At 68.7% G+C, this 46,176-nt stretch carries 50 protein-coding genes; 24 read left to right on the top strand and 26 right to left on the bottom strand.

All coding sequences use genetic code 11. The features are described from left to right. Positions 1-120: 120 nt before the first annotated feature. The 3 genes from ABZU72_RS25275 to ABZU72_RS25265 all read right to left on the bottom strand — a co-directional run bounded on the left by ABZU72_RS25275 (position 121) and on the right by ABZU72_RS25265 (position 4,022). Complete coding sequence (locus ABZU72_RS25275; protein ID WP_355021540.1) at positions 121-1,122, bottom strand: inorganic phosphate transporter; 1,002 nt, start codon at positions 1,120-1,122, stop codon at positions 121-123. Between the two features lie 4 nt (positions 1,123-1,126). Further along, complete coding sequence (locus ABZU72_RS25270; protein WP_355021539.1) at positions 1,127-1,744, bottom strand: DUF47 family protein; 618 nt, start codon at positions 1,742-1,744, stop codon at positions 1,127-1,129. An 82-nt stretch (positions 1,745-1,826) separates the two neighbouring features. Continuing rightward, entirely contained in the window at positions 1,827-4,022 is a 2,196-nt protein-coding gene (locus ABZU72_RS25265; RefSeq protein WP_355021538.1) for an RNA degradosome polyphosphate kinase, read from the bottom strand. Positions 4,023-4,126: 104 nt separating this feature from the next. Here ABZU72_RS25265 and ABZU72_RS25260 point away from each other — a divergent pair, with 104 nt between their 5' ends. Further along, a complete protein-coding gene (locus ABZU72_RS25260; RefSeq protein WP_355021537.1) occupies positions 4,127-5,173 on the top strand; it encodes an alpha/beta hydrolase in 1,047 nt (348 codons plus the stop codon). An 89-nt stretch (positions 5,174-5,262) separates the two neighbouring features. On the opposite strand, the gene ABZU72_RS25255 is transcribed toward ABZU72_RS25260, so the two are convergent. Beyond that, entirely contained in the window at positions 5,263-7,869 is a 2,607-nt protein-coding gene (locus tag ABZU72_RS25255; RefSeq protein ID WP_355021536.1) for a hypothetical protein, read from the bottom strand. 103 nt (positions 7,870-7,972) lie between these two features. Continuing rightward, on the bottom strand, positions 7,973-8,332 hold the full coding sequence (locus ABZU72_RS25250; RefSeq protein WP_355021535.1) for a DsrE family protein: 360 nt from the start codon (positions 8,330-8,332) through the stop codon (positions 7,973-7,975). Between the two features lie 60 nt (positions 8,333-8,392). Between ABZU72_RS25250 and ABZU72_RS25245 the strand changes: the two genes are divergently transcribed. From ABZU72_RS25245 to ABZU72_RS25235, 3 genes are read left to right on the top strand one after another with little or no spacing between them, the layout of a single operon-like run. After that, positions 8,393-8,896, top strand: coding sequence for an FABP family protein (locus ABZU72_RS25245; protein ID WP_091045857.1), 504 nt, complete (start codon positions 8,393-8,395; stop codon positions 8,894-8,896). Between the two features lie 5 nt (positions 8,897-8,901). Continuing rightward, positions 8,902-9,333, top strand: a complete 432-nt coding sequence (locus tag ABZU72_RS25240) for a Fur family transcriptional regulator (RefSeq protein WP_160026760.1) — start codon at positions 8,902-8,904, stop codon at positions 9,331-9,333. Beyond that, positions 9,330-10,289: a folate-binding protein gene (locus tag ABZU72_RS25235; RefSeq protein ID WP_355021534.1), complete on the top strand. Its 960-nt coding sequence runs from the start codon at positions 9,330-9,332 to the stop codon at positions 10,287-10,289. The genes ABZU72_RS25240 and ABZU72_RS25235 overlap by 4 nt, the downstream gene beginning before the upstream one ends. Here ABZU72_RS25235 and ABZU72_RS25230 read toward each other — a convergent pair whose 3' ends face one another. The 3 genes from ABZU72_RS25230 to ABZU72_RS25220 are packed head-to-tail and all read right to left on the bottom strand — an operon-like array spanning position 10,290 to position 12,847. After that, positions 10,290-11,261, bottom strand: a complete 972-nt coding sequence (locus ABZU72_RS25230; protein ID WP_355021533.1) for an ADP-ribosylglycohydrolase family protein — start codon at positions 11,259-11,261, stop codon at positions 10,290-10,292. It lies immediately after the preceding gene. An 11-nt stretch (positions 11,262-11,272) separates the two neighbouring features. Beyond that, positions 11,273-12,091, bottom strand: coding sequence for a mycothiol synthase (gene mshD, locus ABZU72_RS25225; RefSeq protein ID WP_355021532.1), 819 nt, complete (start codon positions 12,089-12,091; stop codon positions 11,273-11,275). Positions 12,092-12,100: 9 nt separating this feature from the next. Beyond that, positions 12,101-12,847, bottom strand: a complete 747-nt coding sequence (locus ABZU72_RS25220) for a response regulator transcription factor (protein ID WP_355021531.1) — start codon at positions 12,845-12,847, stop codon at positions 12,101-12,103. A gap of 122 nt (positions 12,848-12,969) precedes the next feature. Between ABZU72_RS25220 and ABZU72_RS25215 the strand changes: the two genes are divergently transcribed. The 6 genes from ABZU72_RS25215 to ABZU72_RS25190 all read left to right on the top strand — a co-directional run bounded on the left by ABZU72_RS25215 (position 12,970) and on the right by ABZU72_RS25190 (position 16,582). Continuing rightward, positions 12,970-13,245 carry a MoaD/ThiS family protein gene (locus ABZU72_RS25215; protein WP_355021530.1) on the top strand — a complete coding sequence of 92 codons (276 nt, stop codon included), beginning with the start codon at positions 12,970-12,972 and terminating at the stop codon, positions 13,243-13,245. Positions 13,246-13,288: 43 nt separating this feature from the next. Next, on the top strand, positions 13,289-13,750 hold the full coding sequence (locus tag ABZU72_RS25210; protein WP_355021529.1) for a thioredoxin family protein: 462 nt from the start codon (positions 13,289-13,291) through the stop codon (positions 13,748-13,750). Positions 13,751-13,991: 241 nt separating this feature from the next. Next, the gene (locus ABZU72_RS25205; protein ID WP_355021528.1) at positions 13,992-14,453 is read left to right on the top strand and encodes a DUF4395 domain-containing protein; all 462 of its coding nucleotides are present in this window, start codon (positions 13,992-13,994) and stop codon (positions 14,451-14,453) included. Between the two features lie 37 nt (positions 14,454-14,490). After that, positions 14,491-15,339, top strand: coding sequence for a sulfurtransferase (locus ABZU72_RS25200; RefSeq protein WP_355021527.1), 849 nt, complete (start codon positions 14,491-14,493; stop codon positions 15,337-15,339). 2 nt (positions 15,340-15,341) lie between these two features. Continuing rightward, the gene (locus ABZU72_RS25195) at positions 15,342-15,641 is read left to right on the top strand and encodes a DUF1416 domain-containing protein (RefSeq protein ID WP_045549621.1); all 300 of its coding nucleotides are present in this window, start codon (positions 15,342-15,344) and stop codon (positions 15,639-15,641) included. Positions 15,642-15,757: 116 nt separating this feature from the next. Beyond that, positions 15,758-16,582, top strand: coding sequence for a 3-keto-5-aminohexanoate cleavage protein (locus ABZU72_RS25190; RefSeq protein ID WP_355021526.1), 825 nt, complete (start codon positions 15,758-15,760; stop codon positions 16,580-16,582). A 34-nt stretch (positions 16,583-16,616) separates the two neighbouring features. On the opposite strand, the gene cysC is transcribed toward ABZU72_RS25190, so the two are convergent. From cysC to ABZU72_RS25165, 5 genes are all read right to left on the bottom strand, one after another. Next, positions 16,617-17,816, bottom strand: coding sequence for an adenylyl-sulfate kinase (gene cysC, locus ABZU72_RS25185; protein ID WP_355021525.1), 1,200 nt, complete (start codon positions 17,814-17,816; stop codon positions 16,617-16,619). 91 nt (positions 17,817-17,907) lie between these two features. Then, on the bottom strand, positions 17,908-19,158 hold the full coding sequence (locus tag ABZU72_RS25180) for a GTP-binding protein (RefSeq protein WP_355021524.1): 1,251 nt from the start codon (positions 19,156-19,158) through the stop codon (positions 17,908-17,910). Next, positions 19,158-20,072, bottom strand: coding sequence for a sulfate adenylyltransferase subunit CysD (gene cysD, locus ABZU72_RS25175; RefSeq protein ID WP_355021523.1), 915 nt, complete (start codon positions 20,070-20,072; stop codon positions 19,158-19,160). Before cysD ends, ABZU72_RS25180 begins: the two co-directional genes overlap by 1 nt. A 168-nt stretch (positions 20,073-20,240) precedes the next feature. After that, a complete protein-coding gene (locus tag ABZU72_RS25170) occupies positions 20,241-21,092 on the bottom strand; it encodes a HipA N-terminal domain-containing protein (RefSeq protein WP_355021522.1) in 852 nt (283 codons plus the stop codon). Further along, on the bottom strand, positions 21,092-21,379 hold the full coding sequence (locus tag ABZU72_RS25165; protein ID WP_355021521.1) for a helix-turn-helix transcriptional regulator: 288 nt from the start codon (positions 21,377-21,379) through the stop codon (positions 21,092-21,094). Before ABZU72_RS25165 ends, ABZU72_RS25170 begins: the two co-directional genes overlap by 1 nt. A gap of 89 nt (positions 21,380-21,468) precedes the next feature. On the opposite strand from ABZU72_RS25165, the gene ABZU72_RS25160 reads away from it, so the two are divergent. After that, positions 21,469-22,635: a nucleotide sugar dehydrogenase gene (locus ABZU72_RS25160; protein WP_355021520.1), complete on the top strand. Its 1,167-nt coding sequence runs from the start codon at positions 21,469-21,471 to the stop codon at positions 22,633-22,635. Between the two features lie 141 nt (positions 22,636-22,776). Next, positions 22,777-23,154: a phosphomannose isomerase type II C-terminal cupin domain gene (locus ABZU72_RS25155; RefSeq protein WP_355021519.1), complete on the top strand. Its 378-nt coding sequence runs from the start codon at positions 22,777-22,779 to the stop codon at positions 23,152-23,154. 6 nt (positions 23,155-23,160) lie between these two features. Here ABZU72_RS25155 and rfbA read toward each other — a convergent pair whose 3' ends face one another. Beyond that, entirely contained in the window at positions 23,161-24,033 is an 873-nt protein-coding gene (gene rfbA / locus ABZU72_RS25150) for a glucose-1-phosphate thymidylyltransferase RfbA (RefSeq protein ID WP_355021518.1), read from the bottom strand. A gap of 94 nt (positions 24,034-24,127) precedes the next feature. Here rfbA and rfbB point away from each other — a divergent pair, with 94 nt between their 5' ends. Both rfbB and ABZU72_RS25140 read left to right on the top strand, forming a co-directional pair. Beyond that, complete coding sequence (rfbB, locus tag ABZU72_RS25145) at positions 24,128-25,141, top strand: dTDP-glucose 4,6-dehydratase (RefSeq protein WP_355021517.1); 1,014 nt, start codon at positions 24,128-24,130, stop codon at positions 25,139-25,141. 6 nt (positions 25,142-25,147) lie between these two features. Beyond that, on the top strand, positions 25,148-26,530 hold the full coding sequence (locus ABZU72_RS25140; protein WP_355021516.1) for a bifunctional dTDP-4-dehydrorhamnose 3,5-epimerase family protein/NAD(P)-dependent oxidoreductase: 1,383 nt from the start codon (positions 25,148-25,150) through the stop codon (positions 26,528-26,530). 43 nt (positions 26,531-26,573) lie between these two features. On the opposite strand, the gene ABZU72_RS25135 is transcribed toward ABZU72_RS25140, so the two are convergent. Then, positions 26,574-27,509 carry a sulfite exporter TauE/SafE family protein gene (locus ABZU72_RS25135; RefSeq protein WP_355021515.1) on the bottom strand — a complete coding sequence of 312 codons (936 nt, stop codon included), beginning with the start codon at positions 27,507-27,509 and terminating at the stop codon, positions 26,574-26,576. Positions 27,510-27,537: 28 nt separating this feature from the next. On the opposite strand from ABZU72_RS25135, the gene ABZU72_RS25130 reads away from it, so the two are divergent. The 3 genes from ABZU72_RS25130 (at position 27,538) to ABZU72_RS25120 (ending at position 29,602) form a co-directional block, all read left to right on the top strand. Continuing rightward, a complete protein-coding gene (locus tag ABZU72_RS25130) occupies positions 27,538-28,494 on the top strand; it encodes an asparaginase (protein ID WP_355021514.1) in 957 nt (318 codons plus the stop codon). A gap of 141 nt (positions 28,495-28,635) precedes the next feature. After that, positions 28,636-29,076, top strand: coding sequence for a helix-turn-helix transcriptional regulator (locus tag ABZU72_RS25125; protein WP_091045907.1), 441 nt, complete (start codon positions 28,636-28,638; stop codon positions 29,074-29,076). Then, positions 29,054-29,602, top strand: coding sequence for a hypothetical protein (locus ABZU72_RS25120; protein WP_355021513.1), 549 nt, complete (start codon positions 29,054-29,056; stop codon positions 29,600-29,602). The genes ABZU72_RS25125 and ABZU72_RS25120 overlap by 23 nt, the downstream gene beginning before the upstream one ends. A gap of 116 nt (positions 29,603-29,718) precedes the next feature. Here ABZU72_RS25120 and galE read toward each other — a convergent pair whose 3' ends face one another. Beyond that, entirely contained in the window at positions 29,719-30,696 is a 978-nt protein-coding gene (galE, locus tag ABZU72_RS25115; RefSeq protein WP_355021512.1) for a UDP-glucose 4-epimerase GalE, read from the bottom strand. Positions 30,697-30,739: 43 nt separating this feature from the next. Here galE and ABZU72_RS25110 point away from each other — a divergent pair, with 43 nt between their 5' ends. The 7 genes from ABZU72_RS25110 (at position 30,740) to ABZU72_RS25080 (ending at position 36,757) form a co-directional block, all read left to right on the top strand. After that, complete coding sequence (locus tag ABZU72_RS25110; protein WP_355021511.1) at positions 30,740-31,408, top strand: dihydrofolate reductase family protein; 669 nt, start codon at positions 30,740-30,742, stop codon at positions 31,406-31,408. Between the two features lie 133 nt (positions 31,409-31,541). Beyond that, positions 31,542-32,456, top strand: a complete 915-nt coding sequence (locus ABZU72_RS25105; protein ID WP_355021510.1) for a sugar ABC transporter permease — start codon at positions 31,542-31,544, stop codon at positions 32,454-32,456. Then, complete coding sequence (locus tag ABZU72_RS25100; RefSeq protein ID WP_355021509.1) at positions 32,453-33,337, top strand: carbohydrate ABC transporter permease; 885 nt, start codon at positions 32,453-32,455, stop codon at positions 33,335-33,337. Before ABZU72_RS25105 ends, ABZU72_RS25100 begins: the two co-directional genes overlap by 4 nt. Before the next feature lie 42 nt (positions 33,338-33,379). Then, complete coding sequence (locus ABZU72_RS25095) at positions 33,380-34,756, top strand: ABC transporter substrate-binding protein (RefSeq protein WP_355021508.1); 1,377 nt, start codon at positions 33,380-33,382, stop codon at positions 34,754-34,756. Between the two features lie 47 nt (positions 34,757-34,803). Further along, entirely contained in the window at positions 34,804-35,562 is a 759-nt protein-coding gene (locus ABZU72_RS25090) for an enoyl-CoA hydratase-related protein (protein WP_355021507.1), read from the top strand. A gap of 47 nt (positions 35,563-35,609) precedes the next feature. After that, complete coding sequence (locus tag ABZU72_RS25085; protein ID WP_355021506.1) at positions 35,610-36,365, top strand: DinB family protein; 756 nt, start codon at positions 35,610-35,612, stop codon at positions 36,363-36,365. A gap of 8 nt (positions 36,366-36,373) precedes the next feature. After that, on the top strand, positions 36,374-36,757 hold the full coding sequence (locus tag ABZU72_RS25080; RefSeq protein ID WP_355021505.1) for a YrdB family protein: 384 nt from the start codon (positions 36,374-36,376) through the stop codon (positions 36,755-36,757). Here the strand turns inward: ABZU72_RS25080 and ABZU72_RS25075 are convergent. The 10 genes from ABZU72_RS25075 to ABZU72_RS25030 form a co-directional block, all read right to left on the bottom strand. Continuing rightward, the gene (locus ABZU72_RS25075; protein ID WP_355021504.1) at positions 36,705-37,457 is read right to left on the bottom strand and encodes a helical backbone metal receptor; all 753 of its coding nucleotides are present in this window, start codon (positions 37,455-37,457) and stop codon (positions 36,705-36,707) included. The two genes, ABZU72_RS25080 and ABZU72_RS25075, sit on opposite strands and share 53 nt — an antisense overlap. 111 nt (positions 37,458-37,568) lie before the next feature. Next, positions 37,569-40,685, bottom strand: coding sequence for a fused isobutyryl-CoA mutase/GTPase IcmF (icmF, locus tag ABZU72_RS25070; RefSeq protein WP_355021503.1), 3,117 nt, complete (start codon positions 40,683-40,685; stop codon positions 37,569-37,571). 89 nt (positions 40,686-40,774) lie between these two features. Then, on the bottom strand, positions 40,775-41,257 hold the full coding sequence (locus ABZU72_RS25065) for a MarR family transcriptional regulator (RefSeq protein WP_355021502.1): 483 nt from the start codon (positions 41,255-41,257) through the stop codon (positions 40,775-40,777). Between the two features lie 36 nt (positions 41,258-41,293). After that, complete coding sequence (locus ABZU72_RS25060) at positions 41,294-41,845, bottom strand: hypothetical protein (protein ID WP_355021501.1); 552 nt, start codon at positions 41,843-41,845, stop codon at positions 41,294-41,296. A 37-nt stretch (positions 41,846-41,882) separates the two neighbouring features. Then, a complete protein-coding gene (locus tag ABZU72_RS25055; protein WP_355021500.1) occupies positions 41,883-42,218 on the bottom strand; it encodes a DUF4333 domain-containing protein in 336 nt (111 codons plus the stop codon). 114 nt (positions 42,219-42,332) lie between these two features. Then, on the bottom strand, positions 42,333-43,232 hold the full coding sequence (thpD, locus tag ABZU72_RS25050) for an ectoine hydroxylase (protein ID WP_355021499.1): 900 nt from the start codon (positions 43,230-43,232) through the stop codon (positions 42,333-42,335). Beyond that, positions 43,229-43,639 carry an ectoine synthase gene (locus ABZU72_RS25045; protein WP_355021498.1) on the bottom strand — a complete coding sequence of 137 codons (411 nt, stop codon included), beginning with the start codon at positions 43,637-43,639 and terminating at the stop codon, positions 43,229-43,231. Before ABZU72_RS25045 ends, thpD begins: the two co-directional genes overlap by 4 nt. Before the next feature lie 26 nt (positions 43,640-43,665). After that, positions 43,666-44,949 carry a diaminobutyrate--2-oxoglutarate transaminase gene (gene ectB, locus ABZU72_RS25040; RefSeq protein WP_355021497.1) on the bottom strand — a complete coding sequence of 428 codons (1,284 nt, stop codon included), beginning with the start codon at positions 44,947-44,949 and terminating at the stop codon, positions 43,666-43,668. 103 nt (positions 44,950-45,052) lie between these two features. Then, positions 45,053-45,553, bottom strand: a complete 501-nt coding sequence (gene ectA / locus ABZU72_RS25035) for a diaminobutyrate acetyltransferase (RefSeq protein ID WP_355021496.1) — start codon at positions 45,551-45,553, stop codon at positions 45,053-45,055. A 113-nt stretch (positions 45,554-45,666) separates the two neighbouring features. Then, positions 45,667-46,176 (bottom strand): substrate-binding domain-containing protein (locus tag ABZU72_RS25030; protein ID WP_355021495.1); only part of this gene is annotated, 510 nt, incomplete at its 5' end.

Below are 46,176 nucleotides of genomic sequence, written 5' to 3'. Positions count from 1 at the left end.
GCAACCGCGAGCTGATCGGACAGGCGCTGGCCAATCTCATCGACAACGCGCTGAAATATGGCGGCCCCGAACAGGGTGGCGTGGTTTTGAGTCAGAACGAGCCGACTCGACGTTGTCGTCTTACGGCAGCTGGAAGACGAAGTGGCAGAGCAGGTAGATCAGGGCTGCGGCGGTGCCGGCTGCCGGGAAGGTGAAGATCCAGGCGGCGACGATGGACTTCGCGACGCCCCAGCGGACCGCGGAGAACCGCTTGGTCGCGCCGACACCCATGATCGACGAGGTGATCGTGTGGGTGGTCGAGATCGGAGCCTCCCAGACGTACGCCGTGGTGTAGAGCACCGAGGCGGCGACCGACTCGGCGGCGAAGCCGCGCGAGGGATCCAGGTGGATGATGCGACGGCCGAGGGTGCGCATGATGCGCCAGCCGCCGGACATGGTGCCGAGGGAGATCGCGGTCGCGGCCGCGGCGATCACCCAGAACGGCAGGTCGTCATCGGCCGAGAGGAAGCCACCGGTGACCAGGGCCAGGAAGATGACACCCATCGTCTTCTGGGCGTCCTGCAGGCCGTGACCGAGGGCCATCGCGGCGGCCGAGATCGTCTGGGCGATCCGGAAGCCCTTCTGTGCCTTGTGCTGGTTGGCGCGGCGGAAGATCCACATGATCGCGAGCATCACGCCGAACCCGAGTCCGAAGGCGACCACGGGCGAGATGAACATCGGGATGACGACCTTCTCCAGCACCGTCATCCAGTTGACGAACGCGCCGGCGGCGATCGCCGAACCGGCCAGACCACCGATGAGCGCGTGCGACGAGGACGAGGGAAGACCGAAGTACCAGGTGATCAGGTTCCAGGCGATCGCGCCGAGCAGGCCGGCCATCACCACGGTCAGACCATGTGCCCCTGATGGTGGCGTGATCGTGTCGGAGACGGTGTGGGCGACCTTCTGGCCCAGGAACGCGCCGACGAAGTTCATCACCGCCGCGAGTAGGAGGGCGATGCGCGGCGTGAGCGCGCGCGTGGAGACGGAGGTCGCGATGGCGTTGGCGGCGTCGTGGAAGCCGTTGGTGTAGTCGAAGACGAGGGCGACGACGACCACCGCGATGACGATGGCAAGTTCCACGGTGTCAGGATTCCTTGACGGCGATCTGCTCGACGGTGTTCGCGACCTTCTCGAAGCCGTCGATCGCGTCCTCGAGGGACTCGACGATGTCCTTCAGCTTGAGGACCTCCATCGCGTCGTACTCACCGGAGAAGAGCTTGGCAAGGATGCGACGGTGGTTCTTGTCGCCCTGGTTCTCGAGACGGTTGATCTCGATCCAGTACTCGGAGAGCTCCTTCATCGAGCGCAGCTTCGGCATCGCCGCCGCGGTCAGCTCGGCGCAGCGCTGGAGCACGGTGACCTGGTCGGAGAGTTCCGGGGGCAGGATGTTGACGCCGTAGACGAAGATCTGGTCGACGACCTCGTCCATCGAGTCCATCACGTCGTCGAGACCGGAGCCGAGGGCGTAGATGTCCTCGCGGTCGAACGGCGTGACGAAGGTCGAGTTGACCTTCTTGACGATCTCGTGGGTCGTCTCGTCAGCGGCGTGCTCCGCGTCGCGCATCCGTCGCGCGACGTCTTCGCGATCGGCTGTGTCGCTGAGCATCTCGGCGAGCAGCGAGACACCGCCGACGAGGTGGTTGGCGGACTCGGTGAACATGTCGTAGAACGACGTGTCGACCGGGCGGAATCGGAAACGCACGGGGGGCTCCTGGCTGGATGAGGCAGACCTGCGGGCTCATGTTAGGCGAGTCCGCTTGACACGACGAAAGCCAGGGCCGTGTTCAGCCCGCCGCGGCGCGCCTGCGCTGGCGCTGTCGTGTGATCAACATCGCTTGGAGATGGTTGGGAGCGTGATTGCGGGTCCAGGTGCCGTCGGGCCCGAGGAGCCAGGCATCCGTGGTTGGTTCGAATGCCAGGTCGAACAGTGCGCCGACCTCGGCCACGAGCTCCGGGGTGGGGAGACGTACGAGGGCCTCGACCCGTCGGTCGAGGTTGCGGTGCATCATGTCGGCCGAGCCGATCCAGGCGCTCGGTCCGTCCCCGTCGTCGGCGTTGCCGTTCTCGAACCAGAAGATCCGCGAGTGCTCCAGGAACCGGCCCAGGATCGAGCGCACCTCGATGGTCTCGCTGAGCCCCTCCACGCCCGGACGGAGCGCGCAGATGCCGCGTACCAGCAGCTGCACGGGCACGCCCGCCTGGGAGGCCAGGTAGAGCGCGTCGATGATGGCCTCGTCGACCACCGAGTTGGCCTTGAGTCGGATCCTCGCCGGCCGCCCCGCCAGATGGTGGGCGATCTCGGCGTGGATCTGCTCGATCAGGCCGTTGCGTACGTTTCCGGGGGCGACCAGAAGCTGCTCGTACGTCGCCTCCCGGCTCCAGCCGGACAGGTTGTTGAACAGGTGGGCGACGTCCTCGCCGATCCCCTCGTTGGTGGTGATCAGCCCCATGTCCTCGTAGAGCCTGGAGGTCTTCGGGTTGTAGTTGCCGGTGCCGATGTGGGTGTAGCGACGGATGCTGCCGTCGGGCTCCTCGCGGACCACCATCGCCAGCTTGCAGTGGGTCTTCAGGCCCACCAGGCCGTAGACCACGTGGCAGCCGGCCTGCTCGAGCTTGCGCGCCCAGCGGATGTTGGCCACCTCGTCGAAGCGCGCCTTGATCTCGACCAGCACCAGCACCTGCTTGCCGGCCTCGGCGGCGTCGATCAGGGCATCGATGATGGGCGAGTCGCCGGAGGTCCGGTAGAGGGTCTGCTTGATCGCCAGTACTCGCGGGTCGGCCGCGGCCTGCTCGATGAAGCGCTGCACGCTGGTCGCGAACGAGTCGTAGGGATGCTGGAGGAGTACGTCACCACGGCGGGCCGCCTTGAAGACGTCGACCGGCGCGGCGCTCTCGACCGGTGCGAGCGCCGGGTGGGTGCTCGGTACGAAGGCCGGATACTTCAGCTGCTCGCGGTCGATGTCGGCGATGCCGTGCAGCCCGCGCAGATCCAGCGGTCCGGGGAGCCGGAAGACCTCCTTGTCGGAGATGCCGAGCTCGGAGACCAGCAGGTCGAGCGTCGAGTCGGTCATCGACTCCTGCACCTCGAGGCGTACGGGAGGGCCGAAGCGCCGCCTGAGCAGCTCCTTCTCCAGCGCGGTGAGGAGATTCTCGGTGTCGTCCTCCTCGACCTCGAGATCCTCGTTGCGGGTGACTCGGAAGGTGTGCACCTCGAGGATCTCCATGCCTGGGAAGAGCTTGTGCAGCCGCTCCCGCATGACCTCCTCGAGCGGCACGAAGCGGTCGTTGCCCAACGGCACGAAGCGGCTGAAGATCGGCGGGACCTTCACCCGGGCGAAGTGCTTCTTCTTGGTCTTCGGGTCCCTCAGCCGGACGGCGAGGTTGAGCGAGAGGCCGGAGATGTAGGGGAACGGGTGGGCCGGGTCCACCGCGAGCGGCGTCAGCACCGGGTAGACCCGCTCCTTGAACAGCTTCTTGCAGGCCTTGACCTCCTCGGGGGTGAGGTCCTCCCAGTGCAGCAGCTGGATGCCCTCCTCGAGCAGCGCCGGCTTGATCTTGCCGCGGAACACCTCGGCATGCCGCTCGGAGAGCTCCCGGGTCGTACGCCAGATCACCTCGAGGACCTCACGCGGCATCAGCCCGGAAGCGGCCTTGACCGCCACCCCCGCCGCGATCCGCCGCTTCAGGCCGGCCACCCGGACCATGAAGAACTCGTCCAGGTTGGAGGTGAAGATCGCCAGGAAACGTACGCGCTCCAGCAGTGGCAGCGTCTCGTCCTCCGCCAGCTCCAGGACCCGCTCGTTGAACCGCAGCCAGGACAGCTCCCGGTCGAGGAACCGGTCGTCGTACTTCTCGACCTCGGCCAGCGCCTCGTGATCGGGGATGTATTCGGGCTCGACGTCGAACGGCTGGTCGGGAACCGCGGTCAGGCTCACGGTGTCCTCGGCCGAGCGGGTGGGGGCCTGCGGGTCGAGACTCATGGGGTCAGTCTTTCATCCGAACTCATGGCTGATTCCGAGAATCCACCGTACGTTCGGTGAACTACCTGTAACACGATGTCCCTACTAGCGGGTAGTTTAGGCGCATGTCGATTCTCGCTCGCGTCTCGTCCCTGGTCGATCCGTTGCTGATGCCGGCGAAGCGGACCGCGTTCACGACGGCGTTGAACCTGCCTGCTCCGGTGCAGCGACGGCTCGTGGGGAAGCCGGTGACCTACGACGGGCAGACGCTCGCCGTGGACACGCAGATCATGCTCGCGCTGATGAAGGTGTCGGGGGAGCCGGACCCGTCGACGCTGCCGATCCCGAAGGGGCGGGTGGCGCTGCTGCGGCAGTCGCAGCTCGGGGGCGGCCGTCAGGAGATCGGGTCGGTGCGGGAGCTCTGGGCCGCGGGGCTGAAGGCGCGGCTCTACGTCCCGGAGGGTGCCTCGGGCAACGCGCCGCTGCTGGTCTTCCTGCACGGCGGCGGCTTCATCTTCGGTGACCTCGACAGCCACGACGCTCCCTGCCGGCTGCTGGCCAGCGAATCGGGCGTCAAGGTGCTCTCGATCGACTACCGGCTGGCGCCCGAGTCACCGTTCCCGGCGGCGTACGACGACTCCGTCGCGGCGTTCCGGTGGGCGGTCGAGCACGCGGCCGAGCTCGGTGCGGACCCGGCCCGGATCGGTGTCGGCGGTGACTCCGCCGGCGGCAACCTGGCAGCGGGGGTCGCGCTCGCCGTCGGTGAGGACTGCGCGTTCCAGCTGCTCATCTACCCGGTGACGCAGTCGGAGGCGAACACCCGCAGCCGCGAGGATCTCAGCGAGGGCTTCTACCTGACCGCCGACTTCATCGCGGCGGCCACCGACAACTACCTGCCCGAGGGCGTCGATCGCCGCGACCCGCGCCACGCCCCGCTGTACGCGGAGATCCCGGCGACCGGGATCGCCCCGGCGTACGTCGCGACCGCGGGTTTCGACCCGCTGCGCGATGAGGGCGAGGCGTACGCCGCCAAGCTCGACGAGGCCGGGGTCAAGGTCGTGCACCGACGCTTCGCCGACCAGATCCATGGGTTCCTGAACGTGGTCGGCGCCGGGCGTACGTCACGAGCCGCTGTGCTCGAGATCGCGCAGGTCCTGCGCGACAACCTCTGACTTCTCAGGTGTTTCCTGCACTTCTCAGGTGTTGCAACGCCTGAGAAGTGCAGGGATACCCGGTTAACCGGGTATCCCAACAAGCCCGTTCAGCCAGCCATGTCGGGGCGCCAGCGGAGAACTTCGCGCTGGAACGCCTCGGGGTCGACCATCGACTTGTCGACCTGGACCGCACCGGCCTCGTCGGTGTTGAACTCGACGACCCACTCGTCGGCGGCCGGCTCACCCTTGATGGTGATGTCGGTGTGGGTGTCGTAGAGGTCGTAGGTGTGGGTCTGCTCGTCCTTGCGTACGTCGAGCACACCCTCCTCGGTGACCGTGACGGTGCTCTCGGTCATGAGCGAGCCGTCCTCGGGCCTGAAGGTGCGGACGGTGAGCCTCTTGGTGCCGACCGGCTCGCCCTCCACGTCTTCGGCAGAAATGGCCGCCTCGGGTGCGGCGCTGCCGGCGCCGGGGATCTTGGCGCCGGGGAACTTGCCGGACTCGGCGAGCTTGACCGCCGCCAGCCAGCCGCTCGAGCGCTGGGGGAGGGAGTCGCTCGGGGTGTCGGGCAGGTCCGCCGGCTGCGCGGGCGAGCCCTCCGACTTGTTGGCCTGCTTCTTGCCGGTCGGCCGCTCGGGCAGCGTCACGGGCGCGGTCGGAGGCCCGGCCGTCGGTGCCGCCGGTGAGTCGACCGGTGCGGGCGCGGTGGCCTTCACGGGCTCGACCGGCTCGAGGGGCTCGACCACGAGCGGCTCGTCAGGAGCGTCCGGGATGGGGAACTGCGCCTCGGGCGGCGACGGCGTCGCGGCGAGGGTGAGCTCGAGGGCCTGCATCGCACGCTTGTTGGTGCTGCCGCCCTTGACCGCGAGCATGACGGCCTCGCGCAGGTCGGCGAGCTGCTTGGCGAGCTGGGCGCTACGGCGCTCGGCGATCTGCCGGTCCACGATGGCCTGCTCGACCAGCTGGGTGTTGTGCAGGATCGAGGCCTCGACGGCCTGACGGTCGATCGCCTTCTGGCCGGCGACCTCCTCGGCCTCGGCCCGAAGGCGTACGGCGTCGGCGGCCTGCTGCTGGACGTCGGCGAGACGATTCATCATCTCCGTCATCCGGCGCTCGGCCTCTTCGCGCTCGCTGGCCTGTCCGGTGATGAGCTCGGTCATCGACTCGTGGGCGGTACGCAGCGCGGACTCCGCCGCGCGACGACCCTCGTTGGCCTCGGTCGCGGCACGCTCGGCAGCGCGGCGGCCCTCCAGGGCCTGCACCGCGAGGTCGGCGTGCTCGGAGGCGCGCTGGTCGGCCGCCATCCGGGCGAGGTTGGCGGACTCGGCCGCCTGCTCGGCCTGGGAGGCGAGCTCGGTGAGCTGCCGGTAGCGCTCCTCGTTCTCGTTGGCCTCGTGAGCGGCGGCAGCGGCGAACTCGGCGTACTGCTTCGCGCTCTTCTCGGCCTCGAGACGGGCGTCGTTGGCGGCGTCGGCGGCCTTGAAGGCGCGCAACGCGGCCTCCTCCGCCTCGGTGCGCGCGGCAAGCGCCTCGGCTGCCACGGCGTACTGGTCGGCTGCGGTGGCCTCGGCCGCGGCCCGGGTCATCGCGTGGTCCTCGGCGTTGGCGTCGGCGGACTTGCGCTCTTCGAAGGCCTCCTTCGCCGCTTCCTCGGCCTCGGCGCGGGCGGTCGCGGCCGCCTCGGCAGCGGCATAGGCGGCCTCGGCCGCGGCCTCGGCCTCCTTGCGGGCCTGCTCGGCCTGCTCGGCCTGGGTCGCCATCGCGACCGCGGACTCCTCGGCCGTGATGCGCGCAGCGGCGGCCTTCTCAGCCTCGGTCGCCCGGTCGTTGGCGGCCTGCTCGGCGGCCTGGCGCGCGGTGAACGCGGCGAGCGCCTCGTCGGCCCGGCCGGCGGCGGCCGCGTCGGCCTCCTCGCGCATCCGCGCGAGCTCCTCGGATCGGGTGTCGGCCGCGGCGCGAGCGGTGTAGGCGGCCTCGGCGGCGGCCTCCGCCTCACTGCGTGCCTCGTAGGCGGCGCGGGCCTCGTCCGCGGCCTTGCGGGCGGCCTTCTCGGCTGCCGCCAGCGCGTCGCGAAGCTCGTCCATCTCCTCGAGGCGGTCCTCGGCGGCTGCCTCCGCGACGCTGCGCGCGGCGTAGGCGGACTGGGCGAGCTCGGCGTGCTCGGCTGCCTTGGTGTGTGCCTCAGCGGCGGATGCGGCCGCGGCGGCGGCCTCCTCGGCGTTGGCGCGGGCGGACTCCTCGGCCTCGGTGCGCGCGGTGGCCTGCTCCTCGGCGACACGGGCCGCCTCGAGAAGGCGGCGCTCGGCCGCCTCCAGCTCCTTGCCCCTCGCGAGCGCGGCCTCCTCGGCCTCGGCGCGCTCCTTGGCACGGGTGTCGGCGAGCTTCTCGGCCTCGACCCGGGCGCGGGCGTACTCCTCGGCTGCCTTCTCCGCGACCTCACGCGCCTGGTGGGCGTCGGCGGCCAGCTCGGCGTGGAGCTTGGCGGTCTCGTCGGCCTTCCCACGGGCGGTGGCATGCTCGGCGGCAGCTTCCTCGGCAACCAGCCGCTCGGCCGCCTGCTCGGCGGCCGCCTGCTCGGCTGAGATGCGAAGTGACTCGGCTGCGGCAGCGGCGCGGGCCAACTCCGCAGCGCGCGCCGTCAGGTCCTCGTCGTCACCCGGCTGGGCGGCCGAATCCCGGCTCCACCACTTGCCACTGGGGGTCTGCGTGCTCACGAGGGTGAATGCTAACGGCGAAGTAGGCGGTGTGTGGAGTCTCCGAGAGGATTAACACGCCTGCTACCTGGAACTACATTGGTGTAGTTCTGGTAGGGAGTCGTCAGTAGACGAGCGCCTGCACGCCCTCGCGCAGGATCTCCTCGGCGAACACGACCGCGCCCTTGATGGTGACGCCCTCGATGAGGTCGTCCTCGGACAGGTCGCGACGCGAGGCGCACTGGCTGCACACGGTCACCTGGCCGGCCTCGATGACCAGCCCGATCAGCTCCTGCAGCGGAGCCGAATTCTCGAGCGTGAACTCCTCCGCCTTCCCGGGAACCGCGAACCAGGTCGCCTCACCGGTGAGCCACAGCGACACCTTCGCGCCGGCGGTCGCGGCCGCCGAGGCGACCGTGAAGGCCTGGTTCGTACGCTCGGGCGCCTCGGCACCCACGGTCACCTTCACCACGAGTTCTTGCATGCCGAGCACACTAGCGCCTGCGTTTCGGGTCGTAGCCGACGTACGGCCTAAACTCGGCGTGTGGCTTTCGAACTTCCGGAGAACCTTCACCCCGATGCCGGTCCCTGTGCGTGGATGCTCGGCACCTGGCAGGGCAACGGACACGGTGACTATCCGACGATCGACAAGTTCGAGTTCGGGCAGGAGCTGATCTTCACCCACGACGGGCGACCGTTCTTCCACTACTTCGCGCGCTCGTGGATCATCGACCCCGAGACCGGCGAGAAGGTGCGCGACGCGGCGCTGGAGACCGGCTTCGTGCGCTTCCGCCCCGAGGGCGAGGTCGAGTGGGTGATGACGCACAACACCGGCATCGTCGAGGTCTGGTACGGCAAGGCCGAGGGCGGCAAGCTCGACCTGACCACCGACGCGGTCGCCCGCACGGAGACCGCGAAGGAGTACACCGCCGGCAAGCGCCTCTACGGCAACGTCGAGGGCGACCTTCTCTACGCCTTCGACATGGCCGCGATGGGTCAGGCACTGCAGCCGCACCTGTGGGCGCGGCTCAAGCGAGTCAACAAGTAGTCGCGATGACCGAGGCCGCTGAGGACTGGCGCGAGGCCCTTCGGGCGAAGGGCTATCGACTCACGCCCCAGCGCGAGCTGGTCCTCGGTGCCATCGAGCGGCTGCGGCACGCCACCCCCGAGGAGGTGCTCGCGGTCGTACGCGAGTCGTCCTCGGCGATCAACCTATCCACCGTCTACCGCAACCTCGAGGTGCTCGAGGAGCTGGGACTGGTGCGCCACGCCCACCTGGGCGAGCGGGCCTCGACCTACCACTCGGTCTCCGGCCGGCCACATTTTCATGCGGTTTGCAGGAAGTGTCAGAAGGTCACCAGTGTTGACCCCTCAGTGGCCGACGGAATCAGCGAGCGGCTGCGTGAGGAGTACGCCTTCGAGGTAGATGTCGCTCATCTGACCGTCTTCGGGGCGTGCGTCGACTGTTCTTCCGAGGAGCCATGATGACTGCCAGCCCGCTTCTGTCCCTGCCCGGTGCCGTCGCCGGCGATGGTGCCGACGCACCCGTCGCCGCGCACTACGGATCGTTCAACCTGGAGCAGCGGACGTTGGCCTCCGGCGAGGGATTCGTCGACCTCTCCCACCGAGACGTCCTACGGATCGCCGGTCCCGACCGGCTGACCTGGCTGCACTCGCTGACCTCGCAGGCCTTCGAGGGACTGGTGCCCGGGGTCTGGACCTCGGCCCTGATCCTGTCGCCGCAGGGACATGTCGAGCACTTCTTCTCCGGCGTCGACGACGGCTCCTCCTTCCTGGCGTGGACCGAGCCCGGTGCCGGCGAGGCTCTGGTCGCCTACCTGGAGCGGATGAAGTTCTGGTCGGACGTGACCGTGACGGCTGAGCCGTCACAGGCCTCCGTCTGGCGTCCCTCGCAGGGCTACTCTTTCGTCCCGCGCGAGTCCTTGGAGACGTACGCCGCTGCCGCGGGCCCCGCCTGCGGGTTCTGGGCGTTCGAGGCTCTCCGGATCGAGCGCGGTGAGCCGCGGTTCGGCGTGGACACCGATGCGCGCACGATCCCCAACGAGGTCGGCTGGGTGCCGGGTTCGGAAGAGACCGTCGGCCCGGAGTACGCGGTCCATCTCGACAAGGGCTGCTACCGCGGACAGGAGACGGTCGCCCGCGTCCATACGCTCGGCCGCCCGCCGCGGCGCCTGGTACTGCTCCACCTCGACGGTTCCGAGAACCGGCTGCCCGCTGCTGGGTCGGAGCTGGTCTTCGGTGAGAAGACGGTCGGTTTCGTCGGCTCGTCCGCTCGTCACCACGAGCTCGGTCCGATCGCGTTGGGGCTGGTCAAGCGCAACGTACCTGTGGACGCGCAGCTCGTCGTCGACGGGATGCCGGTCGCCCAGGAGATCCTCGTCGACCCCGAGATCGGCCTCCACATCCGCCCCCTGCGCTGATCAGCGCCGACCGGCAGCCACGGTGTCGAGGGCGAGAGTGGCGAGGGAGTCGCCGGGGATGCCGGGGTAGCCGTGGCTGAGCTTGCGCCACTCGGCGGGGATGGCGGTGGCGCCCCAGCGGGCACCGAGGAGGCCGCCGGCGATGGCCGCGACGGTGTCGGTGTCGTTGCCGATCCGGATGGCGGTGTTGAGCGCGTCGACGTAGTGGCTCGCGGGGTCGGTCTCGGGCACCGCGGTCTGGGCGATGGAGGACCAGGCGGCCTGCAGCGCGGTGACGACCCAGCCGTTGGGGTTGAAGGTCGCGGGCGGCGCGGTCTCGGCCTCGTCGAGCTTCTCGGTCCAGAAGGTGGCCTCGGCGGGGGAGAGGTGGGAGAGGCCGGAGCGTACGTCGAGCTCGCCGTGCATCACCGCGTGCTCGATCGCCAGGGACCACAGGACGCAACCGGACCGGGCGTGCTCGTCCCAGTGGGTCATGGCGCTCACCGCGGCGGCTGCCTCGGCGACGGCCGGGCGGTCGCCGAGATAGCGGAGCGGGACCGGAGCGGTACGCATCAGGGAGCCGTTGCCTCCGGTGTGGCCGGTCGTCTCGTGCAGCTCCTCCGAGACCTGTTGCAGCTGTGCGGCGGTCGGTGCGGGGCCGGCGTTGTTGAGCACCCGGGCGGTCTGGTTGCCGATGTCCTTCGGGTCCGACTCCGCCCACGTCCGGAAGTTGCGGGCGACCGCAGTCAGCCCCTCCTGGGTACGCAGGTCGAGACCGCCCGCGGCGACGTCGAGGATGCACCACGCCATCGTCGTGTCGTCGGTCCACTCCCCGGGCGCGAACGGGCCGAGCCCGCCGCCGAGCATCTGCGCGCTCTCGTCCGCGCCGAGCCGAGCCGAGTCGAACTCGTAGTGAGCCCCGAGCGCATCCGCCACGGCGGTTCCGACGATGGCCCCGACGGCCCGGTCACTCTGAGATTCGGTCAGCTTCACGCGACCAGAGACTAGTGGCGCGTGTACTGCACGTGCGTGTCCGCCGCGGCACGGGTGAAACCGAGGCCTTCGTAGAGGCGTACGGCGGGGGTGTTGTCGCCCTCGACATAGAGATGGATCCGCTCGACGCCGACAGCAGCCAGGTGGTTCAGCCCGAGGAGGGTGACCAGCTTGCCGAGGCCGCGGCCCTGCGCGGCGGGATCGACACCGACGACGTAGACCTCGCCCTCGGTCTCGCTGTGGCGCTTGGTCCAGTGGAACGCCAGGAGCTTCTCGCCCTCCCACGCGGTGACCAGCCCCGACGGGTCGAACCACGACTCCGCCATCCGCTCCCGCAGACCGGCCTCGTCCAGCGATCCCTGCTCGGGGTGGTGCGCGAAGGCGGCGGCGTTGACCCGAAGCAGCTCGGCCTCGTCGCCGGGCTCGAAGCCGCGTACGACGATGCCGTCGGGAGTCTCCGGAGCCGGCGGCAGACCGGCGACAGGGCGACGCATGACCCACAGCTCACGGGTGCGCTCCCAACCTTGTGTGGCGGCCAGCCGGGCAGCCGCCGGGTTGTCGCCGTGCGACCACGCCGTCGTCCCGGCCGAAAGCGATGGCGCCCGGAGCAGCAGCTGACGCCCCAGACCCACTCCACGATGCTGGGTCAACACCACTAGCGACAGCTCGGTGCCGATCAAAAGCCCGAAGCCGCGTACGTCACCCCAGATCGTGGCGTCCTCCGGACGGTTGCGCAGCGTCAGGAGGGTCGCCTCGTCGAGCGGCGCCACGCCGTCGTACGCCTCGGTCGCCTTCGCGATGGCCAGGACCTGATCGACGGTGAGTGCCATAGGAGCAGCCTAGGCGTCGGCCCCCAGGCGAGGAGACGGGGTCAGCCGGGCGCCGTCGGCGGCGGCCTCGTTGTTCTTCGACGGCAGCACGAAGCGGTAGCCGACGTTGCGGACGGTGCCGATGAGGGTCTCGTTCTCCGGGCCGAGCTTGGCGCGCAGGCGACGTACGTGGACGTCGACGGTGCGGGTGCCGCCGAAGTAGTCGTAGCCCCACACCTCCTGCAGCAGCTGCTGGCGGGAGAAGACGCGGCCCGGGTGCTGGGCGAGGAACTTCAGGAGCTCGAACTCCTTGAAGGTCAGGTCGAGCGGGCGGCCGCCGATCTTGGCGGTGTAGGTGGCGTCGTCGACGACGACCTCGCCGGAGCGGATGACGTGGGCCTCGGGGTCGGAGGCCTCGCGGGCCGCCGAGATCCGGCCGATCGCGAGCTTGATCCGGGCCTCGAGCTCGGCCGGGCCGCAGGTGTGCAGCACAACGTCGTCCATGCCCCAGTCGTGGGCGACGACGGCGAGGCCGCCCTCGGTGGCGATCAGCAGAACGGGGATGTCGGTGCCGGTCGTGCGGATCAGACGACACAGGTCACGGGCCTGGGCGAGGTCCTGCCGGCCGTCTACGAGCAGCAGGTCGGAGTCGGGCGCCTCGAGAAGCGCGCTACCTTCAGCAGGAAGGATCTTCACCTGATGGCCGAGGAGCGAGAGCCCGGGCAGGACATCTGTCGAAGGCTGGAGCGAACTGGTCAACAACAGAAGCGAGCTCATGGGGGGTGCCTCTCGGTCAGAGAAAGAGGAGCACCGAAACGCAACATTGAGCCTCGGTGAGGTGATCGTTGCACCATATTAACGAAACCTCACGGTGACATAGGAAGGATGTCCACGAGAAAGTGACGAATGTTATAGAGGTCCGCTACTGGGCCGCGGCCAAGTCAGCGGCCGGGACTCCGTCCGACCGGTTCGAGGTCGACGGCCCGTTGACGCTGGCAGAAGTCGTACGCCGCGCCGCGGAGCTGCACGCCGACACCCGCCTCCCCGAGGTCCTGAAGGTCTGCTCGGCACTCATCGGCGACCGTCCGGTCGGATCCCAGGATCCGAGTGCGGTCGAGGTCGAGCCGGGCGCGACCGTCGAGTTCCTCCCACCCTTCGCCGGCGGCTCGGAATGAGGTCGGCGGAAATAATCCACCGCGGACCGGGGTTGTGCCCCTCGTGAGCACCGGAGCCTGGATTGCCGTCGTCGCGATTGCCGCCGCCCTCGCCTTCGGCCTGTTCCGGATGCTCAGTGACGGCCGCTTCCGAGGCACGAAGGAGCTCCATGTGACTCACGAGGATCACCCACCCGAGCCGCACGCTTGGGACGCGGTCACCGACGCACTGGGTGAGACCGAGCTCGGTGCGCGCGCGACCCTCGTGCAGTTCTCCAGCGCCTTCTGCGCGCCGTGCCGGGCGACCCGGCGGATCCTGGGCGAGGTCGCCGAGATCGTCCCGGGCGTGGTGCACGTCGAGATCGACGCCGAGCACCACCTCGATCTGGTGCGCCGGCTCGACATCATGCGTACGCCGACGACCCTGGTGATCGACGGCGCCGGCAACGAGATCGCACGTGCCTCGGGTGCTCCGCGCAAGGAGCAGGTCCTGAGTGCGATTCCGACCGTCAATCTCGAATCCTGACACGCTCGTCCGAATGTCGAGACATTCGTTTCGTGGCCGTCGAGCATCGCGCTACTGTCATCGCATGTTCTCGACCATGCTGACCAAGCGCCGCGCAGTGGATCACTGCCGCGTGCGCTCGGCGCTGTGTCGTTCCTGCCGCTGATTCCCTGAGATTGTCGACCGAGTCGACCCTGGGGATCGCTTTCGCCTGTCAGGCTCGTCCTGACGACCTTTCCTCCACTCTCGCAGGAGCACACCTATGTCCGAGACCTCAGGCCAGACGGCGACACAGACCGGAATCGACCCTCGTGGCCCGCAGTTCGCTGCGGCGCTGACCGTTGTCGTACTCCTCCTGGCTCTGCTGCTCCCGCAGCCATGGGCTCTGGTGGTGACGGCCATCCAGACCGTGCTCTTCGCGATCGGGGCGGGTCTCGGCGTTCAGCGGACCCCACACGCCTGGCTCTTCAAGAAGTTCGTACGTCCCCGCCTCGGCGCCCCGGACGAGCTCGAGGACCCGGCACCGCCCCGGTTCGCCCAGGGCGTAGGCCTCGCCTTCGTGCTGGTCGCGCTCGTGGGCTTCCTGGTCGGCGCCACGCTCGTGGCGCAGATCGCCCTCGGCCTCGCGCTGGTCGCGGCCGTGCTCAATGCCGTCTTCAAGTTCTGCCTCGGCTGCGAGCTCTACCTGCTGATCAGGCGCTTGGGTGTCATCCCATCCGCCTGACCCCTGAACGCAAGAAACACCAACGAAAGGTACCTAGATGACCCGCGAGAACTCCCTCGTCTCCGCCCAGTGGGTGGAGGAGCACCTCGATGACCCGAAGGTGGTGCTGATCGAGGTCGACGAAGACACCACCGCCTACGACAAGGGCCACATCAAGGGCGCGATCAAGCTCGACTGGACCACCGACCTGCAGGACCAGGTGCGCCGCGACTTCGTCAGCAAGGACCAGTTCTCCGCACTGCTCTCCGAGCGTGGCGTCTCCAACGACGACACTGTGGTGCTCTATGGCGGCAACAACAACTGGTTTGCCGCCTACGCCTTCTGGTACTTCAAGCTCTACGGCCACCAGGACGTCAAGCTCCTCGATGGCGGCCGCAAGAAGTGGGAGCTCGACTCCCGCGAGCTGACCGACGAGACCGTCACCCGTGAGGCGGCCAGCTACACCGCCAAGGACCAGGACCTCTCGATCCGTGCCTTCCGCGACGAGACCGTCGAGGCCATCGGCGTCAAGAACCTGGTCGACGTCCGTAGCCCCGACGAGTACGCGGGCCGCCTGCTCGCCCCGGCCCACCTGCCGCAGGAGCAGGCTCAGCGTGCCGGCCACGTGCCGACCTCGATCAACGTGCCGTGGAGCAAGGCGGCCAACGACGACGGCACCTTCAGGTCCGACGACGAGCTGCGCGAGATCTACGGTGAGGCCGGCCTCGACGACGGCAAGGACACCATCGCCCTGTGCCGGATCGGTGAGCGTTCCTCGCACACCTGGTTCGTGCTCAAGGAGCTGCTCGGTCACCAGAACGTGAAGAACTACGACGGTTCGTGGACCGAGTACGGCTCGCTCGTCGGCGTGCCCGTGGCCCTCGGTGACGAGCCCGGGGAGGCCTGAGCATGTGCGGAGCAACTGAGGGCGGGCTCTCGCTCGCCGGCGTCGATGTCGCCAAGGAAGCAGTCATCCAGGGTCAGGTGACCCGCGGTGGCGAGCCGGTCCACGGTGCGTACGTGCGCCTGCTCGACCGCACCGGCGAGTTCACCGCCGAGGTGCCCACCTCGGCCACCGGTCACTTCCGGTTCTTCGCCGGCGACGGCGAGTGGACGCTGCGTACGCTCGCGCCGAAGGCGGAGCCCGTTGACAAGAAGGTCCACGCCGCGGTCGGCAACGTCGCCGAGGTGACGATCCCGATCGGCTGACGATCCCTGACGTGGGAGCCCCGGTGTCACTGGTTGACGCCGGGGCTCCCACGTCGTTTGCCATCATGCGGCGGAGATATTGCGGCGGATCGCTTGAATCGCGCTAGATTGTCCGGGTGACTGGACTGCTTGTGACCGTGGCCCCGACCGGCGCGGAGACCGCAAAGGAAGACTGCCCGCAGCTGCCGACGACGCTGGAGGAGCTGGTGGCGACGGCCGTCGAGTGCGAGGAGGCGGGGGCGCGGATGATCCACGTCCACATCCGCGATGACGACCATGCGCCGACGCTCGACATGGGGCGGCTGACCGACACGGTCGACGCGCTCCACGAGAAGACCGAGCTGATCGTGCAGCTCTCCACCGGAGGCTCGGTCCACGACCCGCTGGACAAGCGGCTGAAGGTGCTCGACGCCGGGCCGGACTCGTGCTCGCTGACGATGGGCACGACCAACTTCGGCGACGACGTCTTCTCCAACCCGTGGCCGTTCATCGCCGAGCTCTACCAGCTCACCCAGGAGCGTGGCGTGGTGCCGGAATTCGAGCTCTTCGACCTGGGACACGTCGCCGCGCTGCAGCGGCTGCTGGGGAAGTACGGGCTGCCCGCGGGTGGCAAGGTCCACGTCGACTTCGTAATGGGCGTGCCCGGTGGCATGCCCGGCACCTCGGCCGCTCTGGTCGCCGGCGTCGCCGCGCTGCCGGACGAGGTGACCTCGTGGTCGGCGACCGGCATCGGCCGCTCGACCCTCCCGGTCATGCTCACCTCGCTGGCCATGGGCGGGCACCTGCGGGTCGGGATGGAGGACGTACTCACCCTCGCCAAGGGGGTTCCGGTCGACGCCAATCGCCAGCTCGTCGAGCGCGCCGTCGAGGCCGCGGCCGTCGCCCAGCGCGAGCCGATGAGCACGGACGAGGCCTGGGCGCTACTCGGCCTCAAGCGCTAGGCACTCCTGACCGAGGCCCGCGCCGAGTCGCGGGTCAGGAGAGGTCGAGGTAGCCGGCCTCGCGCAGGCCGACGATGACATCCTCCAGAGCCTCGTCGATCGAGCGGCCGGTGGTGTCGACGCGTACGTCGGCGTCGGCCGGCTCCTCGTAGGGCGAGGAGATCCCGGTGAACTCGGGGATCTCGCCGGCCCTGGCCTTGGCGTAGAGGCCCTTGCGGTCGCGTCGCTCGCACTCCTCCAGCGGCGTGGCCACGTGCACCAGGAAGAAGGCGCCGCCGGCGTCGTCGACGTAGCCGCGTACGTCCTGGCGGGTCGAGTCGAACGGAGCGATGGGGGAGCAGACGGCGAGGCCGCCGTGGCGGGAGATCTCGGCGGCCACCCAGCCGATCCGGCGGATGTTGGTCTCCCGGTCCTCCTTGGAGAAGGTCAGCCCGGCCGACAGGTTGCGCCGCACGACGTCGCCGTCGAGCGAGGTGACCGTGCGCGCGCCCTGCTCGAGGATCCTGTCCATCAGGGCGCGGGCGAGGGTGGACTTGCCGGAGCCGGACAGGCCGGTGAAGAAGATGACCAGGCCCCGGTCCTCGGGCGCCGGCTGGTCCGAGGCGATGACCGCGGCGATCGCCTCGGTGTAGTCGGCCGACTCGGTCGAGGTGGCCGAGGCGAGCGCGTGGATCGGGTCACCCCCGGCGTACGCCTCCACGACGGCCACACCGAGGGCGTGGTCGGCCTCGGGGTCGTCGTGCGAAGCCAGCGGCACCGCGACCACGGCCGCGTCGGGGAGATCCTCCGCGGCCAGCAACGACGCGCGCAGCAGCGCGACGGGGGAGAGCGACGGCGTGCCGTACCCGACCAGAGCGAGCAGCAGCACCGGCCCGAGGGCCGCGATCTCCGCGATCTCGGCGGTGGTGAGGGCGTCGGTGACCGGGACGACCGTCCGCCCGGCGTACGCCTTCCGGGTCTGCTCCGGGGTGAGGTGGAGCCGTCGGAAGGGACCGTAGGCGGGGAAGGACAGGCCGGTCACGTCGCCCGCGGGCCAGGTGACCCGGGCCAGCGGCAGCCCCTCGGGGTCGACGATCTCGACCGCACCGTCCGCGGCCGCGCTCTCCGCAACCGAGGCCGGCAGGGCGAGCGTCAACGCCGACCCGGGGGCGTTCAGCGGACCCGGAAGGGCGCCGGAGACGATCAGCTCGATGTCATCGAGCTCGCGCGGCGTGGGAGAGAACTGCTGAGGCACTAGATCACCTGGTGAGGTCGATAGGAGATGGAGAACGGGCGGCGCATCCCGTTGCCGGAATGCGCCGCCCAGTCCTGATTGGCTCGGCTGATCAGTCGTTGATCATGCCCGCGCCGACGGTGACGCCGGTCGCCTCGTCGATGAGGATGAAGGAGCCGGTGGTGCGGTTCTTCGAGTAGGGGTCGCACAGCAGCGGCTTGGTGGTGCGCAGCTGAACGCGGCCGATCTCGTTGAGGCCGAGCTCCTTGGTCTCCAGGTCGCGGTGGAGGCTGTTGACGTCCAGGCGGTACTGGATGTCCTTGACCAACGCTCGCGCCGAGTTGGAGGTGTGCTTGATGGCCAGCTTCTGCCGCGGACGCAGCGGAGCGTTGGTCATCCAGCAGATCATCGCGTCGATGTCCTGGCTCGGCTCGGGGGCGTTCTTGACCCGCGAGATCATGTCGCCGCGGCTCACGTCGACGTCGTCCTCGAGCCGGACGGTCACCGACATCGGCGGGAACGCCTCGGGGATCTCCTTGTCGAACAGGTCGATCCCGGCGATCTTGCTGGTCATCCCGGAGGGAAGCACCATGACCTCGTCGCCCGGCTTGAGTACGCCACCGGCGACCTGGCCCGCGTAGCCGCGGTAGTCGTGGTGGTCGTCGGACTTCGGCCGGATGACGTACTGCACCGGAAGGCGTACGTCGACCAGGTCGCGGTCGGAGGCGACGTGGACGTGCTCGAGGTGATGGATCAGCGTCGGGCCGGAGTACCAGTCCATGCTGGTGGAGCGGGTCACCACGTTGTCGCCCTGGAGCGCCGAGATCGGGATGACCTCGAGGTCCGGGATGTTCAGCTTGGTCGCGAACGCGGTGAACTCGGCCGAGATCTTGTTGTAGACCTCCTGGGAGTAGTCCACGAGGTCCATCTTGTTGATGCACAGGACCAGGTGGGGCACTCGCAGCAGCGAGAGCAGCACCGCGTGACGGCGCGACTGCTCGGTCAGGCCGTGACGAGCGTCGACGAGCACCAGGCCGAGGTCGGCGGTGGAGGCACCGGTGACCATGTTGCGCGTGTACTGCACGTGGCCCGGGGTGTCGGCGATGATGAACTTGCGGTTGGGCGTCGCGAAGTAGCGGTAGGCCACGTCGATGGTGATGCCCTGCTCACGCTCGGACCGCAGTCCGTCGGTCAGCAGCGACAGGTCGACGTAGCCGTGGCCCTTGTCCTGCGAGGTCTTCTCGACCGACTCGAGTTGGTCGGTGAAGATCGACTTCGAGTCGAACAGCAGCCGCCCGATGAGGGTGGACTTGCCGTCGTCGACCGAACCGGCGGTGGCGAACCGCAGAAGGTCCATGGCCATCAGAAGTAACCTTCCTTCTTGCGGTCCTCCATGGCAGCCTCGGAGAACCGGTCGTCACCGCGGGTCGCGCCTCGCTCGGTGACCCGGGCGGCGGCGACCTCCTCGATGATCTCGGGGATCGTGGATGCGGTCGACTCGACGCAGCCGGTCAGCGTCATGTCGCCGCAGGTGCGGTAGCGGACCGTACGCTCGGTGACGACCTCACCCTCGCGCAGCGGGTTGAGCGGGGTCTCGGTCAGCAGCATGCCGTCGCGCTCGAAGACGCGACGCTGGTGGGCGAAGTAGACATCCGGGATCTCGATGCCCTCGCGGCCGATGTAGTCCCAGATGTCGAGCTCGGTCCAGTTGGAGATCGGGAAGATCCGCATGTGCTCGCCCTCGTGCAGGCGGCCGTTGTAGAGCGACCAGAGCTCGGGGCGCTGCATCTTGGGGTCCCACTGGCCGAACTCGTCGCGGTGGGAGTAGACGCGCTCCTTGGCGCGGGCCTTCTCCTCGTCGCGGCGACCGCCACCGAAGGCGGCGGTGAAGCCGTTCTCCTCGATCGCGTTCAGCAGGGTGGGGGTCTGGAGCCGGTTGCGCGAGGTCTTGCCGTCGTCGACGACGATGCCGCGCGCGATGGCGTCATCGATGCTCGCGATCACCAGGCGTACGCCCAGACGGCTGACCCAGCGGTCACGGGTCTCGGCGACCTCGGGGAAGTCGAGGCCGTTGTCGATCTGGAGGACCGGGAACGGGATCTTGGCAGGGAAGAAAGCCTTCTCCGCAAGTCGCAGCATCACGATGCTGTCCTTGCCTCCCGAGAACATCAGGACAGGCTTCTCGAACTCGGCCGCGGCCTCGCGGAAGATGTGGATCGACTCGGCTTCCAGCTGGTCGAGCTGGCTGAGCCGGTAGTCGGCGTGTGTTGCAGTCATTACGGAACCAGAGGACCTCTCCGTCAGGTTGAGGCGCCCATGCTAGTGGCGGCTTCCACGGCACGGCGAAATGTCCCATCCCCGCGTGGGCAGGAATCCGAGTGTACGCAGGCGACGGGCCATGTCCGGAAGCGCCACTCGCACGGTGAGATGGCCGGCGTGACGTGGTCAGCGCCGCGGTGCCACGGCGACCCGTTTCCCGGCTAGCAGGAAGGCGATCCTGTCGACGTCATCGCCCGGAGACGGCGTCAGGTCGAGGCGCCGGAACAGGTCGCGTACGCCGCCGGGGTCGATGTCCTCGCCGGGCCGAAGAGCCAGTGCCTGCCGGATCGTCTCGGCGTGGATGCGCCGGCCGCCGAGCCGGTCCCAGCGCTCCGCGACGAGCGCCGCCTGCGCGCCGAAGGTGACCAGCTCGGTGCGGGTGGCGGGGATCCCGTCCGAGCGCGCCCGGCCCAGGTCGGCGATCCTCGCGGAGGCCTCCTCGGGTGTCGTCGGCCGCAGGATGTGCGTCGAAGGATGCTCGTACGTCGGCCAGAACCACTTGCCCGAGGCCCGCCGCAGCGCGAACTTCCCCTGGTGACCACCGAGGGAGAACCGGGGCCTGGCCCGCTGGTCGAGCCACGAGGTGGGCTGGTTGCGCAGCGCCGCGAGCCGGGTCGTGATCTCGGGCAGCGGCGCCTCGACGGGGCGCGGCGCCCGGCGCCAGGGCAGGTCCGGGTCGGTCGAGAGCGAGACCGCGCCGGGGAGATCGTCGCCGTAGGAGGCGAGCAGCGTCATCGGCTCGGTGTCGGGCAGCCCTCGCTCGCGCGCCCATCTGCGGCGTACGTCCTCGCGGGCGGGGAGCAGGTTGTCCAGCCAGGCGCGGGCGGCCCCCGGGACGAGCGCCGGGCCGGTGCGGGGGAGGGAGAGGGAGATCGGCGTCGGTCCGGCGGTCTCGGCGTAGGTGAAGTCGATCCAGACGCCGACCTGACGGAAGGTGCCCATCCGGCGGCGGCCGGCGAAGGCGTACAGCTCTGGCATCAGGAATTGGTCAGACAGTGGGCCAGGACGGCGTCGAGGTCGACGTCCTCCAGGGGCGGGGCGATCGGGGAGAGCTGCGTGGGGGCGAGGTAGACGTCGAGGACCTCCAGCAGCGCGAGAGCCTTGCCGAGCTCGGCGCGCGGGTGGCCGGACTCGACGTCGACCACGAAGCGCCGGCCGACCCCGGCCCGGTGGGCCAGGTCGCTCTGGGTGAGGCCGGCGCGGCGCCGGGCGGAGCGCACGGCCGACCCGAAGGCGGCCGGTGAGGTCAGGTACGGCGACGGCACGATGAACACTTTACGCGATGTTCCCGTACGGGAACATCATCGCGACAGTTCCTGTGACCTGCCTCAAACCGCTGCTTACAGTGCCGAACATGAAGATCACCGTTGTCGGCGTGGGCTATGTCGGGATGTCGCTCGCCGTCCTGCTCGCCCAGAAGCACGAGGTCGTCGTGCTGGACATCTCCCAGGAGCGGGTCGACCTGGTCAACGCGGCCAGGACCCCGATCGAGGATGCCGAGATCACCAGCTTCCTGGCCACCAAGGAGCTCGGCCTGCGCGCGACTCTCGACAAGGAGGACGCCTACGCGGATGCCGCGTACGTCATCGTCGCCACCCCGACGAACTACGACGAGGCCTCGAACTACTTCGACACCTCCACCGTCGACAGCGTGATCGCCGACGCGGTGACCTACGCGCCGGAGGCGGCGATCGTGGTGAAGTCGACCATCCCGGTCGGCTACATCACGGCCAAGCGCGAGCAGCACCCCGAGACGACGCTCTTCTTCAGCCCCGAGTTCCTTCGCGAGGGCAAGGCGCTCCACGACAACCTGCACCCCTCCCGCATCGTCGTCGGCGACGACTCCCCGGCCGCGAAGGGCTTCGCCGAGCTGCTGCTCGAGGGCTCGCTCGAGCCCGACGTACCCGTGCTGATGACCGGTGCCACCGAGGCGGAGGCGATCAAGCTGTTCGCCAACACCTACCTGGCGCTGCGGGTCGCCTACTTCAACGAGCTGGACACCTACGCCGCCACCCACGGCCTCAACACGCCCCAGATCATCGAGGGCGTCGGCCTGGACCCCCGGATCGGGTCGCACTACAACAACCCGAGCTTCGGCTACGGCGGCTACTGCCTGCCCAAGGACACCAGGCAGCTGCAGGCCAACTACCAGAACGTCCCGCAGAACCTCATCTCGGCGATCGTCGAGGCCAACACCACCCGCAAGGACTTCGTCGCCACCGACATCCTGCGGCGCGAGCCGAAGGTGGTCGGCGTCTACCGGCTGATCATGAAGTCCGGCTCGGACAACTTCCGCGAGTCCTCGATCCAGGGCGTGATGAAGCGGATCAAGGCCAAGGGCGTCGAGGTGGTCATCTACGAGCCCGAGCTCGACGAGCCGGAGTTCTTCCACTCCGAGATCATCAAGGACCTCGACGAGTTCAAGCAGCGGGCCGATGTGATCATCGCCAACCGGCGCACCGACGTGCTCGCCGATGTCGCCGACAAGGTCTACACGCGCGACATCTACGGGCGCGACTGACGCCCTCCGGCGGAAGTGTTCTGCTCCCGTGGGCGACCTGCGGGTAACGGACCGGTGAACATCGGTTCGCAATGAACCGTGCGCGGATGCGTACAGTTATGGTCGCGTCTTCTGCTCAGTGTCTAGGAATGAGGCAACATCATGGCTGGTGACTCCGAGACCCGCCCCTGGGGTTCGTGGCACGTCATCGACATCGGTCCGGGCTACAAGGTCAAGCGGATCGAGGTGCTGCCCAACAGCCGCCTCTCCTACCAGACCCACACCCACCGCTCCGAGCACTGGGTGGTCATCTACGGCAAGGCCACCTGCATCATCGACGGCGTGACCACCATCGCCGGCCCGGGCGAGTCCGTCGACGTCGCCGTCGGCCAGGCCCACCGGATCTGCAACGAGACCGCCGAGCCGCTCTCGATCATCGAGGTCCAGCGCGGTGGCTACACCGGCGAGGACGACATCGTCCGCCTCGAGGACGACTTCGGTCGCGCCGAGCAGACGGCCGCGGTCGCGGCGGAGGCCTGATTCGGCCTAGGCCAGCAGCCCGAGCAGATACTTCCCGTAGCCGCTCTTCAGCAGCGGCTGGGCGAGCTCGGAGAGCTCCTCGTCGGAGAGCCAGCCCTGGCGCCAGGCGACCTCTTCGGGGGCGCCGATCTTGGTGCCCTGGCGGTGCTCGATGGCGCGGATGAAGTTGGCGGCCTCGTTGAGGTCCTCGAGGGTGCCGGTGTCGAGCCAGGCGGTGCCGCGCGGCAGCACCTCGACCGAGAGGGTGCCGGCCTCGAGGTAGATCCGGTTGAGGTCGGTGATCTCGAGCTCGCCGCGAGCGGACGGCTGGAGGTTGCGGGCGTGCCCGATGACCGAGCTGTCGTAGAAGTAGAGGCCGGGGACGGCGTACGGGCTCTTGGGCTTCTCCGGCTTCTCCTCCAAGGAGATGGCCTTGCGGTTCTCGTCGAACTCGACGACGCCGTAGGCGCGCGGGTCGGCGACGCGGTAGCCGAAGACGGCGCCGCCGGTGATCGTCTTGAAGCGGGCCAGTTGGGTGCCGAGGCCGGGGCCGTAGAAGATGTTGTCGCCCAGGACGAGGCCGACACCGTCCTCGGACTCATCGAGGAAGCCGACGTCGGCGCCGATCGTGAACGCCTGGGCGAGGCCGTCGGGGGAGGGCTGCTCGGCGTAGCTGATGTTGACGCCGAGATGGCTGCCGTCACCGAGGAGCCGGTGGAAGCCGGAGGCCTCGTGAGGCGTCGTGATCACCAGGATGTCCCGGATCCCGGCCAGCATCAGCGTGGTCAGCGGGTAGTAGATCATCGGCTTGTCGTAGATCGGCATCAGCTGCTTGCTGATCGCGAGAGTGATCGGGTGCAGACGTGAGCCGGTGCCTCCGGCGAGGATGATCCCCTTCATGATCAGTTGATCCTACGGATGTTCACCCCACGTTCTAGGGAACCCACCGGGGCGAGGCGACCACCGGGTGGTTAATTCTGCCTACGATGAACCGGTGAGACGGATTCTTGTGACAGGTGGGGCCGGGTTCATCGGCTCCAACTTCGTGCACCACCTCGTGGCCAACACCGATGCGTACGTGACGGTGCTCGACAAGCTGACCTATGCCTCCTCGGAGGCATCGCTGGCGGGGCTCCCGGAGGATCGGGTGAAGCTCGTGGTCGGCGACATCGCGGACGCCGCGGTCGTCGAGCCACTGGTGGCGGAGTCGGATGCGGTCGTGCACTACGCGGCGGAGTCGCACAACGACAACTCCCTCTCGGACCCGGCTCCGTTCGTCCAGACCAACATCGTCGGCACCTTCGTGCTCCTCGAGGCGGTCCGTCGCCACGACGTACGTTTCCACCACGTCTCCACCGACGAGGTCTACGGCGACCTCCCTCTGCTCGATGAGGTGGGCGCTGACCCGAAGCGGTTCACCGAGGACACCCCCTACCAGCCGTCTTCGCCCTACTCGGCCACCAAGGCCGGCTCCGACCACCTCGTCCGCGCCTGGGTGCGCTCCTTCGGCGTACGCGCGACGATCTCCAACTGCTCCAACAACTACGGCCCCTGGCAGCACGTCGAGAAGTTCATCCCGCGTCAGATCACCGAGGTGATCGAGGGGCGCCGGCCGCGCGTCTACGGCGACGGCCTCAACGTGCGCGACTGGATTCACACCGACGACCACTCCTCGGCGGTCTGGACGATCCTGGAGAAGGGCCGGATCGGGGAGACGTACCTGATCGGTGCCGACGGCGAGAAGTCCAACGTCGACGTCGTCCGCGCGATCCTGCGTCATTTCGGGCGTCCCGATGACGACATCGAGTGGGTCACCGACCGGGCCGGCCACGACCGTCGCTACGCCATCGAGTCCGGCAAGCTGCGCAGCGAGCTCGGCTGGGAGCCGAAGTACCAGGACTTCGACAAGGGCCTGGCCGCGACGATCGCCTGGTACCAGGAGAACGAGGCCTGGTGGTCGCCGCTGAAGCACGAGACCGAAGCCAAGTACGCCGCGAAGGGGCAGTGATTCTCGGTGGCTGAGCTTCGCGTCGACGAGACGCCCATTCCGGGTCTGCTGGTCGTCCACCTGCCCCTGCACGGCGATGCCCGCGGCTGGTTCAAGGAGAACTGGCAGCGCGAGAAGATGGTGGAGCTGGGGCTCCCCGACTTCGGGCCGGTGCAGAACAACATGTCCTTCAACGCCTCCCGTGGCGCGACCCGAGGCATCCACACCGAGCCGTGGGACAAGTTCGTCTCCGTCGCGTGCGGGCGGGTGTTCGCGGCGTGGGTCGACATGCGTGAGGAGTCGTCCTTCGGGACGACCTTCTCGATCGAGGTCGGCCCGGAGACCGCGGTCTTCGTGCCGCGCGGGGTCGGCAACTCCTACCAGGCGCTGGAGGACCGCACCGTCTACTCCTACCTGGTCAACGACCACTGGCGTCCCGGGTTCGCCTACCCGGCGCTCAACCTCGCCGACGAGACCGCCGCGATCGCCTGGCCGATCCCGCTGGACTCCGCCGAGATCTCCGAGAAGGACAGGGCCAACCCACGCCTGGCCGAGATCACCCCGATGAAGCCGAAGAAGACGCTGATCATCGGCGCCAACGGCCAGCTCGGCCGGGCCCTCGTGTCGGTCTTCCCGGACGCGGACGCGGTCGACCTCGACGAGCTCGACATCTCCGACGAGAAGGCGGTCGCGGCCTGGCCGTGGCCCGACTATCAGCTCATCCTCAACGCGGCCGCCTACACCGCCGTCGATGTCGCCGAGACCGCCGACGGCCGGCGCACCGCCTGGGCCGCCAACGCGACCGCCCCGGCGTTGCTCGCCCGGGTCGCGACCGAGCACCGGCTGACCGTGGTGCACTACTCCACCGAGTACGTCTTCGACGGCACCGCCACCGAGCACACCGAGGACGAGCCGGTCTCGCCCCTCGGCGTCTACGCCCAGTCCAAGGCCGCCGGCGACATCGCGGTCGCGGGCACCTCACGTCACTACATCCTGCGCACCTCCTGGGTCGTCGGCGATGGCAAGAACTTCGTACGCACCATGGCGGCTCTCGCCGAGAAGGGCGTCTCGCCCACCGTGGTCGACGACCAGATCGGCCGGCTCACCTTCACCGACACCCTTGCCGCGGCCACCGCTCACCTGCTGCGGTCCGGGGCCGCGTACGGGGTCTACAACTGCACCAACGCCGGTGATCCGTGCTCGTGGCGCGACGTCGCCGCCGAGGTGTTCTCGCTGTCGGGGCGTGACCGGGCCGATGTGGGCGCCACCTCGACCGAGGCCTACTTCGCGGGCAAGGAGGGCGTCGCGCCGCGACCGCTGAACTCGGTGATGTCCCTCGACAAGCTCACCGCCACCGGCTTCGAGCCCGAGGACCACCTCGACGCGCTACGCCGCTACCTGAAGGCCTGATCGCCGAGTCGGCTCGTCATGACGAGCCGACTCGGCGTTGAGGCTATTTGTCCGAACGCTCCGGCAGTCGCCAGGCGGCGGCGTTGTTGTCGAAGGCCTCCAGGCCGCGCGACTGGCGGATGAAGCCCCACAGGAGTGGGCCGAGGAGCAGCATCGCGCCGCCGAGGAGCAGCAGGAAGGTGGCGTCGGCGCCGAGCATCTTGGCGCCCGAGAGCGTCAGCATGATGACGATGCCGCGCCGGATGACCGACTGCGAGACCCAGCGCGCCATCCGCGAGCCGAGGAACGTGCCGGGGGTGCCGCCGAGGATGAGTGGGATCAGCACCGCCCAGTCGACGCCGTGGTTGAGCACCTGGCCGATCGCGGCGGCCAGGACGAGCGGCACCGCCTGGAGCAGGTCGGTGCCGACCAGCTTCACCGCGGAGAGGGTCGGGTAGACCAGCAGCAGCGCGATCATGATGACCGAGCCGGAGCCGACCGAGGTGATGCCGACCAGGAGACCGCCGAGGGCGCCGATGACGATGGTGAGCAGCGGCTTCAGGCGGGGATCTTCCTCGGGAGCCTCGTTGCCGCCGGTGACCAGGCGCAGCTGCAGGTACATCCGGAACATGTAGGACGCCGCCGCGAACAGCAAGGCCCCACCGAGGACGAGCTTGAGGAAGTGGTCGGTGTCGCCCGGCGCCAGCTTGTGGACGAAGGTGCCCAGGAACGCGCACGGCACCGAGCCGATGATCAGGTACGTCGCCAGCTTGATGTTGGGCGAGCCGTGGCGCCAGTGCACCGCGGCGCCGACCGACTTGTTGACCGAGGCGGCGACGAGGTCGTTGGCGACCGCGGTCGTCGGGGGCACGCCGAGGAAGATCAGCGCCGGCGTCATCAGGGCGCCACCGCCCATGCCGGTCAGCCCGACGACGATGCCGATGCCGAAGCTGACCACGAGCACGCTGAGCGCTTCTTGGGTGAGGAGGTCGGCGAACACGGGGCAACTCTCACATAGTCTCGCCCCCATGCCAGCACCTGTGCCGTTCGCCGAGATCATCCGCTCCGACTTCGTCGAGGGACACCACTACGGATCCGCCGTCTCCCTGGCGCCCGACGGCACCGTGAGCTGGTCGCTCGGGGACGTCGACTCGCCGATCCTGCCGCGCTCCTCGAACAAGCCGGTCCAGGCCCTCGCGATGGTGATCCTCGGCCTCGACCTGCCGCCCGACCTGCTCGCCCTCGCCTGCGCCTCCCACTCGGGCGAGGCGTTCCACCAGGAAGGCGTACGCCGCATCCTCGCCACCGTGGGCCTGGACGAGTCCGCGCTCGGCAACATCGAGGACTACCCGTTCGGCGTCGAGGCGCGGGAGGAGGCGCTCCGTCGCGGCGAGCCGAAGACCCGACTGGCGATGAACTGCTCCGGCAAGCACGCCGCGATGCTCGCCACCTGCGTCGCGGCCGGCTGGTCGCTGGAGGGCTATCTGGACCCGAAGCACCCGCTCCAGGTGGGGATCCAGGAGGTGCTCGAGGCGTGCACCGGCGAGGCGGCGTACGCCACTGTCGACGGCTGCGGGGCACCGGCCCTGTCCACCTCGCTGACCGGGCTGGCGCGAGCGTTCTCGACGATCGGCTCGGCGGTCGACGGTCCGGGCGCGCGGGTCGCCGAGGCGATCCGGTCCCACCCCGAGTACGTCTCGGGCACGACGCGCGACGAGGTCGCGCTGCACCGGGCCGTACCCGGGCTGATCGGCAAGCTGGGTGCCGAGGCCGTCTATGCCGTCGCGCTTCCCGACGGCCGCGCGTGGGCGCTGAAGGCCGACGACGGCGGTGACCGGGCGCGGGCGGCGGTGATGGCCGCCGCCTTGCTGCGGGACGGGGTCGGGGACCTGGACGGGGTCGACGCCGACGCGTTGCGGGCGACCGGGGACGCGCCGATCCTCGGCGGTGGGCGCCGGGTGGGGGAGATCCGCGCGCTTCTGTGAGTTGCTAGCGGCACGCTAGCGAGGCGCGAGTGCCGTGGCTCCGGGTGTTTTCGCCGGTTGATGAGGCAATTAGTGGGTGATGTGTGTCACTTCGGTTGCCCAGGGCTTGTGTTTGCTAGCAATTGTTAGCACACTGGAGTCATGGTCAAGAGCAAGGTCACGAGTGCGGTCGGCACGCTCGGCGAGTATCTGAAGGAACAGAGGATCTCGGCTGAGATGTCTCTGCGTCAGCTCGCCGACCAAGCAGGTGTGTCCAACCCCTACCTCAGCCAGATCGAGCGCGGTCTGCGCAAGCCATCGGCTGAGGTCCTCCAGCAGATCGCCAAGGCGCTGCGGATCTCGGCGGAGCAGGTCTATGTCCGTGCCGGGATCCTCAGCCCCGACTCCAACGTCGGCGGGTCCGTGGAGCTCGCGGTGCTCGCCGACCCGAACCTGACCGAGCGGCAGAAGCACTCGCTGCTCGACGTCTACCACTCGTTCCTTGCTCTCAACAGTCGTGTCACCGACGATGCGCCGGCCGCCGATGAAACCGCTGAACCCCATCACGAGGAGAACCCAGATGCCCACGCTGCCCAAGATTGAGACCACCAAGCCCCTCAACGCCGTCGCCGGCGTTGCCGACCTCGCCTACGAGACCGTCAAGAGCTACGCCACCGACCTGCAGAAGAAGGTCGACGACTACCGCTCCGAGGCGACCACCAAGCTGACCGACGCCCGCTCCAAGGCGACCGAGAAGGCCACCACCTACCGCACCCAGGCGACCGAGAAGGCGACCGCTGCCAAGTCCACCGTGACCGGCTTCGACCCGAAGTCGCTCCCGGCCCTGGCCAAGGAGCAGTACACCGTTCTCCCCGAGAAGCTGAAGACCACCGTCAAGGCCAAGCTCGACGAGACCACCGACTCCGCCACCGGCACCTACGACAAGCTCGCCACCCGCGGTGAGACCTTCGTCGCGAAGTTCAAGAAGGCCGAGACCGAGGCCCCTGCTGAGGCTCCCAAGGCTGAGGCTCCCAAGGCTGACGCTCCGAAGGCTGAGGCCGCTCCGGCCGAGAAGCCGGCCCCCGCCAAGAAGGCCCCGGCCAAGAAGACCGCTGCCAAGAAGGCCTGATCTTCGTCAAGGTATGCCGACGAAGTAACACATCCCTCGCGGAGTTCCGCGAGGGATGTGTTCGTTTTGCTGCATACCTTGACCAAGGAACAGCCCGCGGCGCGTAGCTGTAAGGGTCAGCTGGGGTAGTCGGCGCCAGCGGCCTGGCGGGCTTCCCAGGCGGTGGCGACCATGGAGCGCAGGTCGTGGCGCATCTCCCAGTCGAGGTCGCGCCGGGCGAGCTCGCCGGTGGCGACGATGCGGGCGGGGTCGCCGGGGCGACGCGGCTTGATGATCGGCTCGAAGTCGATGCCGGTGACCTCGCGGATGGCGTCCATGATCTGGCGTACGGAGGAGCCGTCGCCCGAGCCGAGGTTGTAGACCGGCTCGAGGTCCTTGCCCTCGGCGAGCCGCTTGGCGGCGACCACGTGGGAGTGGGCGAGGTCGGCGACGTGCACGTAGTCGCGTACGCAGGTGCCGTCGGGGGTCGGGTAGTCGTCGCCGTTGATCTGCGGCGTCTTGCCCTTGGCCAGCGCGTCGAAGACGAGCGGGAAGAGGTTGTGGGGGCTGGTGTCGTAGAGGTCCTTGCTGCCGGACCCGACGACGTTGAAGTAGCGCAGGCTGGTGTGGGAGAGCCCCTCGGAGCGCGCCACGTCGGCGATCAGCCACTCGCCGATCAGCTTCGACTCGCCGTAGGGGCTCTCCGGGTTGGTCGGCGTGGTCTCGGTGACCAGGTCGACGTCGGGGGTGCCGAAGGTCGCCGCGGAGGAGGAGAAGACCAGCGCGTCGACACCGGTGGCCGTCATCGCCTCGAGGAGGTTGGCGGTGCCGGTCACGTTCTGTGCGTACGTGTGCAGCGGCCGCTGCACCGACACGCCTGCGTACTTGAAACCGGCGAGGTGGATGACTCCCTCGACGCCGTGGTTGGAGATCGCCTGCTCGATCGCGGACTTGTCCAGCAGCGTCGCCTCGACGAACGTGACGTTGTCGGGCACGAACTTCGCGAACCCCGAGGACAGGTCGTCGATGACGACCGGCTCCATGCCCGCGTCGAGCAGTGCCTGCACGACGTGCGATCCGATGTAACCCGCGCCTCCGGTAACCAACCAACTCATGCGATGAAGATAGCGGGGTGTCCTGAGCGGTTAGGTTTGCGGGGTGAGGCTCCTGCACGGTGACGGCGACCCGACGACCCCCGAAGGCCTGCGCGCCATCTACGCGCCGCCCCGCCTGCCGTGGTTGCGGGCCAACATGGTCAGCTCGCTGGACGGTGCGGCGACCGGCTCCGACGGCCGCTCCGGCACGGTCAACAACGCCGTCGACGTCGACGTCTTCCACGTCCTGCGCGACCTCGCCGACGCCGTTCTGGTCGGCGCCGGGACCGCCATCGCCGAGACGTACAAAGCCAAGGGCGCGCCGATCGTCGTCGTCTCCCGCCGCGGGCGGATCCCCGACGATCTCCGTGGCTGCGAGCCCGGCGCGGTCCGGCTCGCCACGGTGGCCGTCGCGCCCGGCCTGGACGCCGCGCGCGACGAGATCGGCGAGGAGAACGTCTACGTCGCCGGCACCTCCGAGGTCGACCTTTCGGCGCTCGTCGACCGGCTGCACGAGGAGGGCCTGCGGCACGTGCTGTGCGAGGGCGGGCCAACCCTTCTCGGCTCGCTGCTCGAGGCCGGCTTGGTCGACGAGCTCTGCCACACGATCACGCCCAAGCTCCTCGCGGGCGACGGCCGCCGGATCGTCACCGGGCCGCCCGCCGACGTACCGGTGTCGTTGGGCTCCCTCATCGAGCACGACGGCACGTTGCTCGGACGTTGGCTCCTTTGATCGCTTCGGGCTCCGCTTCAGCTGGTAACCAGATGACGTTCACGGTCAGTTTCCGGTAACGAAATCTTGAGACCGAGAGTTTTACTCTTGACGGGGTCCGACCCAACCGCTTGACTCACCGATCGTGCCAGGTATGACGGCCGTCACGACCAAGCGACCACGTCAGGCACTCTCGGGAAGACGCTTACGGGAGTGGCTGATCTTTGTCGCGTTCGTTGCGCCCAACGTCGCTCTGATCGCGGTCTTCACCTACCGACCGCTCTTCCAGAACATCTACTACTCCACGCTCAACTGGACGCTGGGCTCGAAGTTCGCGACCCCGGTCGGGCTGGGCAACTACCGCGACTTCTTCACCTCCGGCGAGGCGAGCAAGGTGCTCACCACGACGGCGATCTTCACCGTCGCGACCGTCGGTCTCACCCTCGCCCTGGGCCTGGGTGTCGCGCTGGCGCTCAACCGCAAGCTGCCGGGGGCAGGCTTCGCGCAGGCGACGGTCTTCGCGCCCTACATCCTGTCCGGCTATGGCGTCGGGCTCGCCTGGCTCTACATCTTCGACCCCAACATCGGCGCGCTCTCGGCGGTCCTGCGCGACGTCGGCCTGAACAGCCCGGAGTGGATCAACTCGCCTCCCTGGACGCTGACGATGGTGATCATCGTCTACGTCTGGAAGAACCTCGGCTACGCCGCGGTCATCTACCTCGCCGGTCTGCAGGCGGTGCCGGGCGACGTGCTGGAGGCGGCCGATCTCGACGGCGCCGGCCCGGTGAGGCGGTTCTTCACGGTGACCCTCCCGCTGCTCTCGCCGACCACGTTCTTCCTGATGGTCACCACGATCCTCAACAGCCTGCAGGCGTTCGACCTGCTGATCGCGATGGACAAGCTCGGCCGCGGCGCCCGCACCCTGATCTTCGACGCCTACCTGACCGGCTTCAAGGAGCAGAGCCAGGCGGGCTACTCCGCGATGCTGTCCACGGTGCTCTTCGCGATCCTCGTGGTGATCACGCTCGTCCAGCTGATCGTCGTGGAGAGGCGGGTCCACTACCGATGAGCACGACTGCTCCCTCACGCCGGATGCGGCTGAAGCGAAGCCCGAAGCAATTCAGATCGCTGACGCCGCTGACCGTACGCGACTACCTGGTGCTCCTGCTCGCGGTGCTCGTCGTCGTGCTGCCGCTCGGCTACATGCTCCTGGCCTCCTTCAAGGGCCCCGGCGACCTGGCGACCACCGACCTGGTCGTCTTCCCCGAAGTCTGGCAGCCGGAGAACTACGCCGAGGCCGCGCAGAAGGTCCCCTTCGGACGCCTCTTCCTCAACTCCACCATCGTCACGGTCGTCGGTGCCGGGCTGAAGGTGCTGCTGGCGATCCTGACGGCGTACGGCCTGGTCTTCTGCGAGTTCCCCGGCAGGAAGTACATCTTCTGGGGTGTGCTCGCCACGATGATGGTGCCGCCGCAGGTCACCGCGCTGCCCAACTACGTCTTCATCAGCAGCCTCGGCGGCGAGAACACCTACTGGGGCCTCATCCTGCCGGGCCTCGGCACCGGCTTCGGTACGTTCCTGCTGCGCCAGGCCTTCATGCAGCTGCCCTACGAGGTGATCGAGGCGGCTCACCTCGACGGCGCCGGCCACTGGCGGAGGTTGTGGCACTGCGTGGTGCCGATGTCGCTGCCGTCGATCGCGACCGTGGCCCTGGTCAACGTGGTCTACGAGTGGAACGACTACCTGTGGCCGCTGATCATCATCACCGATCCCGAGATGATGACGCTGCCGCGCGGTCTGACGCTGCTGCAGAACAGCGAGTCCGCGGCCAGCTCGTTCGGCGTCCTGATGGCCGGCACCGTGATGGTGCTGCTGCCGATCCTCGTCCTCTTCGCGTTCCTGCAGCGTCACATCGTCAACGGCTTCACCCAGGGCGGCGTCAAAGGCTGACGTTCTGAGCCCACAGTTGGCACAACAGGGAAAGGATGCTTCATGAACACCTCGTCCAACCTGCATCGCTCGGGTCTGATCCTGGACCGACGACGTTTCCTCGGCCTCAGCGCCCTGGGCATCTCCGCGGCGGCGCTGTCCGCCTGTGGCGGCGGCCCGTCGACCAGCGGTGGTGGCGGCGGCGCCAGCGCCGTCGAGCAGATCGACTTCAGCGGAGTGAAGCCGGCCAAGGAGATCACCTTCTGGACCTCCAACCCGGGTGACTCGATCAAGGTCAGCACCGAGATCGTCAACGCCTTCAACGCCTCCCAGTCCGACATCACCGTCAAGCTCGTAACGGCCGGGGCCGACTACGAGGAGATCGCGCAGAAGTTCCAGACCGCGCAGACCGGCGGCGACCTGCCCGACATCATCAACCTGTCGGACGTGTGGTGGTTCCGCTACAAGATGAACGACCAGATCATCCCGCTCGACTCCCTCTTCGAGGCGCTCGAGTTCGACACCGACGACTACGTCGACTCGCTGCTGGGCGACTACCTCTACGACGACGCCCACTGGGCGGTCCCGTGGGCCCGCTCGACGCCGCTCTTCTACTACAACAAGGACCACTGGAAGAAGGCCGGCCTCTCCGACCAGGGCCCGCAGACCTGGGAGGAGTTCGGCGAGTGGAAGACCGAGCTCGCCGCGACCAGCGGCGCGAAGTTCGCCTTCCAGTTCCCAGCCCTGGCGGGCTACGCCGGCTGGACCCTGCAGAACAACCTCTGGGGCTGGGGCGGCGGGTGGTCGAAGGAGGAGTCCTTCGACATCACCTGCAACTCCGCCACGTCGGTCGAGGCGCTCTCCTTCCTCAAGGACTGGGTCTACAAGGACAAGGTCGCCGGGGTCGCCGGCGTCGACCAGATCCAGGACTTCGCCGCGGGCGTGGCCAGTGCGACCGTGGGCTCGACCGGTGACCTGATCAACGCGATCACCTCGGCGAAGTTCGACGTCGGTGTCGCGCCGCTGCCGGCCGGGCCGGCGGAGGCCGAGCGGATCTGCCCGACCGGCGGCTCCGGCGTCGGCATCCCGAAGGACATCAGCCCCGAGCGGCAGCTCGCGGCCGGCACCTTCATCAAGTTCCTCACCGAGCCAGAGCAGGCGATCAAGTTCTCGGAGGCGACCGGCTACGTGCCGATCCGCAAGTCCGCCGACCCCGCCGCGATCCTGAAGAAGACCCCGCAGGCCCAGGTCGCGATCGACCAGCTCGCCAACACCCGCTCGCAGGACTACGCCCGGGTCTTCCTGCCCGGTGGCGACCTGGAGATGGCCAACCACATGGCCTCGATCCTCACCGAGAACAAGGACGTCCAGACCGAGATGGACAGCCTGAAGACGGCGCTGGAGAAGATCTACACCGACCAGGTGAAGCCGCACATCTGATGAGCACCGCGTAGGGCACCCCGCGGGGTGCCCTACGCTCGGTTCTCGTGAGCGAGGACTTGGTAGTGGAGCGGCGTCCGGGCGTCGTACAGGTGACCTTCAACCGGCCGCAGAAGCACAACGCCTTCACGCACGCGATGTACGGCGCGCTGCACGATCTGTGCGACGAGCTGGCCACCGATGAGTCGGTGAAGGTGCTGGTGCTGACCGGCACCGGCGGCCGGGCGTTCGCCGCCGGCAACGAGATCTCCGACTTCCTCTCCCGCGACGCGGTGGACTACGAGGACTGGATCCGCGCGCTGCTCGAGAAGCTGTTCGCGCTCCCGCAGGTCACCATCGCGGCGGTCGACGGCGTCTGTGTCGGTGGCGGGCTCGCCGTCGCGACCCACTGCGACCTGCGGGTCGCGACGCCGCACTCGCGTTTCGGTTACCCGATCGCGAAGACGCTCGGCAACGCGCTCGCGGCCTCCATCGTCTACCGCGCGGCCGCGGTCTTCGGCGAGCCGGTCGTGCGCGAGATGCTGCTCGCGGCGCGGCTGGTCGGCGCCGACCGGGCCTATGCCACCGGCGCGCTGACCGCCGTCACCGACTCGCTGGCCGACGAGGTCGACGCGCTGGTCGAGGGCATCCTGCCGCTCTCCGGCGTCACGGTCCGGGCCACCAAGAGCCAGCTCGCCGCGTACGCCGCCCGGGCGGAGGCCTCGCCGGAGGGCGATGAGGAGCTGCTGCGCGAGGTCTACACGGGCGCCGACTTCAAGGAGGGCGTACGCGCGTTCCTGGCCAAGGAGAAGCCCGCCTTCCGCTAGACCCGTAAGTCCGTTGACGGGTGCGCCGGTCGGGCCGACCATGTCGTATGCCCACCGAGCAGAAGACGTACGTCAACAGCGACCTGTTCCGGGGCGCGCTGATCCGGCAGAGCGATGTCAGCGACCTCGAGATTCGGGACTGCTGGTTCGAGGAGCGGCTGAAGATCGTCGACTGCTACGGCCGTGACGTCTATCTGGCCGGGGCCTTCGGGCGGATCGTGGTCAACGACGTCGACGTGACGGCGTACGTCGAGGCCGAGCTCGACCGGACCGAGCCCAACCGGGTGCTGGCCCGTGAGGCGAAGACCGCCGACGAGATCCGTGCGGCCTGGGCGGCGATCGAGGAGACCTGGGCGGCCACGTTCGAGCGCGTCCGGGCGCTACCGGAGGAGCTGCTCCATCAGCGGGTCGACGACGAGTGGTCGTTCGTCGAGACCCAGCGCCATCTGCTCTATGCCAGCGACAAGTGGCTCGGCAACCCGGTCCTCGAGGAGGACGAGCCCTACCACCCGCTCGGCTATGGGCCCGCGGGGGCGGACGAGACCGGCACCGGACTCACCGTCGACGCCGACCCGTCGCTGGAGCAGATCCTGGAGCCCCGCCTCGCCCGGATGGGCACGATGCGCGCGTTCGTCTCCGGGGTCACTGACGCAGAGCTCGACCGGCTCTGCACCCGCAAGCCGATCGGCAACGACCCCGACGCCGACTACGGCGTACGCCGATGTCTCAAGGTCGTGCTCGCCGAAGAGGCCGAACACCACCGCTATGCCGTACGTGACCTGGCCGTTCTCGCGGCCGGATGAGGAGCAGCATGCGATCGATCGTGCCCGCCTTCGGCTGGTTCGTGCTGGCTCTGGTGTTCGTCGACGAGCTGTTGGCGATGGCGGCCTTCGGGGTCTGGGGCTGGCAGCACGAACCGCGGTGGCTGCTGGTCTGGCTGCTGCCGGCGGCGGCCATGTTCGTCTGGTGGCTGTTCGCCTCGCCCAAGGCGGCTCGTGGCGGGCCCGTGATCCGGCCGGTCATGAAGGTGATCGTCTTCGGGCTCGCCTCACTAGCGCTCCTGGACGCCGGTCAGCCGGGATGGGCGCTCGCCCTGCTGATCTTCTCGGTCGTCGTCAACGGCTTGGCTCAGGTGCCGGCGATCAGCCGGCTGCCCAACGATGTGCCTCGACCAGACTCGGCCCGTACCAGGTGATCAGCCGGCCGCTGACCAGCTCGGTCGGCGTCCGCGCGAAGGCCTCGGGGCCGTCCTCGGCGGTGAAGACGTACGGCTCGTCGGGCAGCAGCACGACGTCGGCCCCGGCTCCGTCGATCTCGGCCAGGTCGAGGTGCGGATAGCGATCCGCGTGCTGGCCGAAGACGTTCTCCCAGCCCAGCCGCCGCAGCAGGTCCCCGGTGAACGTCCGTGAGCCGACCACCATCCAGGGGTCGCGCCAGATCGGCACCACGACCCGGCGAGTGACCCGGGGGAGCGGCCCGCACCAGAGCCCGCGGGCCTCCACCAGCCAGTCCGGGCGGTCCCAACCGATGCCGTCGAGAAGACTCTCCATGGACGCGATCGCCTGGGGGACCGTCTCGATGTCCGTGACCCAGACCCGGATGCCCCGCTCCCGAAGCCGGCGTACGTCCAGCTCCCGGTTCTCCTCCTTGTTGGCCACCACGAGGTCCGGCGCCAGTGCCGCGATCGCGGCCAGATCGGGGTTCTTGGTGCCGCGCACGCGCGGCACGTCCAGGTCCGCCGGATGCGTACACCAGTCCGTCGCCCCGACGACCCGGTCCGCCGCGACCGAGACGAGCGCCTCGGTCAGCGACGGGACCAGCGAGACCACCCGCGTCGCCGGCTGCGGCCCGCCGTATGGGGCTCCCAGGTCGTCGACCACTGTCGTTGCTGTCACACTTGCTCCGATCTCGACACGGCGGTCACGTCCGGTCGCAAGCTCCCGGACGTGCGCCTGCTCGATCTCTTCGCCGACGCGACTGCCCTCCTTCGTCGGGCAGTCGCTGGCTCAGACGTTGCGCCGGTACTGGCCCCCGACCTCGAAGAACGCCTCGGTGACCTGGCCGAGCGAGCAGACGCGAGCGGCGTCCATGAGCGCGGCGAAGACGTTCTCGTCGGAGATGGCGGCCTGCTTGAGGCGTACGATCGCGGCTTCCGCCTCGGCCGAGTGGGAGGCCTGGAAGGCGTGGACGCGATCGAGCTGGGACTTCTTCTCGGTCTCGGTCGCACGGGCGAGCTCAACGGGGCCGGCGGGGGCGCCGTTGGTGTCGCGTACGAACGTGTTGACGCCGACGATCGGCAGCGTGCCGTCGTGCTTACGGTGCTCGTAGAGCATCGACTCGTCCTGGATCTTGCCGCGCTGGTAGCCGGTCTCCATCGCGCCGAGCACGCCGCCGCGCTCGGAGATCCGGTCGAACTCCTTCAGTACGGCCTCCTCGACGAGGTCGGTGAGCTCGTCGATGATGAAGGAGCCCTGGAGTGGGTTCTCGTTGAACGCCAGGCCCCACTCGCGGTTGATGATCAGCTGGATCGCCAGCGCGCGCCGCACCGACTCCTCGGACGGGGTCGTCACGGCCTCGTCGAAGGCGTTGGTGTGCAGCGACTGGGCGTTGTCGTAGATCGCGATGAGCGCCTGCAGCGTGGTGCGGATGTCGTTGAAGTCCATCTCCTGCGCGTGCAGGGACCGGCCCGAGGTCTGGATGTGGTACTTCAGCTTCTGCGAGCGCTCCGAGGCGCCGTAACGCTCCCGCATCGCGATCGCCCAGATCCGGCGGGCGACACGGCCGATGACGGAGTACTCCGGGTCCATCCCGTTGGAGAAGAAGAAGGACAGGTTGGGCGCGAAGTCGTCGATGTCCATGCCGCGGGCCAGGTAGGACTCCACGTAGGTGAAGCCGTTGGCGAGCGTGAAGGCGAGCTGGGAGATGGGGTTCGCCCCGGCCTCGGCGATGTGATAGCCGGAGATGCTCACCGAGTAGAAGTTGCGCACCCCGTTCTCGATGAACCACTCCTGGATGTCGGCCATGCAGCGCAGCGAGAACTCCGTGGAGAACAGGCAGGTGTTCTGGCCCTGGTCCTCCTTGAGGATGTCGGCCTGCACCGTGCCGCGGACCGTCTGCAGCGCCTTCGCCGGGTCGATCCCGCGCTCGCGCGCCTGGTCGATCACGGTGTTGAGGAAGAAGGCCAGGATCGTCGGCGCCGGCCCGTTGATCGTCATCGACACCGAGGTGGTCGGGGCCAGCAGGTCGAAGCCGTCGTAAAGCGCCTTCATGTCGTCCAGCGTCGCCACCGAGACGCCGGAGGTGCCGACCTTGCCGTAGATGTCCGGGCGTACGTCGGGGTCACGGCCGTAGAGCGTCACCGAGTCGAACGCGGTCGAGAGCCGGGTTGCGGGCTGGCCCTCGGAGAGCAGCTTGAAGCGGCGGTTGGTGCGGAACGGGTCGCCCTCGCCGGCGAACATGCGCGCCGGGTCCTCGTTGGCCCGCTTGTACGGGAAGACGCCCGCGGTGTACGGGAAGAACCCGGGCAGGTTCTCGTTGCGCAGGAACCGGGTCAGCTCGCCGCGGTCGGTGTAGCGAGGGGTCGCTACTCGCGGGATGTAGTTGCCGGCCAGCGACGTGCGGCCGCTCTCGTCGGCGGCGTAGGTCTCCTTGGTCTCCTCCCACGAGGAGAGCTGCTTGCGCAGGTCGTCCGGGATCTCGCCGGCGGGGGCCTCGAGCTCGGGGTGGTCCGCGGCAACGATCTCGTACGCCTGCTCCTTCCGCGCCGCGGCGACGAGCTCCACGGTGCGGGCGTGGTAGTCGCGTACGTCGCCCGCGATGTCGGCCAGGTAGCGGACCCGCCTCTCGGGGATGATCGGGTGGATGCCCGTCGAGTGGCGGGTCGAGACGCGGGGAAGGACGCCCTCGCCGACCGCGAGGCCCGCCTCGGCGAGGAGGCCGCGCAGGTGCTGGTAGAGCGCGGTGACGCCGTCGTCGTCGAAGGCGGCGGCCGAGGTGCCGAAGACCGGCATGTCGTCGGGGGAGGACGTGAACGCCTCCCGGTTGCGGACGAGCTGGCGGGACACGTCGCGCAGTGCGTCCTCGGCCCCGCGCCGCTCGAACTTGTTGATCGCCACGACGTCGGCGAAGTCGAGCATGTCGATCTTCTCCAGCTGTGACGCGGCACCGAACTCGGGCGTCATCACGTAGAGCGACACGTCGACGAAGTCGCTGATCCCGGTGTCGCCCTGGCCGATGCCGGGGGTCTCGACGATGACCAGGTCGACGGCGGACTTCATCACCGCCAGTACGTCGGCGAAGTGCTCGGGCACCTCGTGACCGCCGCGGGTGGCCAGGGAGCGGTAGTAGGTCGTCGAGCCGCCGTCGGTGATGGCGGCGAGGGAGTTCATCCGGATCCGGTCGCCCAGCAGCGCGCCGCCACCACGCCGTCGGCTCGGGTCGATGGCGAGCACGCCGATGCGGATCTTGTCCTCCTGGTCGACCCGCAGCCGCCGGACCAGCTCGTCGGTGAGCGAGGACTTTCCGGAGCCGCCGGTGCCGGTGATGCCCAGGACGACCGCCCGGCCGGCCTCACGCAGCGGGTCCGCGATCGCTGCAGGCAGCCGGCCCTGCTCGGCTGCGGTGATGGATCGCGAGAGGGAGAGGGGGCAGCCGGCGAGCACGTCCTCGGCCGCGAACTCGAAGGTGGGCCACAGGTCGCGGTCGATGTCGCGCACGACCGAGTTGATCATCCCCGGGAGCCCGAGCCGCTGGCCGTCCTCGGGGGAGAAGATCTTGACACCGGAGTTGGCCAGTCGCTCGATCTCGTAGGGAACGATCACGCCGCCGCCCCCGCCCACGACCTTGATGTGGCCGGCGCCGCGCTCCTTGAGCGCGGTGACCAGATACTCGAAGAACTCGACGTGGCCGCCCTGGTAGGAGGAGACCGCCACACAGTGGGCGTCCTCCTGGACGGCGGCGTCGGCGATCTCGGTCACCGAGCGGTTGTGGCCGAGGTGGATCACCTCGCATCCCTGGGCCTGGAAGATCCGGCGCATGATGTTGATCGCCGCGTCATGACCGTCGAACAGGCTGCTCGCGGTCACGATCCGTACGTGGTTCTGAGGGATGTGGAGGTCGGACATGGGCGGTACTCCCAGGGAATAGTTGGACGTCCAAGTAATTCCAGCATAGGTCGTCCCTCGCGTACTTGCCAGTACGCGACGTCGGCATCTCAGCCGACGGCGTCCCCCGAGGCCGCGCGGAGCTGGGTGAGCAGCGCGGTCAGACCGGGTACGTCCTCGATGTCAGGCTTCTCGAAGACCTCGCTGTTGAGCGAGATGGTGGCCGCCTCGACCGCCTCGCGGCCCGCGTCGGAGATGGCGGCGAGGACCACGCGCCCGTCGTCGGCGGAGCGGCCGCGGCGTACGAAGCCCTGCTTCTCCAGGCGAGCGACGGCGCTGGTCACCGAGGCGGGGTGGACCTGGAGGCGGGAGCCGAGCTTGGCCATCGGGAGCTGGCCGTCCTGGGTGAAGGAGAGAAGGCGGAGCACCTCGTAGCGGGCGAAGGAGAGGTCGTGGGGGCGCAGCGCGGCGTCGACGCGCTCCATCACGAGCTGGTGCACGCGCACGAGCGAGGTCACCAGCGCCATCCCGTCGGCGGCATCGGCCCAGCCGTGCGCGATCCACTGCCGTTTCGCCTCGCCGATCGGATCCATGCGGGCCAGCATCACACAGATGGCTTTACGAACTGATTACGACGGCGCGCCGAACGTCCCGAGCAGGTTGAGAATCACCGCGACGCCGATGACGGTCGCGATCACCGAGAGCGTCACGACCAGGCCGACGGCGACGGAGAAGCCCGCCCCTTCGTGCCGCGCGCCGCGCTGCTGCAGCGCGTAGAGCCGGGCGACGCTGGTGATCAGCGTGCGCCCCTCCTCGGCGTCGAAACGGTACTGGTCCGTGTCGGGGACGGCCTCGGGGTCGTGCACGGTCCACACGCCCTGGTCGGTCTGCTCGTCATCGGCCTCGATGCGGCGTACGCCGGTCCTCTGCGTGTGGGGCACGTCGCCGAACCAGACGAGGCTGCGGGTGTCCTCGATGATCGCGTACGAGCTCCGGGTCGGCATCGAGACGTGGTAGGTGAAGACCCAGTGCAGCTTGGCGGCCAGCAGCGTGGAGTGCCAGCGTTCGTCGGCCAGGTCGAGCTCCACGTCGAAACCGCGCGACGTCTCGGTCGCCTTGTAGGGAGTTCCGTCGCACACGCGCGCGACATGTTCGAAGAAGGGCCTCGCATGAGGGGACACGATTCAACAGGCTATCTGCTCAGAGGACTCTGTGGGCTCACTCCGTGGCGTTGGGCGGCACGTCGATCTGGAAGTGGACCCGGCCGCCGTCGACGTCGTCGACGGTGATGATCGCGTCGTACTTCTCGCCCTCGGAGGTGAGGACGCAGGTCATCTCCGTGCCGACCTTGCCCTCGAGATCGCCGGGGCAGTCGAGGCCCTCGGGGGTGACGCCGATGGCGTTGGTGAGCTGCTCGGTCGCGATCCGCTCGACCGTCTTCTCCTGCACGTAGTCCTTGCTCGAGCCGCCGCAGGCCGTCAGAAGAAGACTGAGCGGCAGCACGAGCAGTGCCGCGCCGGTCGTGGCGCCCGAGAAGGCGCGGATGCGTGTCATGCGCTCAGCCTAGGGGTAGGCAAAGACCAGGCAGACGTACGCCGCACCAGCACGCGCCCAACGACGCCACAGGCCGCCGACCCCGAAGGGGCCGGCGGCTGGGCGGCGAAGCCGTCAGCCCACCGGGGTGAAGTCGCGCGCCCCGATGAACGCGGGCCGTGGCTTCGGGGCCGAGAACGGCTCGACCGCAGTGTTCTCCACGCTGTTGAACACCAGGAAGACGTTCGAGCGCGGGTACGGCGTGATGTTCCCGTTGGAGCCGTGCATGCAGTTGCAGTCGAACATGACCGCGCTGCCGGCGGCGCCGGCGAGTACGTCGATCCCGTAGGCGTCGGCCATCTTCGCGATGGTCTCCTGGTCCGGGGTTCCGGCGCCCTGCATCACCAGCGAGGACTTGTAGTTGTCCTCAGGGGTGGCGCCACCACACGAGACGTACGTCCTGTGCGTGCCGGGCATGATCATCAGCGGCCCGTTGAAGGAGTGGTTGTCGGTCAGCGAGATGGAGATGCTGGCGGTCCGCATCCGGGGCAGGCCGTCCTCGGCGTGCCAGGTCTCGAAGTCGGAGTGCCAGTAGAAGTCACCGCCCCCGAAGCCGGGTTTGAAGTTGATCCGGCTCTGGTGGATGTAGACGTCCGAGCCCAGGACCTGCCGGGCCCGGCCGACCACGCGCGGGTCGGCCGCCAGCCGGGCGATGAGGTCGCTGCTCTGGTGCACCTCGAAGATCGAGCGCACCTCCTGCGAGGCGGGTTCGATGATGGTGCGCTCGTCGGCCCGGGTCTCGGGGTCGTTGCTGAGGCGGTGCAGCTCGGCGCGCAGCTCCGCGACCTCCTCGGGCGTGATGAGGTCGGGGACGGTCAGGTAGCCGCGCTCGTCGTAGGAGTCGAGCGTCTGCTGGTCCATCGGCCCGTCGGCCGCGGTGCCCCAGACGACCTTGTCCTGGCGGGGGAGCGTGCTGAAGCACTCCTCGAGACGGGTGGGGTACACGTCGTCGACGTGTTCGATTGCAGCGGTCATGCAGTTACCTCCTCGGTCAGGAGCGGGTAGACGCCGTTCTCGTCGTGCACCTCCCGGCCGGTGACCGGCGGGTTGAAGGTGCAGATCAGACGCAGGTCGGTCTTGGCGGTGACGGTGTGCCTGTCGTTCTTGTCGAGCAGGTAGCACATCCCGTCGCGGATCTCGTACGTCTCTCCGGTCTCCCGGTCGAGGAGCTCGCCCTCACCGCCGACGCAGTAGACGCACTCGATGTGGTTGGCGTACCAGAACTCGTTCGTCGTTCCGGCGGGGATGTTGGTCTCGTGGAAGGAGAAGCCGACGCCCTCGCGGGCCAGCACGATCCGGCGGCTGCGCCAGGTGCCGTGCTCGGACTCGACTCGTACGTCTCGGTCGGTCTCGGTGAGGTCTTCCAGATAGGTGACGCGCATGTTCTCTCGTTTCGGGTCGGGGGAGGTCAGGCGGGGACACCGTCACCGAGGACGGACGCGGTGGCCTCCTCGAGGACGGCGAGACCGCGGGCGAGCTCCGCAGGGGTGATGGTCAGCGGGGGCATCGTCTTGAGCACCTCGTCCTCGGGCCCGGAGGTCTCGACCAGCAGGCCCCGCTCGTACGCCGCCGCCGCGATCTTCCCGGCCGCGCTGGCATCCGGGAAGGCGATGCCGGTCAGGAGGCCGCGACCGCGGACGGCCGCACCCTCGTACCGCTCGGCGATCTTCGTCAGCCCCGCGTGCAGGTCCGTGGCCCTTGCCTGGACCTCCCTCTGGAAGGAGTCATCTGCCCAGTACCGCTCCAGCGCCGCCCGGCCGGTGACGAAGGCGAGGTTGTGACCGCGGAAGGTGCCGTTGTGCTCACCGGGCTCGAACTGGTCCAGCTCGGGCCGGATCAGGGTCAGCGCCATCGGTAGGCCGAAGCCGGAGATCGACTTCGACAGGCAGACGATGTCGGGGGAGAACCCGGCCTCCTCGAAGCTGAAGAAGTTGCCGGTACGCCCGCAGCCGGCCTGCACGTCGTCGACGATCAGGATGATGTCGTACTCGCGGCACAGGTCCGAGAGCGCCTTGAGCCACTCCAGGCGGGCGGCGTTGAGGCCGCCCTCGCCCTGGACGGACTCCACGATGATCGCGGCCGGCTTGTCGACGCCGGAGCCGCTGTCCTGGAGCACCCGCTCCAGCCACATGAAGTCGTCGACGGCACCGTTGAAGTAGTCGTCGTACGGGATCTTCGAGCTGTTGGTCAGCGGGATGCCGGCGCCCTTGCGCTTCATCGAGTTGCCGGTCACGGCCAGCGAGCCGAGCGTCATCCCGTGGAACGCGTTGGTGAACGAGAGCACGTGCTGGCGTCCGGTGACCTTGCGGGCCAGCTTGAGCGCGGCCTCGACGGAGTTGGTCCCGGTCGGACCGGGGAACATCACCTTGTAGTCGAGGTTGCGCGGTTCGAGGATCAGGTCCGAGAAGGCCTGCAGGAAGTCCCGCTTCGCGCTGGTGTGCATGTCCAGCGAGTGCAGGATGCGGCCCTCGCGCAGGTAGTCGAGCAGCGGGTCCAGCAGCGCGGGGTTGTTGTGCCCGTAGTTGAGCGCGCCGGCGCCGGCGAAGAAGTCCAGGAACTCACGCCCGTCCTCGCTGGTGACGGTGGAGCCCTGGGAGTGGGTCATCACGGCGGGCCAGCTGCGGCAGTAGCTGCGGACCTGCGACTCCAGGGAGTCGAAGATCGCGGTGGTGGGTTCGGTGGTCGTCGTCATGGACATGAAACCTCCGTGTGTCGTCGATCCCGGTACGCGGGCGCGCACAACGCCCGGCGGACCGGGGTGCGGTTCGGTCGGATCGTGCGGACAGATCGTGCGGTCAGAACGGGCCGATGCGGAACAGCAGCTCCGCGTCGTGCCCGTCGGGGAACATCGCGGCCTCGAAGAGCGGCGTGCGCTCGATCGGGGCGTTGCGTGCGTTCGCGAACGAGGTGAACAGCGCGATCGAGGCGCTGTTGTCCGCCGTGATGGTCGTCTCCAGGTGGCGTACGCCCTGGTCGACGGCCAGGCGGTCGACGAGCTCGTCGAGCATGCGGCGGGCCAGACCCTGGCCGCGGTGCCGTTCGTCGACGGCGACCTGCCAGATCATCAGGGTCTCCGGCTCGTCCGGACGCCGGTAGCCGGTGACGAATCCTCCTGGATCGTCATCGACGGTCGCGATGACCGAGGTCGTCGCGAAGTCGCGCGCCCACAGCAGGTAGGCGTACGAGGTGTTGACATCGAGTACCCGAGAATCCCGTGCCATCCGCCACAGATGCTGACCGTCCTCGAGGTCCGGTGAGCGGAAGTCGACTCGGGTAGCCGACTCCGGGCGGGGCACGCTGCCAGTCGAATTGCGATGTGGCATCGCGTCAGGACGCTAACAGCCTTGCGGCAGGCATGCCCGGATCGCGTCCGCACTCCGATATGCGGGCGGACGGGTGGCGCGTCAGGTCAGGCAGACGTACGCCGCACCAGCTCGGGCGCGAAGACGACGCGCCGCGGGATGGTGGTGGTGCCGTCGAGCTGGGCGAGGAGGAGCCGGGCGGCCTCCTCGGCCATGTCGCCTATCGGGTTCTTGACCGTGGTGAGCGGGGGAGTGGTGCGCTCGGCGATGCCGAGATCGTCGTAGCCGACGACCGCGATGTCGTCGGGGACGCGACGGCCGGCTCGGCCGAGGGTGCGGAGCGCACCCGCGGCCATCAGGTCGGAGGCGACCATGAGGCCGTCGATGTCCGGATGGCTGCCCAGCAGTATCTCGCAGGCGGCCTCGCCGCCGTCCTCGGTGAAGTCGCCCTCGACGACCGCGTCGGCGGCGAGCCCGGCAGCGTCCAGGGCGGCCCGCCAGCCCGCGACCCGGTCGGCGCCCGCGCTCATGTCGGCCGCGGCACTGGCAAAGTACGGCCACCTGCTCAGCGGGCCCTTGGCGTGGCTGGCTACGTTTGCTGGTGGCCTTGCCGTTGG

Source organism: Nocardioides sp. NPDC004968, from assembly GCF_040608935.1.
In the GTDB taxonomy this organism is placed as follows: domain Bacteria; phylum Actinomycetota; class Actinomycetes; order Propionibacteriales; family Nocardioidaceae; genus Nocardioides.
Note: the sequence above shows the minus strand (reverse complement) of the source record. Positions and strands in the feature narration are given on the sequence as shown.

Excerpts from the sequence above, each read along its gene's own strand:
- ABZU72_RS25265 (WP_355021538.1), bottom strand. The coding sequence starts at position 4,022 with ATGAGTCTCGACCCGCAGGCCCCCACCCGCTCGGCCGAGGACACCGTG.
- ABZU72_RS25260 (WP_355021537.1), top strand. The coding sequence starts at position 4,127 with ATGTCGATTCTCGCTCGCGTCTCGTCCCTGGTCGATCCGTTGCTGATG.
- ABZU72_RS25250 (WP_355021535.1), bottom strand. The coding sequence starts at position 8,332 with ATGCAAGAACTCGTGGTGAAGGTGACCGTGGGTGCCGAGGCGCCCGAG.
- ABZU72_RS25240 (WP_160026760.1), top strand. The coding sequence starts at position 8,902 with ATGACCGAGGCCGCTGAGGACTGGCGCGAGGCCCTTCGGGCGAAGGGC.
- ABZU72_RS25235 (WP_355021534.1), top strand. The coding sequence starts at position 9,330 with ATGATGACTGCCAGCCCGCTTCTGTCCCTGCCCGGTGCCGTCGCCGGC.
- mshD (WP_355021532.1), bottom strand. The coding sequence starts at position 12,091 with ATGGCACTCACCGTCGATCAGGTCCTGGCCATCGCGAAGGCGACCGAG.
- ABZU72_RS25220 (WP_355021531.1), bottom strand. The coding sequence starts at position 12,847 with ATGAGCTCGCTTCTGTTGTTGACCAGTTCGCTCCAGCCTTCGACAGAT.
- ABZU72_RS25205 (WP_355021528.1), top strand. The coding sequence starts at position 13,992 with ATGTCCGAGACCTCAGGCCAGACGGCGACACAGACCGGAATCGACCCT.
- ABZU72_RS25200 (WP_355021527.1), top strand. The coding sequence starts at position 14,491 with ATGACCCGCGAGAACTCCCTCGTCTCCGCCCAGTGGGTGGAGGAGCAC.
- ABZU72_RS25195 (WP_045549621.1), top strand. The coding sequence starts at position 15,342 with ATGTGCGGAGCAACTGAGGGCGGGCTCTCGCTCGCCGGCGTCGATGTC.
- ABZU72_RS25180 (WP_355021524.1), bottom strand. The coding sequence starts at position 19,158 with ATGGCCATGGACCTTCTGCGGTTCGCCACCGCCGGTTCGGTCGACGAC.
- cysD (WP_355021523.1), bottom strand. The coding sequence starts at position 20,072 with ATGACTGCAACACACGCCGACTACCGGCTCAGCCAGCTCGACCAGCTG.
- ABZU72_RS25170 (WP_355021522.1), bottom strand. The coding sequence starts at position 21,092 with ATGCCAGAGCTGTACGCCTTCGCCGGCCGCCGCCGGATGGGCACCTTC.
- ABZU72_RS25160 (WP_355021520.1), top strand. The coding sequence starts at position 21,469 with ATGAAGATCACCGTTGTCGGCGTGGGCTATGTCGGGATGTCGCTCGCC.
- ABZU72_RS25155 (WP_355021519.1), top strand. The coding sequence starts at position 22,777 with ATGGCTGGTGACTCCGAGACCCGCCCCTGGGGTTCGTGGCACGTCATC.
- rfbA (WP_355021518.1), bottom strand. The coding sequence starts at position 24,033 with ATGAAGGGGATCATCCTCGCCGGAGGCACCGGCTCACGTCTGCACCCG.
- ABZU72_RS25130 (WP_355021514.1), top strand. The coding sequence starts at position 27,538 with ATGCCAGCACCTGTGCCGTTCGCCGAGATCATCCGCTCCGACTTCGTC.
- ABZU72_RS25125 (WP_091045907.1), top strand. The coding sequence starts at position 28,636 with ATGGTCAAGAGCAAGGTCACGAGTGCGGTCGGCACGCTCGGCGAGTAT.
- ABZU72_RS25120 (WP_355021513.1), top strand. The coding sequence starts at position 29,054 with ATGCCCACGCTGCCCAAGATTGAGACCACCAAGCCCCTCAACGCCGTC.
- galE (WP_355021512.1), bottom strand. The coding sequence starts at position 30,696 with ATGAGTTGGTTGGTTACCGGAGGCGCGGGTTACATCGGATCGCACGTC.
- ABZU72_RS25105 (WP_355021510.1), top strand. The coding sequence starts at position 31,542 with ATGACGGCCGTCACGACCAAGCGACCACGTCAGGCACTCTCGGGAAGA.
- ABZU72_RS25100 (WP_355021509.1), top strand. The coding sequence starts at position 32,453 with ATGAGCACGACTGCTCCCTCACGCCGGATGCGGCTGAAGCGAAGCCCG.
- ABZU72_RS25095 (WP_355021508.1), top strand. The coding sequence starts at position 33,380 with ATGAACACCTCGTCCAACCTGCATCGCTCGGGTCTGATCCTGGACCGA.
- ABZU72_RS25085 (WP_355021506.1), top strand. The coding sequence starts at position 35,610 with ATGCCCACCGAGCAGAAGACGTACGTCAACAGCGACCTGTTCCGGGGC.
- ABZU72_RS25080 (WP_355021505.1), top strand. The coding sequence starts at position 36,374 with ATGCGATCGATCGTGCCCGCCTTCGGCTGGTTCGTGCTGGCTCTGGTG.
- icmF (WP_355021503.1), bottom strand. The coding sequence starts at position 40,685 with ATGTCCGACCTCCACATCCCTCAGAACCACGTACGGATCGTGACCGCG.
- ABZU72_RS25065 (WP_355021502.1), bottom strand. The coding sequence starts at position 41,257 with ATGGATCCGATCGGCGAGGCGAAACGGCAGTGGATCGCGCACGGCTGG.
- ABZU72_RS25055 (WP_355021500.1), bottom strand. The coding sequence starts at position 42,218 with ATGACACGCATCCGCGCCTTCTCGGGCGCCACGACCGGCGCGGCACTG.
- thpD (WP_355021499.1), bottom strand. The coding sequence starts at position 43,232 with ATGACCGCTGCAATCGAACACGTCGACGACGTGTACCCCACCCGTCTC.
- ABZU72_RS25045 (WP_355021498.1), bottom strand. The coding sequence starts at position 43,639 with ATGCGCGTCACCTATCTGGAAGACCTCACCGAGACCGACCGAGACGTA.
- ectB (WP_355021497.1), bottom strand. The coding sequence starts at position 44,949 with ATGACGACGACCACCGAACCCACCACCGCGATCTTCGACTCCCTGGAG.